The organism is uncultured Granulicatella sp., assembly GCF_938030755.1.
Classification (GTDB): Bacteria; Bacillota; Bacilli; order Lactobacillales; family Aerococcaceae; genus Granulicatella.
This window is the reverse complement of record NZ_CALHIF010000009.1, coordinates 1-44069: the sequence shown is the minus strand read 5'-3', so window position 1 is coordinate 44069 and position 44069 is coordinate 1. Positions and strand designations below refer to the sequence as shown.

The window sequence follows — 44069 nt, the reverse complement described above, 5'->3', positions numbered from 1 at the left end:
ATTTTTTCACGGTTCTTCCGAAGTTCAGATTTCAACATTTGCAACAGGTGCCCTGCCAATTGCTGAATCTTCTCTTCTTGAATCTTCTGAACATAGTATGCACTTAATAATTCAGAAAGAGTTTCAAAGTTTTGTGATTCACCCATCTTACTCATATACGGAAACGGTAAGAAGTAAGTCTTCCCGTCCGCTGATTTCGTAAGTGTCGGTTTTATATCAGTATTCCCTTCTTCGAGATAATGATGCAAGGCCTCGGCTAAGCTTTGGCCCTCTCTTTCACTACGTTCCACAATTTCATGAGCTGACTGTTTACTAATCCCTTGAAAGATATTCATCAACGTTCTTTCTCCAGGTTCTCCAATAAATGGATGAAGTAAACTGTCTAATTCAAATAGCGTATAATCAAAAGGATTTTTCTTTGCCGTTTGAGGAGGCATTACATAGGCAGCACCTGGTTGTAAAGTACGGTAACTATTTTGCCCAAGAGAAACACGTTTCACACAATCGATAATCGAGTTATCCTCCTGATTCACTAAGAATAAATTACTATGACGGCCCATCATCTCAATGGTGAATCGATATCCAGCCTTATCCCCAAGTTCATCACGTGTAGAAACATCCATATTTAAAATACGGTCATTTTCTACTTGAGTGAACGATTGAATAATAGATCCTTCTAAGTACTTACGCAGAATCATACAAAAGTTAGGAGCAACTTCTGGATTCTCTGGCTTCTCAGAAATAAATTGTACACGAGCCATCATTGGATGTGCCGAACAAACAAGTAAGTAGTTCTTACGATTGGCACGAATGGTGAATTGTACATCGTATGGTAATGGTTGATGAATCTTTGTAATACGCCCTCCTACTAATAGAGGCGCTACTTCGTCCATCATCCATTTGGTGAAAATACCATCAAATGTCATGAACTCACTCCTTTCTTTTAATTGTCTAAAATTATAATGCTGCTAAACGAGCGATTTCAAGAATCACTTGTGTTGCTTTTTCCATTGATTCCACAGCAACATATTCATAGCGACCATGCATGTTTTCGCCACCTGCAAAAATGTTTGGAGTTGGTAATCCCATGAATGAAATCTTAGAACCATCTGTACCACCACGGATTGGTTTAATGATTGGAACGATGTCTAAGTTTTCTAATGCTTGTTTTGCCACATCCACACAACGGAAATCTTTCTCGATGATTTCAGCCATATTGTAGTATTCATCGTGTAAATCAACCGTAATACGATCTGTATCTAATTCTTTATTCATTCGAGAAGCAATACGTAACATCATGTCTTTCTTCGCATTGAATAACTCACGACTATGGTCACGTAAAATGTATACTAATTTAGCTTCCTCCACTACCCCTTCAGCTGCTACTAAGTGGTAGAAGCCTTCGCGTCCTGTAGTATGTTCAGGAACTTCGAACTCTGGAAGAGCATTTTGGAATTTACGAGCTAATTCTAGCGCGCTCACCATTGTATCTTTCGCTGTACCTGGGTGAACGTTCTTTCCTTGGATACGAACTGTGGCACGACAAGCATTGAAGCTTTCGTATTCTAATTCACCAACAGGTCCACCATCCATTGTATAAGCAAAATCACATGCAAAATGGTCTACGTCGAATAAATCAGCACCACGTCCGATTTCTTCGTCTGGACCAAATGCTACACGAATTTTTCCATGTTTGATTTCTGGGTGTTGTAATAAATACGCACCTGCTGTAACGATTTCTGTCACACCGGATTTATCGTCAGCACCTAGTAATGTTTTACCATTTGTTGTAATTAATGTTTGTCCAACATAGTTCTTTAAGTTCGGGAAGTCTTTAGGATCTAATACGAATTTTCCTTCTTCGTCTAAGACGATGGCTTCGCCATTATAGTTTTCGTGAATTTGAGGTTGAATATTTCTAGCCTCAAAATCAGCTGTATCCACGTGAGCAATGAAGCCAATAGTTGGCACTTCATGGTCAACGTTTGATGGGATTGTTGCTGTTAGGAAGCTGTTTTTAGGATTCAAATACACCTCTTGGAATCCTAATTCATTTAATTCTTGTTCTAAGTCCTTTAAAAACGCTGTTTGCGAAGGCGTTGTTGGGACTGTTTGACTTGTTTCGTCAGATCTTGTTTCTTTCTTTGCGTAACGGATAAAACGTTCTGTTAATTCTTTATGCATTTTCTTCACCTGCTTTATAAAATTCAAATGGATCTGTGAAAGTTTCACTTTCAATCACTGTCACATCCCAATTATTTTCTTCTTTCCATTCATGTAGCCATTTGGCTAATTGTTTTCGACATACAACTTCGATATGATGCCCCGCATCGACTAAGAATAATGGAGTCTCTTGTATATCATGCGCTGTATGGTAGAAAATATCACCGGTTACAAAGGCATCTGCACCGTTTTTTAGTGCATCCATGTAATAGTTTCCGCCCGAACCGCCCATCACAGCGACTCTAGAGATGAGTCCATCTGGATTTACACGAGAAGGAACGTAGCGGAGCCCCTTGAGTTTGAAACGCTCAGTAACAAAAGCGATAAATTCTTCCCCAGTCATTTCTTTAGGAAGATTACCAACTCGTCCAAATCCTAAGGTCTTTCCTGCATTCTTCAATGAGAAGACGTCGATTGCTGGTTCTTCATAAGGATGTGAAACTCTTAAGTTTTTTAAAACATCACTTAATACTTCTTCAGAACAAACAACCTCTAGTTTCACTTCTTCTACTAATTCTGGTTTATTTAACGAACCAATTGCAGGATTTGCGCCTTTAACGGGTGTAAATTGTCCAACTCCTGAAGTTTGAAACGCACAGTCTTTATAGTTGTCACCAATTGTCCCAGCACCAGCTTCAAACAGCGCTTCTAAAACTTTCTCTGTACTATCTTTTGGAACATAAGTAACAACTTTGACAGATGGGATTGTTGTCGTTGGCGACATTACTGTTACATCAGATAATGACAACTCCTGTGCCAACCAATCATTCACTCCACCTTCCACTACGTCAAGGTTTGTATGCGCGGCGTATACTGCGATATCATGTTTTAAAATTTGTTGAAACATCTTGTTTTGCGGAACGGTTAAGTCAAATAACGCAACCGGTCTAAAGATTGGTGGATGATGCGCGATAATTAAATCAACGTTTTTAGCAATCGCTTCTTCAATCACACTTGGACGAATATCCAAAGTTGTCATGATTACTTTCACTTCTTGATTCCAATCTCCAAAATGAAGTCCAATTGGGTCTTTTGGGACCGAAAGACTCTTTGGTACTCGTTTTTCAAAACGACTTACCACATCTCTAACTGTTGGCACGATCAATCACTCCTTGCAATTCATTAAATGCTTTTTCAAACTGCTCAATTTTTTCATGTTGAGGTGTCTTGCTCTTTTGTAATTGTTCTAAAATCTCTTTGTTTTTACGGTTCGTACGTTTCCATTTTGCAACCGATAATTCGGATGGTTCTTTTAGTAAAATCGGACCGTATTTTAATTCTAATTCTGTGTACTCTACTTGTTCATTTGATGGTTCTGCAACGATAATTTCATACAAACGATGATTATCTTCAACAACGGTCTCATGAGTAATACGGTACGAATGATTCATTAACCATTCACGCACAAAATGTTCAGCGACGTTTGGTTGAAGAATGAGTCTTTCACGTCCGTTTAGATGACTACCACTGTATCCAGCTTCAAGAATCCTAGAAATGAGTTCTCCGCCCATTCCACAAATCGTAACGGCCGTAACTTCGTCTTCTTTGGACAAAATTTTAAGTCCGTCCCCAAAGCGAACTTCGATGTGGTCTTCCATTCGATAATCACGAACTGTTTGCTTTGCTGATAAGAACGGACCTTCGACCACTTCTCCAGCAATGGCTGAAGTAATCTTTTTATTTTGGATTAAATATACTGGTAAATACGCATGGTCACTACCAACATCGCATACCTTAGAACCATTCGGAACAAAACTAGCGACACGAGTTAATCGTTCTCCTAATTCAATCATTTTATACCTCTACATTCTTTTCACTACGAAATAAATAACACTTTCACACCAATACTCTTTAAATATGCTATGGTTTCAGGATCTGCTGAATGGTCTGTAATTAAATGAGTAATCATATTACAGTCAGCAGTATGGAAGTTCGAATCACGCCCCACTTTAAATCCTTCCGTAACGATAATGCGGTGTCCTGTTGTCCGTTCTAAAATGACACGGTTCACCGCAGTCTCTGGAAGTGCATAGGTTGAAATTCCATTTTTACTAATTCCACCGACCCCTAAGAAACAAATATCAGCTCTAGCTTTTGAGAATGAGTTAATTGCAAAATCCCCCACAAGAGATTTCTTTTGTTCGAAAATTTCACCACCACTAATCACAACGGATGCTTTCGTGGATGGTTTTTTGAAGATGGAACGACCATTATTCGTTAAAATCGTTACATTTGCATCCGCTAGAAAATTTAATAGTAAAAAGGCAGTAGAGCCTGAGTTAATAAAGACCATATTATGATCTCGTACTAATCCCGCGGCTCTTCTTGCAATGTTTTTTTTCATGGAATTATATTGAATCTGTTCCACATTTTCTTGTTTAATTTTTCCAGCAAGGAAGCGGGCGCCTCCGTAGAAGCGCTCGATAACTCCTTGATCTTCAAATTGTTGTAAATCTCTTCGAATAGTGATTTCAGAAACTTCTAACTCTTTTGATAAGTCTTCAACAGTCATCTCCTGGTTTTCTTGTAAAAGCTGAAGGATGCGTTGTTGTCGTTTAAACACAACCCCTTTACTACTCTTCAAAGTTTCTTCCTCCTTTTAGAAATCCAATCAAGTCCTATTTAATTTTTAATGAAAGCTCATCTAATTGTTTTGTAGATACTTCACTAGGAGCTTGTGTCATTGGGTCAACAGCTGAGCTGTTCTTTGGAAACGCGATAACTTCACGAATGTTGTCTTCACCTGCAAGTAGCATTACTAAACGGTCTAATCCTAGTGCAATGCCTCCGTGTGGTGGGAATCCATAGTCTAATGCGTCTAATAAGAATCCAAATTGACTTTCCGCAGATTCTTTTGTAAATCCTAACACCTTGAACATCGCTTCTTGCATGTCACGACGGTAAATACGCAGTGATCCTCCACCTAATTCATAACCGTTTAATACGATATCGTAGGCTTGTGCTTTCGCCGATGCAGGATCATCGATTAATGCTTGGAAATCTTCGTTCACTGGACGAGTGAATGGATGGTGCATTGCAACATAACGGTCTTCTTCAGCATCATGTTCTAATAATGGCCAATCAACAACCCATAAGAAGTTAAATTTGTTTGTATCGATTAAGTTATGTTTCTTACCAAAGTGTAAACGTAATTCAGATAATGATTGTGCTACTACTGATGGTTTGTCCGCGCAGAAGAATACGATATCTCCTACTTCAGCTTTAATGCGCTCGCGGAATGCAGGTTCTTGGTTTACGAGGAATTTCGCGATTGGTCCTTTTAAGCCATCTTCTTCCACTTTAATCCAAGCTAACCCTTTAGCACCAAATTTCGCAACAAAGTCCGCTAAGCTATCTGCATCTTTGCGAGAATACTCTGAAGCAAGGCCTTTTAAGTTAAGAACTTTCACTTCTCCACCGTTTTCAACACATGAACTGAACACTTTAAGATCTGAATCTTTCATAATATCACTCACGTCGATTAACTCTAAATCAAAACGAGTGTCTGGTTTATCGTTCCCATAACGAGCCATCGCTTCTGCAAATGAAATACGTGGAAATGGCGTTTGAACATCCACATTTAATGTGTCTTTCATTACTTTCTTTAATAAGCCTTCCATCATTTCTTGAATTTCTTCTGCTGATAGGAAACTTGTTTCGATATCCACTTGTGTAAATTCTGGCTGACGGTCTCCACGTAAGTCTTCGTCACGGAAACAACGAACGATTTGGTAGTAACGGTCTAACCCGGCACCCATTAACAATTGTTTAAATGTTTGTGGTGATTGAGGTAATGCATAGAAGCTTCCTTCGTGAACACGGGATGGAACTAAGTAGTCACGCGCTCCTTCTGGTGTCGATTTTGCTAAAATTGGAGTTTCTACATCGATATATCCTTCACCATCTAAATACTCACGAATTGAACGTGTAGCTTTATGACGTAATCGTAAGTTTTCTAATACAGGGCGACGACGAATATCTAAATAACGATATTTCAAACGTAATTCTTCTGATGGTTTTTGTTCGTCATCGATATAGATTGGAGAAGTTTTCGCCTTAGAGAATACTTCAACTTCGTCTACTAACAATTCAAATTTACCCGTTTTAAGATTTGGGTTTTCTAAGCCTTCGCCTCGAAACGCTACTTCACCTGTAACTTGAATCACGTATTCAGAACGTAATTTTTCAGCAATTTCAAATGCTTCTTGGTTACGTGCGGGGTTGAAGACTACTTGCATAATGCCTTCACGGTCACGTAAGTCGATAAAGATAACTCCGCCATGGTCACGACGTTTTGCTACCCAACCATCTAACGTTATTGTTTGTCCTACTAATTTTTCACTAATGAATCCACAATATTCTGTTCTTCTTTTCATATCCATCCCTCTTTCTATTTACCGAAGTACTCGTCAATAGCTGTTGTATCCATTGTGATTTGTCGATAAATGCTATCGAAATCATCATAGAGTTCTTGTAAGTTAATTTTCACTTCTTTTCCAGTTTTCATTACTTTCACTGGTACCTGTTTTGTTTCTAACTCTTCTTCACCAAGTGTGATGACCACTTTAGCGCCATATTTTTGAGCGTTCTTGAACTGTGGTTTTGCTTTACGCCCAAAGAAATCACGGTCAACTGAATATCCTTGTTGACGGAGTGAAATAGAAAGTTTTAATACTTCCTCTTCTGTTGTTTCACCAAGACCTACCACATAAACATCTAATTCTTGTAATTCAGGAACTTCAACTTGTTCATCTTTCATTAATAAGACAAGCCGTTCCAATCCAATACCGAAACCAAATCCTGGTGTTTCAGGTCCATCGAGTTCTTGAACAAGACCATCGTAACGTCCACCACCACAAATCGTAGTCTTTGCTCCGAATGATTTTGAATCCGTCATAATTTCAAAAATCGTATCTTGATAGTAATCAAGTCCACGAACCATTGTTTCATCAATTTCATATGGAATCTCTAGAGCATTTAAGTATTGTTGTACTTTTTCAAAGTGCGTGCGTGCTTCATCTGATAAAAATTCTAAGATACGTGGCGCATTTTTCACGATTTCGATATCACGTTTGTCTTTACTATCTAAGACACGTAACGGATTTTTGTGGAGACGATTTTTTGAGTCTTCACTTAATTCGTCTGCAAATGGTTCTAAATAACGAATTAACGCTTCACGATATTGAATACGGTCTGTAGTTTTCCCTAATGAATTAATCACTAAGCGCATATTCGATAACCCTAGTTCTTTTAATAAATCCCAAGCCATCGCGATTGTTTCAACATCTGTAGCAGGATTTGTAGACCCAAAAACCTCAACTCCTAATTGGTGGAATTGACGAAGACGACCTGCTTGAGGACGTTCATAACGGAACATTGGAGCCATATAATACACTTTATACGGTTTCTTATGTTCTGGCCCAAATAATTTGTTCTCTACATAGGCACGAACAATCGCTGCAGTTCCCTCTGGACGAAGTGTAATGTGACGATCTCCTTTATCATAGAAATCATACATTTCTTTTGAAACGATGTCACTCGTATCCCCAACACCACGGCTAAATAAATCGTAGCTTTCAAACATTGGTGTACGCATTTCTTCAAATTGATAATCGCCTAAAATGATGCGTGCTGTTTCTTCGATATAGTGCCAAATTTTAAGTTCTTCAGGTAGTAAATCGGCTGTTCCTTTTGGTTTTTGAATCATATAACTCATCCTTTCTTTCGATAAAAATAAAAAATCCCAACTTCAATAGAAGTCAGGACGAAATTTTCGTGGTACCACCTTAGTTCGGAAAGAGCTCTTTCCCTCTTAATGATAACGGAATTACCGGAATAACTTTGCATTATTCTCCTCAAGAGTGTCTTTCCTTGTACGGTTAGAAGCTTTCAGCCACGGCTTCTATCTCTTTAGTATACGTCTTTGTCTCTGTCTAAGGATTTATATTGTTGGTATAAAGAATACTAGAGGAATGCGCTTTTGTCAAGAAAATCTAATTATTTTTTAATCTCATAAACTACTTAAAACGTAAAAAGCAAAATGTTACATTTTGCTTTTTACGTTTTATTGAATTAATTTATCAATCGCCTTAATCACTCCATTGTTTTCATTCGTATCTGTGACGATATCCGAAATAGCTTTTACTTCCTCACTGGCATTTCCCATCGCAATGGCAAGGCCTGCGTATTCTAACATTTCGATGTCATTTGCCTCGTCTCCAATAGCGGCTATTTCACTTGGATTGATATTTAACACTGATGCTAATTTTTCTAATCCAAATGCTTTGTTCACACCTTTTGTAAGAACTTCTATTAAATACTTTTGACTACGAACTACATAAAATTCGTCTCTCCACTCTTCGGGAATAACGGTTTCAAACTCATTAAGTTGTTCTTCATCTCCAAGTAAAAGAAGCTTATAAAAGTCAGTAGATAACGACTCTTCTTTTGAAATTCGTTTTAAAGAACCGTTTACTATTTTTACGTCAAACTCCATCCACTCTGTTGGCTCTTCGTCAAATGAGTAGTAAGAATCAACACCAGCGCCCATGACACCAACTCCGTGTTTCTTTCCTAATTCGATCCATTTTTGAATTTCTTGTGAGTCAACAAAGGCATCCATTATTCTTTTACCTGTCTGGCTCTCATAAATATTGGCCCCATTTTGGCTAATAATATAATGGTTCTCTTCTAAATAGCCTAAGTCTTTTAAATACGGTCGAATTCCAGTTTCAGGCCTTCCAGTACATAGAACTAACAAAGTTTCAGTTCCCTTAGTATGGAATTCCTTGAAATACTGTTTTGTTTCTTCTAATAACTCTTTTTTACTGTTTAATAAGGTACCATCCATGTCAATGGCAATTAGTTTAATCATTATTTATTCCTCTCTAATCACTTTTTATTGTTCAAGTTATCCTAACTTAATTATTTTAACTCAATTTAACCACAATAAAAAGCCCCCATAAAATATGAGAGCTTAAAATCTGTTATTTTAAAATTTTGATTGTAACGGTTCTTCTTCCCCAGTGATTTGCTTGATCGACAGATACGAAATGGAGGTCGATTTTGTTTCCTTTTATCGCGCTTCCTGTATCGCCAGCAATAGCAACACCGTAACCTGGAATTTCAATTAAACTTCCTAAAGGAATGACACTTGGATCCACCGCAATAACGTTTGGATTTGACCGCAAATCAATTCCTGTTGCAGTATAGTATCCTAAACCTGGTTCATTATATGAATAACCAGTCGCGACTACTTGCAGGGTTCTTCCACTAGACTGTGAGGAATTTGAACTGTTTGAGGTAGTCGTAGGCGTCTCTGTCGTAGTAGGAGTTGCTTGAGTCGTCGCCGTTGAAGAATCAGCGGCTACTGGTTTAGCAACTGTCGTATCTTGACTTGAAGTAGATGGCACCACCTGATTCGTCTGTTTAGAATCACTCGTTAAAGCAGCAATTGTAGGTGAAAAAGCTACTTTAGCTTCTTTCCTTTCCTTTTCCATCTTTTCAAATGTAGCTTTATTATCAGCAATCAACTGCTTAAGTCCTTCAATTGAACTTTGGTATGATTGACTTTCAGAAGTTAGTTTTTCTTTCTTGATTTCTAAATCACTCTGTGCTTGAGAAGCTTCAGTTTTTAAACGATTCAACTCATTCACTTGATCTGCCAAGTTCTTCAATACTTCTTCATCAGATTGGAAAAACTGTTGAAATACAAATAAACGATTTAGAAAATCGGAAATACTTTCTGAATTCAATAAGTGAAGAATACTGTATGTTGCCAAATCTGAAATTTGCATTAGTTGCAATCTTTTACTAGCAACCACTTTTCGTTCTTCCACTTTCGCTTCTTGAGTTTTCACCTTTTCCGCAAGAGTTTCTTGCTCTTTATGAAGCGATTCAATCTGTTGGTTTAAAATTTCAATTTCTTGATACTTTGTATTCACTTTTTGTAGTTCTGACGATAATTGAGCTTCTAATTTTTGCACATCCGTTTCTTCTGCAAAAACAGAAGGGGCTAAAGGACCTGCAACTAATAAGAATGCTGTTGTTGTCAAAAATAGTTTCTTTATCTTTTTCAAAAGCGATATTCACCACACTTTCTCCAACATACTCTTTATTTTACAAGAGGAACATATGGAGAACGTATCAGTTATATTACAAAGTTGTAACAAAAGTTTACAGTTTTATGATTCCTTCAGATAGGCATTTAAAGCTTCTAATAATTCATCGCTACTAGAAACAATTTCCCCACGAAGTTTTACAAGGCCAACTGTATATAAATTAACATAGCTAAATTGTGATTCGGCAACCTCTTGTAAGGCAGCAATTTTTTGAGGATTGTCTGCACCTTGTTGACGGCTGTCTGTATATAAACCAAGAATTGGCATGTCTGCATGGTACGCTACTCCAATTTCACTGGCAACACCGACATCAATGACCGCTCCATCTAAAACTGCAATCATTAAGTCTGAATCTAATAAAGCATCTGTGTCGTATTGTGCAATCATTGTTGAGTCCGCATAAGAACTCTTATCGTTAATCGCCATTTGTTCTTGTGGTAAATACACCTCTACTCCTGGGAACTGATTGCGAATCTTTTCTACGAGCACTTTATTAAAGGCTAATTCCATCTCTGAGAATAATGGACTTGCAAAATAAATTTTTGTCATTTGAATACCTCCTCTAATAATCTTATCCTACACTAAATACCGAAAAAAGACCAGAAGACATTAACGCTTCTGGTCTAATCGTTTATTAATTATATAAAGCATCTACACGTGCTTGAACAGCCTCATCTTCAAGGAACTCATCATAAGTAGAACCAAGACGGTCCACAATACCTTTTGGTCCAATTTCGATAATACGGTTTGCTGTTGTTTGAATAAACTCGTGGTCATGACTTGAGAATAGTAATGAACCTTTAAAGGCAATTAAGCCATCATTTAATGCAGTGATTGATTCTAAGTCTAGGTGGTTTGTTGGATCATCTAAGATTAACACATTCGCTTTAGAAAGCATTAATTTAGATAACATACAACGAACTTTTTCTCCCCCTGAAAGAACCGTTACTTGTTTCATAACATCGTCTCCAGAGAATAACATACGACCTAAGAAGCTACGTAAGAAGGTATTATCTTGTTCTTCTACTGGTGCGTATTGTCGTAACCATTCTAAAATGTTTAATTTCTCATTTGAGAATTCATCTGTCATATCTTTTGGTAAGTAAGCTTGACTTGTTGTAACCCCCCATTTGAAGGTACCACTATCTGCTTCCATTTCGCCTGTTAAAATTTTGAATAATGTTGTTATTGCAATATCTGAACGGCTTAAGAAGACTACTTTATCGTCTTTTGATAATTGGAAGCTTACGTTCTCAAAAATCACTTCGCCATCAATTGTTTTTGATAAACCTTCAACTAATAATAAGTCATTACCGATTTCACGTGCTGGTGAGAATCCAACGAATGGATATTTACGGCTTGAAGGTTGAATATCATCTAATGTAATTTTGTCCAACATTTTCTTACGAGAAGTCGCTTGTTTTGATTTAGAAGCATTCGCAGAGAAACGAGCGATGAACTCTTGTAGCTCTTTGATTTTTTCTTCTTTCTTCGCGTTTTGATCAGCTAATAATTTCGCAGCTAATTGACTTGAATGTAACCAGAAATCATAGTTACCAACGAATAATTTAATCTTACCAAAGTCAACGTCCGCCATATGCGTACATACTTTGTTTAAGAAGTGACGGTCATGGGAAACAACGATAACTGTATTATCAAAGTTGATTAAGAACTCTTCTAACCATGCAATTGATTTAGCATCCAAACCGTTTGTTGGTTCGTCTAATAAAAGAACATCTGGTTTCCCAAATAACGCTTGTGCAAGTAACACTTTAACCTTGTCTGCTTCGACTAATTCACTCATTAATTTGTAGTGTTGGTCTTCAGTGATTCCTAAGCCTTGTAGTAATTGAGAAGCATCACTTTCAGCTTCCCAACCGTTTAATTCAGCAAATTCACCTTCAAGTTCAGCAGCACGGATACCATCTTCATCAGAGAAATCTTCTTTCATATAGATAGCGTCTTTCTCCTTCATGATGTCATATAAATGTTTATGCCCCATAATCACAGTATCAATAACGCGTTCATCTTCAAATGCGAAGTGGTCTTGTTTTAAGACTGTTAAACGTTCATGTGGATCTAGAATCACTTCACCAGTCGTTGGTTGTAATTCCCCAGATAAGATTTTTAAGAATGTTGATTTTCCGGCACCGTTAGCACCAATAACTCCATAACAGTTCCCTGGTGTAAAAGTGATGTTTACATCGTCAAATAATTTACGGTCTGAAAATAATAGACTTACATTTTGTACTTTTAACATTTCATTCTCCTTTGTTTATGAATTCTATTCATTCTATCATACTCTCACTTTTTTTTAAACCTTTGTACTAACTAAGAAAGAAATATGAGGTAGCCTTCTGTAGGCTACCTCTCTTCCTTATTTTGTAAATTTTAATTCAACCCTATACCCATTCTTCGCGGCCATCTCGATAATAGTTGATAATCTTAGATTGCTTTTCCCCTTTTCGAATTCAGAAATTTTATTTTGTAAGAACTGATTCTCTTTGGCATAGCGGCTTTGAGAAAGACCCGTTTCTAAGCGTAATTCAACAAGTTGCAAAGCGATCTTTTGCTTTGAATACTCTTTATTAAAATCAGATACAAAATTAGGATACGTAGTACTTAACATAGTGTATAAATTTTTCTGGTATTGGCCCATTTAGTACACCTTCCTTATAGCTTCTTGAAACTTCAAAGAGTAAATACTCCCGTTTACCCTTTCCTGCTCCCCATTTTTCCCAGACGGCTGGAGTAAGACCTTCTTCTCCAACGATGGTTAGTATCGCTAATGTTTTTACCAATTCATCATAAGGAAGTTCTTTAATATCCTCATATCCTGATTCTCTAATCTCAAATGTTTCTCCCATAAACATCCCTCCTAAACTTATTATACCGTATAAGGAATATACCGTATACGGTATATTTAACTTTTTATAGAAAAATCCGTAGACAATATTGCCTACGGATTAACATTATTATTCAGTTACAATAACCGGGCGTTTTAAACGTTCCACAGTTTCAGCAATGTTTCTGAAATGGTCACTCACTCGTTCTAAGTTACTGAGTAGATCCATAACGAAGATTCCAGATTCCGCTGAAGCAATTCCTTTATTCATACGTTTCATATACTTGTCACGTACTTCAATTTTTAACTTATCAACGTCACGTTCAATTTGTATTGCTTGTTGGACTTTCACTTGATCTCCAGTAGATAATGCATCAATGGATAATGCAAAACCTCTTTTAATAAGTTCATAGATTCCGTCTAATTCTTTAACTGTATCTTCATCAAGGAAGATTTCTCGTTCGATAATAGATTTTGCAAAATCCGCAATATTTTCTGCATGATCTCCGATACGTTCAATATCATTTGCAGTACTAAATAATTCATCGATAGTTTGCTGGTCTTTAGCAGAAACCTTTTGTTGAGAGATTTCCACTAAATACTTCACAATAGCTTTTTCATAAGCGTTAATATTCTTCTCGTTCTCAAGCGCTTTTTTTACAAGCTTTTTATCTCTATTACGGGCTGCGCCTACTGCGTTATCAAGAGCTTGAATCGTTTCTTGGGCCATTGCCGCGAATTCATACATGGTATTTTCTAAGGCGATTGAAGGAGTAACCAAAATACGTTTATCTAGATAACGCGTAATGCTCTCTTCTTCATCTTCGCTGTCTGGAATAATCACTTGGATTAATTTTACTAAAAGATTTGTGAATGGGAATAAGACAATCACGTTAACGATATTGAACATCGTATGCGCATTGGCAATTTGTCGAGCCACGTTACCTGGGTCTATGCTCTCAACGACATTCACAAGAATCCCACGAAGGAAAAGCATAAAGTAAATGGTACCAATAATATTAATCATTAAATGGAATAACGCTACTTGTTTCCCACGGCGAGAAGTTCCTAAACTACTAATTAATGCTGTTGTACATGTTCCGATATTATCACCGAAAATGATAAACACAGCGGTTGTAATCGGAAGAACACCCTGACTGGCAAGAGCAATTAATACCCCAATGGTTGCCGATGAACTTTGCAATACTAGTGTCATTAACAGACCGATTCCTACTCCAATAAAAGGATTACTACCATATTGCAGAATCCAGTTCGTAAATTCAGGTAATTCTTTTAAAGGTTCTAGTGAGTTACTTAATGTACTCATCCCGATAAATAGAATCCCGAAGCCAATAAATATTTCACTCGCTTCTTTTACTTTTGGATTTTTCGTGAGCATATTAGCTACTAAACCAGCAGCTATGACAATCGGTGCCCATTGTGACAAGTTAAAAGAAACCATTTGTCCTGTAATAGTCGTCCCAATATTTGCTCCAAAGACAACTCCAACCGCTTGAGCCAATGTCATAAGACCAGCATTTACGAAACCAACAACCATTACTGTCGTCGCTGAAGAGCTCTGAATAATAGTAGTTACAAACATCCCTACTAAAACGGACATCAAACGATTCTTTGTTAATCTACGAATGATTCCCTTTAATCCTTCACCTGCAACTTTTTGCAATCCATCGCCCATCAATTGCATCCCGTATAAGAATAAACTGAGCCCTGCAATTGCGCCTAGAATCATCTGCGTGTACATAAAATTGTAACTCCTTTAAAGTATAACGTTTAGGTATAAATTCATTTTCAGAAAGATTGTAACACATCAATTTTAATTACGAAAGTGTTCGCTTTTTATCTGCTTCTTCAAAGTGGTTAACAAGCGGTTTTATATCTTGAACATATTCGAGACAACCCATATACATGCCTTCTTCATCCCAAACAGCATGATAAGTCACATGAACCATTTTGTCTTCTGTTTTAAACCACATTTCTTCTTTTTCTTTCTGTTTCGATTTTAATTGTTCAAAAATCTTTTGGACCGTTTCATGGACACGAGGTGGATGGCATAAAATGACATCTCTGCCAATTGCACTTGGGGTCCTCTTGAAGATTTTTTCTTCACCATTTCCTTCATTGTAGTACTTAACAATATTTTGAGCGTCTACAAAAGATAATTCCATCGGTAATAAATTTAAAATTAAATTCAATTCTTTTAACGAAAGCGAACCGGTAGATAAAGGAATATCTCCTTCTGATTCAACTTGTGTTTCTTCTTTTACTGGAGAAAATGATTTCTTAACAGCCCATTCTTTTTCAGGTTTAACGATACAGTAGCCATAATCAGGTGATTGAGACGCTATTGCCTCCCAATCATCTACATGAAATACTTGTTCCACCATTGGGATTAAAATATTTTCTTCTTTTTGAATCATCTCTAACATCTCGTCACGAGCAAGTTGGAAGTCTTCCAAAGTGGAATCTTTACCATTGTTCAAAGATTTCTTAAATTCACTATACAAATCTCTTATTTGGTCGTGAACTCCCCACATCACTTTTGGAGGTGCTGTAATTCCCTTTTTTTCCATTATAGGAAACATCGCATACTCTTTCCGTTGATAATGATTTTCAAACTGATCCAGCAATGAAATTTGTCTTCTTAATCCTTTTTCGATGGTAGAATCTTTCGTTTCAAGAAAGTTGACTAAGAGACGCTCTACTCTATCTAAAGCCCCTCTAATGGCCAAATTTTCCATTTTCATCACATGAACTGGATGTCCTGGTTGTTCAAAGTCAGCTAGTGTTGTCTGAGTATTCACTTTAGAACCCATCAAATTTGCGTGAACATTACATAAACTCATGATTTCAGCAAAAGTTATACCTTCACTCATTAAGTTTCTTTCCATCAATTGAATCTCATAGGGAGAAATCTCGTCAAACACTTCATTAAACTCTTCTTGAATAACTTCTTTATCTTCACCCGCGTGAAGTCTTAGCATTAGATTTTTCAGAATTTCTTGACGTTCTTCCATAATGTAATCTTCTTTAGCCATCTAATCCCTGCTTTCTTTAACGATATACCCATTCGCTTCAAGAGTTTCTACAATGGTAGTGAGTGGAATTTTGGCGATTTTTGATCCCTTTTTTAAACTCGTTATTCTTCCCACTGTTTGTACCATTTGTGGTTGATTTAAGGGGGTAAACCCAATCTCCACTAACAAATCCTTTACTTCTGGGTGTTCTTTTAAAGTAGTAAATACTGTATCTTCTAGATAGATTGTATTCATTGTAAGCCCTCCTAGAAACCACGTGGGATAAAGTAAATTCCAACTGAATAATACAATATCACTAGAATATATAAAACGATTTGCCATTTAGTAAACGTGATGAACCCAATTCCTTTAAAGGCATGATTTTCACTAATATAAGCTTTAATCTCTGGAAGTTTCGTAAATAAAATATAAATTAATAAAATGAATCCTAGAAATTCTAAAATTGAGTGAAGTGGATATTCGTCTATCACAATAGATGAAGAAATGTAAATATCCACAATAATTGCAAAAATAAAGTTATTAATCATATGAAACGCTACAGCCCATTGGAATCCATACTCAAAAGCAATATAGGCTAACAGAATTCCCAAGAAAAACGTAAAGATTTCTTGTGATAAATTTGCGTGAAATAAAGAGAAAATCATTGCAGAGAAACCAATCGCAAATATTTTCCCGTAGCGTTCCATACGGTATCCAATAAATCCTCTAAAAATAACTTCTTCAACGAATGGAGCAACAAGGCCTATATAAAGTACAAATACGATACTACTCGTAATTTCTGGAGAAGCATCTCCTAAAAGCGAAACAGGAATCCCCATTTGTGTTAATAATTTATCAATCCCCATTAAAATGAACTTAGAAACGAAACGAATCCCAAAAATGGAACCAGACATTAAGAAGAAAGTTCCAACAGTCATTTTCTTAGGAGCAACATGTTCAAAAATACGTTTAAATGGGAATTTAGTTTTAACGACCCAAGCAATTAGACCGATAAACGCGCCAATGTATAAAAATACAGCCGTAATGGTATAAACAAAACTAGAATCCATGAGTAAATAATAATATTTTGAATCTAATTGCATTTGTCTTAATACGGATCTTCCTAAAAGACTAAAAAAGAAAAAGATTACAAAATAGATTAAAAGTCTTCTTGCAATAGATAAAATATCTTTCTTATATTCAAATTTTACATTCTCTTTTGAAGGAGAAGTTTCTCCAAGATTAAAATCATCATTTTGTGTTTGATACATCATTTCCACCTCTATTAATTTTATTTTTAATAACAGCTCTTTTTAGACGAAAGACTAAAAACGAGCAATTGGACATTAAGCCCAAAATTAATCCTATCCAATATGAAAATGGACCGAAATTAAAACCATAATGTAAAAGGAAACCAATGGGTAGTCCAATAATCCAATATCCAATTAAACACAAGATAAATGGCATTTGGACATCCTTAAATCCCCTTAGGATTCCTTGTATAGGAGCAGCGATAGCATCAAATAGTTGAAAAAGTAAACTATAGGCTAAAAATTGAATGGTTAATTTAATAAACTCCTCTTCACTTCCATAAAAACTTGCAATGGTATTCAAATTGATCGCTAGACATAAAAGTGTCACAACTGCGATGATAAGAGATGTCAAAATCCCAATCTTACTATATTGAATCGCTGATAAGATATTCTTCTGACCAACTTCAAAGGATACAATAATCGTTAAAGCGGTAGAAATACTAATAGGAAAAGCATAAATCAAAGTAGCAAAGTTCATTGCAGCTTGGTGAGCTGCAATAACCGTAGTCCCAAACCCAGCCATTAATAGCCCAACAAGACAAAATATTGCAACTTCCGCAAAAATCGACAATCCAATGGGAAATCCGATTTTAAAAGGTTCTTTCCATAAAGAGACTCGTATACCTTCCAACTTAAAAATGGGATATTTTTTTAATTCTGAGTGCCATTTAAAAACAAAATAAGCAATGAATAATAGCCCCCAATACGCCAAAGCCGTCCCAAGCCCCGCTCCTGGCCCTCCCATTTCTGGAAAACCAAATTGACCATAAATCAAAGAATAATTAAAAAATACATTCAATGGGACCACTAAAACCATCAATAGCATTGAAAGTTTTGTTAACCCCAAAGCATCAACAAATGATCGCATTACGCTAAATAGTAGTAAAGGTATTAAACCAAGAGATAACCAGGATAAGTATTCAAATGCAATAGTTTCCACCGAAATCTCTAAATTCATAATCCCTAGTGTGGGCTTCAAAAATACCCAGCCCAAAAGAAATAATAGAAAAGCAAGAAATACTCCAATAAGTAAATATTGACGCATGACTTCTATAATTTTCTCTTTTTTCTTTTGACCTAAATATTGCCCAATGATTGGAACTAACCCTGAGACTATCCCTGTCAACATCGTAAAGAACGGTGAGTAAAGGCTTCCTCCAATCGAAACCCCAGCTAAATGAACTTCATTATAACGTCCCGTCATTACTGCATCGATAAATTGAGCGGAATAATTCGCTAACTGATAGATTAACACAGGAATCAATATTTTTAGTAAATGTTTTATTTTATAATTTTTATGTGTAGTAAGTTCCATCATTTCTCCTTTATTAACTCCTCAATGGAATTTACTTTAAATAATGCGGTTTTAAAACGATTCTCATTATCTTCGTTATTCACAACAGCTACAAAACCAGCAGTATGACTCGCAAACTCTTCATCAATCGAAGAATCTCCAATATAAATCATTTCATGAAATAATACGTGGAATTGATTCGAAATTTCCTCTAATGCGTTGATTGCTGGTTTAGAAGAAAACTCATCAGTCGTTCCGATGAAATCAAATAAAGATTCTACTTTCAATACTTCTAATACCGCTTTAGTTGGTAGATTTGAATCATTTGTTACTAAAGCTAATGTAAAACCTAAATCTTTTAACTGTTGAAGAGTCTTTTTAATATTCCCCAGAGCAATAATTTTATCCGGATTGGAAGTAATATAGTGATAAAAAAATTGAACAGTAAACCGGTAATTCTCCTCAATATCAAACTCTCCAAATTGAGCAATCACTTCTAACATGTCTCGAACGCTTCCGGATGAAATGACACCATTTTCAATTATTTCAGAACTGGTAATTCCCAGCTTATCATATAAATTTCGCTTTTTCTCTTCATTTAAACGCATTCCGTTTCTCTCTAATAAAGCTTCAATGACTTGTAAAGTAGGCTCCAACCATAATGGAGAAGTATCTGTAAGCGTCCCATCCTTATCAAAAATAAGAACCTTAATCTGATGATATTTTAAAAAATCTAAAAATTTCATTGTCATTATTCAATACTTTGAAGCTCAACGGAAATAATATTTTCTAATGAGCTGATTTCTTTCAATACTTCTTCTACACTAACAGTTGCTTCAGAAATATCAATCATAATTTGAACAACCGCAACACTATGGATGGCTAAACCTTGGAATATCGTTAAAATATTCATATTTCGGCTTGCAAATACATCTAGTGTTTTCGTTAATGTCCCTCTAATATTCTTCATATGAATATTTATAGAGGCTTTTCTTCCTGCATTCACAGAAGAGAACCCTTGTACTTTACGATAATACTTGTAGTACACACTTCTGGAGATTCCCACCATTTTCACCACTTCAGTTACATCTTTTGCCTGTCCAGTGGCAAGTAATTCCTTTGCTTGCAAGACTTTAGAAAAAACCGGTGGTACAGCATCTTCTGATACTAAAAAATGTTTTTGTCTACTCATTTGCTGTCCTTCTTTCATAATCATTTGTATATATTTTACCTTATATCAAGGACAGATATCAATTGATTCCTGGAAAAACAAAAAAGCAGTCAGAAAAAATTATAGAACCGAAATTATTACCATTTTAGAAACAGGATTATTTTAATAACAAAAAGGAATTAAGCAACAATTAGTTGCTTAATTCCTTCCTAACTTTCTTCATCAATACTATTTGACAAAGAGCCAAACTTTAAAATTAAAGTACACTACTTATTTAGCAAACTCAACTGCTCTTGTCTCACGAATAACTGTAACTTTAATATGTCCTGGATATTGGAGTTCTTCTTCAATTTGATTTTTGATGTCATGAGCTAAAATTATTGCCTTCTCATCACTAATTTTGTCTGGTTGTACCATTACACGTACTTCACGACCCGCTTGAATTGCAAAGCTTCTTTCTACACCTTCATGTTCTGTTGCAATCGCCTCAAGTCTTTCTAGACGACGAATATAATTCTCAACTGATTCACGTCTTGCTCCTGGGCGAGCTGCTGATAAAGCATCGGCTGCGGCCACAAGAACGGCAATCGTTGAAGTCGCTTCAACATCTCCATGGTGTGAAGCAATGGCATTTACAACTACTTTGTTTTCTTTATATTTTTGAGCAATTTCAGCACCAATCTCAACGTGCGAACCTTCAATTTCATGATCTAGTGCTTTTCCTAAGTCATGAAGTAAACCTGCTCGTTTAGCAAGATTAACATCTTCCCCTAGTTCACCGGCCATCACACCAGCTAACTTAGCAACTTCGATACTATGGTTCAATACGTTTTGTCCGTAACTAGCTCTAAAGTATAAACGACCTAAAATCTTAATCAAATCTGGATGTAATGAGTGAATTCCAACTTCAAATGTCGCTTGTTCACCAATCGAACGAATACGCTCATCCATCTCTTTACGAGATTTTTCTACCATTTCTTCAATACGAGCGGGATGAATTCGACCATCAGAAATTAATTTCTCTAAGGTCATCTTAGCGATTTCTCGACGAATTGGATCGAAACCACTTAAAACTACCGCTTCTGGAGTTTCATCAATAATAACATCAATCCCCGTTAATGATTCAAGCGTACGAATATTACGACCTTCTCGTCCAATAATTCGCCCTTTCATTTCATCACTTGGTAAAGTCATAACTGTTACTGTATTTTCAGAAACTAAATCTGCTGCAGATCTTTGAATCGCTTGAAGAATGATATTCTTAGCATTTTTATCTGCTTCATCTTTTGCAAGTTGCTCAGACTCTTTAATCATGATGGCACGTTCCTTACTTAACTGTTCGGTCATGTCTTTCATAATTATTTCTTGTGCTTCTTCTTTACTAATTGTAGAAATACGTTCCAATTCTTCTTGTTGTTTTGCAACTAGAGCTTCTGCTTCTTGCTCTTTTTCTGTCACTCTTTCAAGTTTCTCTTGGATTTTAGTTTCCTTTGATTCAATGGATTGTTCACGTTTCTCTAAAATTTCATCCTTACGATCTAAATTCTTTTCACGTTGAATCATTCTCTTTTCTTGAAGAAGTACTTCATTTCGTCTTTCTTTTAACTCATTTTCAACTTCAGCACGATACTTATGATTTTCCTCTTTTGCTTCTAAAAGAACTTCCTTCTTTAATCGATCCGCATCTTTTTCAGCATCTTTGATAATCATATCAGCCGATTCGCGAGCTGCTATTAACTTTTTCTCATAATTTGATTTGAAACCAACATATCCAGCAACAATTCCAATTATTAAAGCTAAGATCGCGAGGCCACCTAATACTACTGAGTCCATTGAGTCACCTCCGTCTCTATTTAATTTTAATCAAAATAAATTGCATTGATATAATTTATGGTTAAATGTGATTTAACACATAATATTATTGTATTCTTGAAATCGTTATAAGTCAATTCATTTAAGAAGAATTTTAAAACAAAAAAGTCTTTTAGTAATTAAAATACTAAAAGACTAAAAAATTGTTATTTATTCAAAAATTGTTTAGCAGAATCATTCAATTCAGAGACAATTTGTTGTACTTCATCTAATGTACTTACTACAGCTCCAGAAGCTAGCGGGTGCCCTCCGCCTCCGTGATTTTGAGCAATTGTATTCACAATCGGACCTTTAGAACGAAGATTTACTCTATAAGTTCCATCTGGTTGTTCTACAAAAAGGCCCCAACAATGAATGCCCTCTACTGTACTTGGCAATGAGATTACCCCGTGTGTTTGGTCTTCTTCAATACCATAAGTTTTTAAATGTTCCTGAGTCAATACAGTTGCTGCAACCCCATTGTTAGAAATTTCCATATTTTGATAAATATATCCTGCTAAACGACTAACTGAAACAGGATTTGTAATCATTTGGTACGCAATTCCTGAAATATCGACATCGTACTCTAATAATTTAGAAACCATTGAAAATGTAATGGTTGTCGTCGAAGGATATAAGAAACGTCCTGTATCTCCAACAATACCAGCATAAAGAGCATTAGCTGCTTCTTTTGACATTACCCAAGTACTTTCAGCATCAAAAGCAAAACGACACAACATTTCACTTGTACTGCTTGAATCAGTATCAACAAACGAAATAGCACCATACACATCTCTATCTGGATGGTGGTCAATTTTAATCACTTTCGATGAATCTACTTCAAATGGGCAGTCAATACGTGGAGTATTCGCACAGTCCAATACGATAACGAGTGAAGCGTCAAATTGCTCTTGTGTGATCTCGTCCATTTTTCCAATATAATTTAATGAGCTTGGCATTTCACCAAGTAAATAAACTGTTTTCTCTGGATAAGTCGCGCGAATAATTTCTCTTAACCCTACTTGTGACCCAATTGCGTCTGGGTCTGGAGATTCATGGCGTAAGATTACAATAGAATCTGCTTTTTTAATTTCTGCTTCAATCTTTCTAAAATACTCAGTATAATTCATTACTTTATAATTCCTTTCATCCGATCATTGGACTAATTTTATTGTAAACACAACACTTTATAATACTCTTATTTGAGTGTTATTTCAATTTTTCTTAAAGTTTCTTACTGTCGCTTTTAACTCAGTATCCACTTCGGAAATTTGGGTATTTGTGACAGAAGGAATACCGCATGCAAGCGTATGTCCACCGCCGCCGAACTCTTGCGCAATGTGATTAACTGTTGGACCTTTTGAACGTAAATGGACTCTAAAGCTACCATCTTCTTGTTCCACATACATACTCCAAGCCAAAATCCCTTCAACCGTTCCAGGAACTGAAACTACAAGAGAGGCTAACTGATCATTAGCTTTAAAACGACGAAGTACTTCTTTAGTTAAAACAACACTCGCCATCCCTTCAGGAGATACTTCTAAATGCTCATAAATATACCCTGTTATTCGATTCACGTTTAGCGGTTTCGTAATCATCTTATCGGCAATTCCAGCCAAATCTACTTCGTATTGTATCAATTTTGATACAAGCGCAAAAGTTTTCGAAGTAGTTGACGGATATAAAAATCGTCCTGTATCTCCGATAATTCCGGCATAGATAACATTAGCAGTCTCCCTATCCATTTGAAATGGAGTCGTTTCATCGAAGGCAAATTCTGCCATAATTTCACTAGCACTTGCGGCTGTTGTATCCACATAGCAAATCTTTCCGTAAGAAGTCACATTTGGATGGTGATCAATCTTAATCGCCTCATCTACATTCACTTCAAACGGACAATTAATGAGTCGAGGTGTGGAACAGTCCACAACGATAATGAGCGAATTGTCGAATACCTCTTTTGTGATTTCATCCATATCACCGATATACTTCAAGTTTTCGGGCATATCTCCAATAACATAAACAGACTTACCAGGATAAGCCCCTTTTATAAGTTTACTAAGTCCTATTTGCGAACCCAAAGCATCTGGGTCTGGTTTTCTATGCCTTAAGATCACGATTGAATTGGCTTTTTCAATCTCCGTGATGATTTTTTTTAATAATTCTTTGTAATTCATTCCTAGTTTCTTTCCATTAATTGATTTGACATAATCGATTTCGCAACAACTGAGTTTTCAAGTAGCACAGAAATATCAATTTTAGATACTTTTCGTCCAATATCTAAAGTTTGAATTTGAATCGCAATTTTGCTTTCAATTGGAATCATCCTCAAATAATGCATTTCCAATTGTTCAATAACCGTATTGCGACGTAGACTACGATGAATAAATTCTTTCGAAGCAACCGAAACCACTTCGCAAAGAACTCCAAAAGATAACATCCCTAAATTATTGGTCATTTGAGGAGTGACCGTAAAACTAAATCTCGCATTTGTTGGGTTAATTTCTATTACTTCTAGATTTTCACTCACATCATCCTCAAAAGTATTCCCTACTTGAGGTTGTCTTTGTGTTAATTGCATAGCTTTCATAACGTCACGTCTTGAGATGATTCCAATCAGTTCCATATTATCTTGAACGACTGGTAGCATCTCTAATCCATTCCATATCATTGAATGCGCAACACTTGCCACACTCGCATGTAACTTAGATACAGAAGGATTTTTAGTCATAATTCTTTCAATAATTAAACTATCTGATTTCCCTAATATATCTTTAGCAGAAACTACCCCTACTAAACGATTAGAGTGATTCACAACTGGAAAACGCGAATTTCCTGTTTTCTCACTTAGCTGGCGATATTCTTTAACGGTTTGATCCATTCTCAAGTAATTCGTATTTTCGACATCATTATAAATATCTGCAACAATCATGATTTTTTTCTTAATCAATTGATCGGTCATTGCCCGGTTGATGAGACTGGCAACCGTAAATGTATCATATGTTGTTCCCATCAATGGAATTTTAAGTTCATCCGCTTTTTGAATTAATTGAGGTGTTGCTTGGAATCCCCCAGTGATTAAAACGGCGGCTCCTTGATTCAAAGCAAGTAATTGTGCATCTTCACGGTTCCCAATAATCACGAGCGATTCTGGTTGAATATAACGTGTCATAGCGTCTAGTGTCATCGCACCTATAACGAAGCGGTTTAAAATTTTATCTAATCCTTCGTTCCCGCCAAAAACTTCCCCTTCAATAATTTTAATAATTTCTCCAAAAGAAAGTTTTTCTAGATTATCCTTTGTTTTACGTTCAATACGAATCGTTCCAACTCGTTCAATCGTGGAAACAATCCCGATATTTTCTGCTTCCTTAATGGCACGATAAGCAGTACCTTCACTCATTTCCATATTCTTTGCAATCGAACGTACCGAAATTTTTTCCCCAACCGGCAGTGATTCAATATAACGAATGATTTGTTGATGCTTTGATGTCATAATATCCCCTCTGTATTAAAAAAATGAAACACCTAACTTAAACTGTACTATTATTGTACTAAATATTTTTCTTTAATACTAGAACCAAAATAAAAAAACTGGTCAAAACTGACCAGTTTTATACCAATTTCATTCTGAATATGGAGGTATTTCTTCTCCATGAGGACAATGCGTTGGATTCCCTAAGAACTCTGCTAATCGCTCTGTCATTTCAACAGTTGAAGCATGTTCAAGAATTTCTGCTTGATCATGGACAGACTCTCCACTAAATCCAAGAGAATTTACAAGAAAGACTTCCCAAATTTTATGTGAACGAATCAAACGTTCTGCAACTTTAATCCCTTTTTGAGTTAATTTTGCACCTTTATAACGAATATATTCGACCGTACCATCATGTACTAGCTTGTTTAACATTTCTGTTGTGGAAGCTGCTGAAAGGTCCAACATTTGATTGATGGCTTTATTCGTTACAAATTCATCTTTACCACCTAATTTATAGATTGTTTTAATGTAATCTTCCTTATTTGGTGTCATAAGCCATCTCCTTTCATTTCCCTTTCAGTATAGCATATTTTGCGGCTGAAAAACAGAGCTAAGAAAGAGCCTCAGGAAACTCCTAAGACTCTTTAGATTTAATTTCAATTATTTGATACGACCTGGACGTTCTTTGTATCCAAAGTATGCATCCGCAAGAATTTCTTCCATATCAGCTACCATTGGTAAACGAGGGTTTGCAGGTGAGCATTGATCTTCATAAGCAAGCATTGCAATCTCATGGATTGTAGCTAACCATTCTTTGTGGTTAACCCCTTGTGCTTTGAAGTTCATTTCGATTCCTACAGCTTCGCCTAATTCGTATACAGCTTTTGCAAGAGCATCTACAGCTTCCTCAGGAGTTGAAGATGGTAATCCTAACATACGGGCGATGTCTTGGAATTTTTCATCTGCACGGTAGTAATTGTATTTTGGCCATGTAGCTGCTTTAGCAGGACGAGTACCATTGTAACGAATTACGTATGGTAATAGAATCGCATTTGTACGACCGTGAACTGTGTGGAAGAATCCACCAATCTTATGCGCCATTGAGTGGCTCATACCTAAGAACGCATTGGCAAATGCCATACCAGCCATTGTAGAAGCGTTATGCATTTTTTCGCGTGATACGAAATCAGCATTTTTCACACTGCTTACTAAGTTTTCAAATACTAATTTAATTGCTTGCAATGCTAAACCATCTGTATAGTCATTTGCAAGTGTTGAAGTGTACGCTTCAATTGCGTGAGTTAATACGTCCATACCAGTATCAGCTGTTACAAAGTCTGGAACTGTCATCACTAATGCAGGGTCAACAATTGCAATTGTTGGTGTTAGTGAGTAGTCAGCTAATGGATATTTACGGTTGTTTGCTTTATCTGAAATTACCGCGAATGGTGTAACTTCAGAACCTGTACCAGATGTAGTTGGAATACCAACATATTTTGCACGTTCTCCTAATTCTGGGAATTTAAATGCACGTTTACGGATATCCATGAATTTTTGTACTAAGTCACGGAAGTCCACTTGTGGTTGTTCATAGAACATCCACATTACTTTCGCAGCATCCATTACAGAACCACCACCAAGAGCGATGATTGTATCTGGCTCGAAGCTCTTCATGATTTCAGCACCACGGTTTACTGTTGTGATGTCTGGATCTGGTTCTACGTCTGAGAATACTTCATAAATTACTTTGTTTGGACGTAATTCTAATTGTTCAATAACACGTTGTAAGAATCCTAATTTAACCATTGCTTGGTCAGTAACGATCATTACACGGCTTACATTTTTCATTTTTTGTAAGTATTGAATTGAATCGCGTTCGAAATAGATTTTTGATGGAACTTTAAACCATTGCATGTTATTTCTACGTCTCCCTACTTTTTTGATATTTAATAGATTTACAACACTTACGTTATCCCCAACTGAGTTACGTCCATAAGAACCGCAACCGAGTGTTAATGATGGGATAAAGGCGTTATAAACGTCCCCGATACCACCGAAAGTAGAAGGAGCATTCCAAATAACACGAATCGCACGAACTACACGTCCGAATTCTTTAGCTAATTCTGCATCTTCTGTATGAATCGCTGCTGAGTGTCCTAAACCATGGAATTCAACCATTTGACGTGCTTTTTCAACACCGTCTTCACGTGATTCTGATTTAAGTACTGCAATGACAGGAGAAAGTTTTTCGCGAGTTAAAGGTTCTTTTTCGCCAACTTCTTTACATTCTGCAGCAAGAATGTTTGTTCCTTCTGGAACTGAGAAACCTGCTTGTTCAGCAATCCATGCAGCTGGTTTACCAACGATGTTTGCATTTAGTTTAGCACCAGCACAGTTTTTGCTGTTTGCTTTTACGCCGAAGCAGAATTCTTCTAATAATGCTTTTTCTTTTTTGTTTACGAAGTAAGTATGGTAGCTCTTTAATTCTTCAACAAAGTCATCGTAAATTTCTTTATCAATGATTGCTGCTTGTTCAGAAGCACACACCATACCATTATCGAATGATTTACTCATTACGATATCGTGAGCCGCTTGACGAATGTTAGCAGATTTTTCAACATAAGCTGGAACGTTACCTGCACCAACCCCAAGAGCTGGTTTTCCGCAAGAGTATGCAGCCTTAACCATTGCATTACCACCTGTTGCAAGGATAGTAGCAATTCCATCGTGGTTCATTAAAGCGTTTGTTGCTTCAATTGATGGATGTTCGATCCATTGGACACAGTTTTCAGGAGCTCCTGCTGCAACTGCTGCATCGCGAACGATTTGAGCCGCATGTGCTGAACTTTGTTGAGCTGATGGATGGAATGCAAACACGATTGGGTTACGTGTTTTTAATGCAATTAACGCTTTGAAAATTGCAGTTGAAGTTGGGTTAGTTGTAGGTGTGATACCACAGATAACCCCCACTGGTTCTGCGATTAAAGTTAATCCAGTTACGTCATCATCTGAAATAACGCCAACTGTTTTAGTGTGGCGCATGTTGTGCACCACATGTTCACAGGCAAATAAGTTTTTCGTAGCTTTATCTTCGAAAACCCCACGCCCTGTTTCTTCGATTGCATGTTGTGCTAATACGCCGTGTTGGTCTAACGCAGCTACTGATGCTTTAGCTACAATGTAGTCCACTTGTTCTTGATTTAACAAGCGAAATTCATCTAGAGCTTTTAATCCTTTCTCAACTAATAAGTTGATTTCTTGTTGTACTTGGTTGTTTTTTTCTTCACTCACTTGTGATTTCCCCCAGTGCTTGTTATTTTTATCACATTTATATCGTACACTATTTCACATTGTTTGTAAATAGTTTTCATAGAAAAATTTTTCTACTGAAAACATATTCATTTGTTTTCATATCCCTTTCAATTTAATGTCCTAACCTATACTTTTATTCTATCTATAATTCCGAAAATATCAATACTATTTCTAAAACATTTTGCAAACCTTTACATATAATTATAAAAGAAAGAAGCTGACATTTTTGCCAGCTTCTCTCTTTAAAACAATTCACTAAGATTGATATCTTCTAATGTTATTTCTTTGTTTGTCTGTGCCTCTAGTGACTCAAAATCAAAATACTCATTAATACTTAGCTGATTGATTTGAAAAATTTGTTCAAAAAGATTTTCAGGAATTTTTTTCTTCCATTTATAGTCCACAAAATAATGGGAAAGATCTTCCTTTGAAATGGTCTTATATCCAAGTTCATTAAATTCCATTACCTTATAATGGAACCATGTTTTATGTCTATCTTTTAAACTTTCCTTGTTCATAGACTACTCTTCTTCAGTTGCTACTTCTTCCGTACGAACTTCAAGATTTGTTGGAGCTGCAGTAGGGATGACATGATGAATAGCGCGTTTTTCGAATACTAAAATAACACCTTCACAGTTTAATTCAACTGTTTGATCTTCACTATTCACATTTTCAATGACACCATGTAAACCTCCGATGGTAACAACGCTATCACCTGGTTTAATGGCATCCATTCTTTCCTGCATCTCTTTAACTCTTTGACGTTGTTTACGTCCAAAGAACCAGAATGCTCCACCCGCTACTACTACGTATAAAATTAATAATGTTGTTTGATCCATAATCTTTCCTCATTTCTTTAAATCTATAGTCTTACTTTAACAAAAATGACCGGATTTTTCTATAAGAATTAGAAATTTCTAGCATTTTCTTTGTTGAAGCCATATTCTTCAAAGAACGCTTCTCTAAACTCTAATAAGTTATCATCCATAATCGCTTGTCGAACTTGTTTCATTAAGTTTAATAAGAAGTACAAGTTATGATAACTGGTTAAGCGCAATCCGAATGTTTCATCTGTTTTAAACAAATGACGAATATAAGCACGTGTATAATTACGGCATGTGTAACAATTACATTTCTCATCTAATGGACGGAAATCACGTTGATATTTCGCATTTTTGACTACTAGACGTCCGCTACTAGTCATACATGTACCGTTACGCGCAATACGTGTTGGTAATACGCAGTCGAACATATCTACTCCACGAATGACACCATCAATTAATGAGTCAGGTGACCCCACTCCCATTAAATAACGAGGTTTATTAGAAGGAATCAGTGGGGTTAAGTAATCCAACACTTCATTCATCTCTTGCTTTGTTTCACCAACAGATAATCCTCCAATAGAATATCCTGGAAAATCAAGAGAAATCATGTCTTTAGCATGAGCAATACGTAAATCTTTATAGCCTGCACCTTGTAAGATACCAAATAATGCTTGAGTGTCTGGTGACTTATGCGCCTTTAATCCACGCTCTGCCCAACGAGTGGTACGAGCAATCGAGTCTTTCACATAATCATGTGTATGATGGAAATCTGGACATTCATCAAAACTCATAATAATGTCCGCGCCTAATTTGTTTTGAACATCAATTGAAATTTCAGGCGATAAGAACAATTTAGATCCATTGAGATGATTTCTAAAATGAACCCCCTCTTCTTCAATACGACGCATATCGCTTAGAGAAAATACTTGGAAACCACCTGAATCGGTAAGAATCGCTTTTTTCCAATTCATGAAGTTATGGAGTTTTCCAGCCTCATCTACAATATCCGCACCAGGACGTAACCATAAATGATAGGTGTTACTCAAAATGATATTAGCGCCCATTTCATCTAATTCTTCTGGAGACATTGATTTCACGGTGGCTAGTGTTCCAACCGGCATAAACATCGGTGTTGGGAAAGTACCATGAGGTGTAATGATTTCTCCAAGACGAGCGCCTGTATGTTTTTCAGTTTTTATTAATCTATATTTTACTGCAGGTTCTGTCATTGCATAAATCCTTTCTTCATTTCATAACTACCTAACTGTACTCTACATAGACAAAAATGTCCAATAAAAACGGGAGTCACGTACTTAATGACTCCCTTTCTACTACCAACCTTAGTCGGCAATTTTTGTATAATTGTAGCTTGGCTCTTTCAACTTCTCATCAAAGCTTACTTCTAAATTATGTCCTTGGAAAAACCATTCATCTCCAGTTTCAACAAAGTAAGTAATACCATTTTCTTCAACGCTCACATAAGGATTACTTGGAGCATCTACTTCAACAGCTAAAGAGAAGCCTTCATGAATTGGACTGCATCCGTATACTTTACCCAGGAAACGAACACCACGTTCTTTAGATACACCCATTTCTTCTTCGAACCATGCTTGTGCTTTTTTATCAATTGTTAATTGCATTGTATCCACTCTTTCCTTTTAATTTACACTCTCATTCTAACATAAAATCATAAAAAGTTAGTAAAGTTTGCTCACTGGTTACCTATATACATGAAAGAAACGCAATTTAGAGATGTTAGACTTGTGAACCCATTAGATTCATAAAAAGAAACTGTTTTCTTTGAATCATCAGTTGCTAGTTGAATTTGATACACATTCTTGTACTTTTCTAGAGTCTGTTGTAACAATTTTGTTCCTATTCCTTGATGTTGGTATTCAGGGTACACTAAAATATCTTGAATAAACAGAATAGACGCCGCGTCTCCAACTGCACGCAGTACTCCAACGAGTATTCCTTCCTCATTAAACGCTGCTAATACATGAAGCGAATTTTTATAAGCAACTTCAAGCATTCCTGGATTTTGCGTGTAATTTGTCCATCCTACTGCTTCATAAATAGGCAATACATCTACTAAAGTGATTTCTGGATTATCAACATAGTGGATCATATGATTCAACCCCTTTAACTCTTTTTCGTTTATTTACTCTCGTAAAAATTATAAATAAAAAAACCGGAATCCACAATAGTGAATTCCAGTTCTGAAATTGTCTAATAAGATTAGCCAAGTTTGTTGTAGTACTCAACGACTAGTGATTCGTCAACTTCAGAAGTTAACTCGTCACGTAATGGTAGACGGTTTAATGAACCTTCTAATTTATCTTCGTCGAAAGTAACGAACTCTGGACGACCATATAAAGCTTCTAAAGCTTCTTTAATGATTGTTAAGTTACGTGATTTTTCACGAACACCCACAACATCGCCAACTTGTACTTGGAATGAAGGGATATCTACGCGTTTACCGTTCACAGTGATGTGACCGTGGTTTACTAATTGACGTGCTTGACGACGAGTAGTTGCTAAACCTAAACGGTATACTACGTTATCTAAACGTTGTTCAAGAAGAACCATGAAGTTTTCACCATGTTTACCTTCTTTAATTTTGCCAGCTTTTTTGAATAAAGTAGCAAATTGACGTTCGTTCATACCGTACATATGACGTAATTTTTGTTTTTCTTGTAATTGTTGACCATACTCAGATAATTTTTTACGGCTGTTTGGTCCGTGTTGACCTGGTGCGTATGGACGACGAGCGATTTCTTTTCCTGTTCCTGAAAGTGAAATGCCTAAACGACGAGATAACTTCCAGCTTGGTCCAGTGTAACGTGACATTGAACATTCCTCCAATAATTGTTTATTTTTTTGGAGTAAAATAATCGCGAAATCTTCGATTCGTGCAGTCACTACAAGGGTTCACCTTTGCAGCCGCGGTTACTACCTTACCCTAAAGGCTAGGACTGTTGACGAGCTTCTATATTTCTGCTGCATATTTTACACAAAAAATATTGTACCCTATTTCTTATGAAAATACAAGGATTTTACTTCACTTCCCACTCAAGAGATAAGTGACAACATTTTTGATCATCGGATTCCAATTGATGGAACGTTTGAACTCCATTTTCACTCTCACGTATTTCATAAAAACTCTTAACTGTAGCTTCAGGTAAAATTTCCTTATCATATTTTACTAGAACTGATTTTAAAGAATGAGTCTTAATAAAGTCCATGCCAAGGCTATCCATCACCCAATCGAAATACTTCGCATTATTCACATGGTGATTATAATCGATATCATTCAAGCGAACGCGGTACGTTTGAACATTTGCTTTCTCTAAGTCGATTTTTGGAACTCTTGGATTCCGACGATTATCCTTTTTATTCTCAATTGGGTATTCGTTAAGCACTTCTTCATCGAGTGAGATGAGTTTTCGCTCTTCAATATTAATCATTGAGAAAGTCGTTAATGCGTCAACTAGCACTTCTTCGTCTAAAGACAAAATTGTATAACGACGGAACGTAAAGAACTTGTTATATCCAACTGGTTCAGTTTCTACAATAATTTCTTCTTCTAATTTAGGAAGACGATTAACCGTTAATTGGTTTTGAATCACAATCCAAGATAAGCCTTTTTGATAAATTAAATCAGGGTGTGCTAAAGAACGCTCTTGTTTACGAGACGCTAACATCATAATCCCAACAACATGACTTAGAGATAACTCTCCTTTCCAATTACACTCATACGCCTTCACAACATGATTCATACGACAAATTGATTCTACCATAGTACATCCTTTCGTTATTGCCTAGTTCCATACATCTTCGCTATCTGTATTCAATACTGAAACAATGTCATGCCCCTTGAATAAGATAATATAGTCGGTTGGTAAATGCATTACTTCATATAATTCTGGATAATCTGGAAAGATTTCATACGCTTGATTTCCTTCTAGCGGTTGAGGATCAATCGTTTGATCGATTGGAGCAATATACCAAGTTTCATCATCAAAACGGTGTGCATACCACTCATCCACTTCAAACGTATGGTTTGCAATCACTAATGGTCCATCGAAACGAAATGGAATCAGACGGCCTAATGTTTTCGTACGTTTTCCTGTTTGAATCGTTTTACGAATAATATCTAAGAAATAAGAGAAATCTTCTACCCATTCATCTAATAGTTTATGCTCGTAATTTTGAACAACCACTTGAAAATCTTCCCCTTTAGGAATGACTTTCACTTGTCCATAATGAATTGGAATTAAAGTATCGACCTCGTCCCAATTCTCCTCAAAATATTCTCCTACGAAAGTAAGCAACTCTTCTGCTTCCTTTTGATAGTCTTCATCCGCCACTAAAATCAGACGTCGACCATTCACTTCACGAATAAATTCCATAAAATCTCTCCTTTCACGTTTACTAGTGTACCTCATTTTTAAAAATTTTACCTGTATCATACCCGCAAACACTGAAAATTTGTTATACTGAATGAAAGCATGAAAGGAGCACATCGATGCAAAATAACCCTTTTTACAAGTTTTATCAAAAATCTCTTGAAGAAAGAAAAGAAGCTTTATTAAATCATCCAAACTTATCTAACGAAACCAAATCACTACTCGAAAAAGGTCTTGTACTACCAGAGTCCATCGCAAATCAAATGGTCGAAAACCAAATTGAAATATACGGCCTACCCTATGGAATTGTTCCTGAATTAATCGTAAACGGAAAAAGTTATATCGTTCCAATGGTAACGGAAGAACCTTCTGTTATTGCTGCAGCGAGTTACGCTTCAAAATTAATCAACTTAGCTGGCGGAACCATAACGATTCAAGAAAAGCGCGAAATGATTGGAGAAATTGCAATTATAAAATCTCCTCTAACACTAGAAGAAGTAAAAGCCAAACTTGAGGAACAGAAAGAATCATTATTTTCGATTTCTGATAACGCGCACCCTTCCATCGTCAAACGCGGTGGTGGTTTACGAGATATCTGGGTAGAAGAAAAGTCTACTGACAAAGAACGATTCTACATTTTCTATGTATCAGTTGATACAAAGGAAGCAATGGGAGCAAATATGCTGAATACCATCCTCGAAGCACTTGTCTCTCCAATTGAAGCAATGACTTGCGGCGAAAGCATTATGGCTATCCTATCAAACCTTGCAACAAACTCCGTTGTCACTGCTAAATGCGTGCTCTCTCCAAGAATCTTGGATACGAAAACTACTAAAGGTGAAGATGTGATAGATCGAATCGTTTTAGCAAGTGAATTTTCAAAAGCGGACCCTTACCGTGCAACTACACATAACAAAGGGATAATGAACGGTATTGATTCTGTTGTCATCGCTACAGGAAATGACTGGCGAGCAATCGAAGCTGGTGCTCACGCTTATGCAAGTTTAAGCGGCCAATATCAACCACTGACAAACTGGACAAAAGATGAGGCAGGGAACTTAGTGGGATCTATCACTCTTCCACTTCCTGTTGGAACGGTTGGAGGTTCAATTGCCATTCATCCAGGTGCACAATTTGCACACGAGTTACTCGGTCATCCAAGTGCTGTTGATCTAGCAGGAATTATCGCCTCGATTGGTTTAGCTCAAAATCTTGCTGCTGTAAGAGCTCTTGTAACAGATGGTATTCAAAAAGGACATATGAGACTTCAAGCGAAATCCTTAGGGCTAACAGTTGGAGCAACCGAAGAAGAACTTCCACTGCTGATGAACTTGCTTAGTAAAGCTCCTCACTTAAATCAAGAAACTGCAAAATCTCTTTTAGAAGAATTAAGAAAATAAAAAATAGACTTCCATAGCCTAGTTGCTAAGGAAGTCTTCTTTTTTTCATTATCTTTCGTCTTCAGTGTATTCCATTAATGTGAAGATGTCGTATTCGCTAATTTTTTCGCGACCTTTTAAGTCTGTTAACTCTACTAAGAACGCTAAACCAACTACTTCACCGCCAAGTTTTTCAACTAATTTTGCAGCGGCAGCCATTGTTCCACCTGTTGCTAATAAGTCATCACAGATAAGTACTTTTTGACCAGGTTTTACAGCATCTTTGTGTAAGTGTAATTCTGCTGATCCGTATTCTAAATCATATTCAACAGCTACTGTTTCACGAGGTAATTTCCCTTTTTTACGCGCTGGAGCAAATCCGATTCCTAATTCATACGCTACAGGACATCCAACGATGAATCCACGTGCTTCTGGTCCAACAATCATTTCAGCACCAATTTTACGTGCATAGTCAACAATTTGTTGGGTTGCGTATTGGTAAGCTTTTCCGTTTGCCATTAATGGAGAAATATCACGAAAAATAATACCCTCTTTAGGATAATTTGGAACGCTAGCAATATATTCTTTCAAGTTCATCAAGAACTCCTCCTTTTATTTATCCTATTGCGATTCAATCCAATTTTTCAATTCTTGAAACTGACTATAATTGAATTTTTTTTCAAGCAATAATTGTTCTTTTAACTTCTTTAATAAAACTGACTCTTCCAAGTCATTCGTTTTAGGACTTGTATGAATAAACAAATGTCCGTTTTCTATTTTAACAAATTCTAACTCAAAAAACACTTTTAATATCACTCGGAATTGTTCAACTGGAATTTTTAAGAAATTAGCGACTGAAACTAATTTTTCATTGTAAGGAAGTTGTCCATGAGATTGAATATATTTATAAACACTACCAAACTTAGACTTGTCTGGAATTCCTGTTGTCACAACTGAGTTCTTCGTATACGCGATGATATAAAGCTTTTGAGGAAATTCCATTTTAAAGAAAGTTTCCACTTCCTCCACTTTTTCAGGTAAATCAAATAACACGATCGCATTTGCGGTTGGAATCTCATTTGAGGAAACAAAAGATGAAAAATCCATCACGCTTGAATTACTTGGAATTCTTGTTTGTAGTTCTTTTAAATACACTTCATTTGAAGCTAAATAAAGGGCATTTTCAACATCAAGATGATCTTTAGTAATCTTCGAAGTCCGCCAGTCAATAACGATTCTACCTTTCACAGCGATATCTTTCACCATTAATTGAGGAAGACGATTATTTTGCCATTCATTTATCTCTAAAGTACCAGCAATGCTAATCTTGGTATCTGGTTGAAGTGAAGATGCCCATTCCCCTTTACTAAAGGCCATTGCTTGTAGCGTGTTTTTAGAATTATCTTCTTTCAAATGAAGCTTCAAATGTTTTTTATCCGCTCCTAGCAATTGAGTAGACGCCACTTGGATTCCTTCTAATGAAACAATAGGCTCTGGATTATCCGTTCCAAATGGTTTTAAGCTGGCTAATGATTCAATCCAATCAACCGTAATGTCTTTTAGTGGAAGAACTTCATCAATCGTTAACGTAGCCTTCGCATCCAATAAATCTTGATAGTCTTTAGCATATTGTTCTAGCCCGTCAATAATCGTTGGAAGCATAATCGTTTCAACTGTCAATCCTGCCGCCATATGATGTCCACCGAATTTTAAAAGATGATCTTTCACACTGGTTAACGCATCATAAAGATTAAACTCACCAAATGAACGACCGCTCCCTTTTGCAGTTAGTCCGTCTTCACTAATTCCTAACACAATGGTTGGTTTACCAGTCTGTTCGACGATTCGACTCGCTACAATTCCAAGAACACCTTCGTGCCAATCTTGTTGAGCTAACACAAGTATAGGTTGATTCATTTGTTCTTGAATAAGTAGAGAGGCCTCTTCGACAATTTGATTGACGATTGCCTGACGCCTTTCGTTTTCCGATTGCATGAAATCAACAATACTCTGAGCTTCTTCATCATCAAACGTTGTCAACAACTGAACGCCTGGTGTAGCATCTCCAAGGCGACCTAGCGCATTTAAACGCGGTCCGATTTGGAAACCAATCGTTTTTTCATCTAATTTATCAACTTTAACGGATAACTTCTCAATCAATGTCACAAGCCCAATACGTTGCGTTTGTTTCATTTGATTGATTCCTAGTTTAGCAATCGTTCTATTTTCGTCTGTAAGACTGACTAAGTCAGCAATTGTTCCAATTGCTGCTAATTCTACCATTTCTTCTGGAAACTCTCCTAGAAGCGCGTGAGCAAGCTTAAAAGCCACACCAGCACCCGATAAATCTTTGCATGGATAATTAGCCTCTGGATGACGTGGATGGACAACTGCATAAGCTTCTGGAATTTCACTTGGAATTTCATGGTGGTCCGTTAAAATCACATCACAACCATTTTCCATCGCATAACGAATTGGTTCATGCGCTGCAATTCCACAGTCTACCGTAATAATGAGCGTATGGCCTTCTTGAATCACGCGCTCGAACGCTGGAATATTTGGACCATAACCATCTGTAAAGCGATTTGGTAAATAGTACGATACTTGAGCTCCTAGCATTTCGAGTGTTTCGTAGAGAATCGTTGTACTTGTAATCCCATCTGCATCGTAGTCGCCGTAAATATGAATCAATTCACCGTTTTCAATAGCTTCTTGAATACGTCCTACCGCTTTATCCATATCGTGTAAAAGGAATGGGTCATGAATTAGATGTGGTGTTGGCGAAAGAAACTCTTGCAGCTCTTCTACTGTTTGAATCCCACGTTCCACGCATAAGCGAACGAGATTCTCAGACATGCCACTTTCACTTGCAAGAGATGTTACGAGTTCTTCATCCACATTCTCTTTTAACTTCCATGCATAATTTGCAAAACTCATCGTACACCTCCTCTACTTTTTATTGAAAATACTCCCTAATAGTTTGTCTCCTATTTTTGGGAACAAAACATTTAATTTACTCGCAAAGTTCATTGTTTTTGGCAAATTTACTTCACGTTTTTCTTTTTCAATTCCTTTAACAACTTCTCCTGCTACCTTCACTGGATCTAGTACTACGGCGCCTAATTGCTCTAAGTATTTTCCAGTTGGTTCCGCTTTATCGAAGAAATCTGTCGCAATCGGACCAGGATTCACAGTCATTACATGGACGCCATAAGGTTTTAATTCTAAACGTAGTGCATTCGAATACCCTAACACTCCAAATTTAGTTGCTGAGTAAACGGAAGATTTAGCCGTCGCTGATTTTCCAGCTTGAGAAGCAATATTCACAAATACTCCGCTCTTAGCTTCTATAAAACGAGGAACAAAATGCTGAGTGATTTTAATTAATGTATTTAAGTTTAACTGAAGCATTTCACTAATTTCAGATTCACTTAAGTCTTTGGCTAATTTAAAGTAACCTAAACCAGCATTGTTGATGACCATCGTAATTTTGTATGATGTATCCAGATTTCCTAGTAATTGATTAATGGACGCATCATCGGTTAAATCACACGAATAGATATCGACAGGTTTAGAAGTGAACGATTTGCATTCTGTGGCTACCTGCTCTAGTTTAGCCATATTACGAGCTACAAGGATGAGTTGCACGTCTCTTTTAGCTAATTCAATTGCGATTTGTGCACCTAACCCACCACTTGCTCCAGTGACAAGAGCCACTTGATTTGTAAACCATTTAGCGTCCTTCATGATGTTTAATCCTTTCAACGGTCACAATGTCGAAGTCTTTGACAACTTGAACATTTTCAAAGATTGTTTTTGCTTCGTCTTCTAACTCTTGGGATTGTTTCCCAATATAGCGAGCACTAATATGTGTTAACAAAAGTCGTTTTACTTCAGCGTTTTTAGCTACTTCAGCTGCTTGAAGACTTGTTGAATGGAAATGACGATAGGCTTGTTGGCCTTTATCTCCTTCATACGTTGCCTCATGGACCAGTACATCCGAACGATAAGCTAAGATTTCACTTGCTTCACATTTACGAGTATCCCCGCAAATAGTTACAACACGACCTTTAATATCTGGTGAAATATAATCTTGTCCATTCACGATTGTTCCATCTTCTAGAGTAATCGTCTCCCCTTTTTTCAACTTGCCATAGAGTGGACCAAAAGGAATTCCTAACTCTTTTAGACGGTCTGCTTGCAGTTCGCCCGGTTGATCTTTTTCAGTGACACGGAATCCATAAGAAGGAATTCCATGTTCGAGCCGCTTCATTTCTACTTTAAAATGCTTATCCTCAAAAAGAAGACCTTCCTTTTCATATTCAACAACTTTTAAAGGATATCCCAATTTTGAACATGAAGCTTGAATCGTCGTATCAATAAAGTTTTTAATCCCTTTAGGACCATAGAGGATTAAATCATCTTCTCCTCCTTGGAAAGAACGACTAGTGAGTAATCCCGGTAAACCAAAGATATGATCTCCATGCATATGTGTAATGAAAATTTTCTTGATTTTCCCTGGACGAATATTTGTATTTAAAATCTGTTGCTGTGTAGCTTCTCCGCAATCGAATAACCACACTTCATTAATCTCATCGAGAAGCTTTAATGCAATTGAAGTGACGTTTCTCATTTTAGAAGGTACGCCAGCACCTGTTCCTAAAAATTGCAATTCCATTTTAATTTCCTCTCAATGTTTCATAAATTTTTTTCGCAAAGAAGAGCGCTTCTTCATGAGCCCCTACTTCCGTTACATACGATTTATGTGAATAGAACCAATCTTGGTCTTTGGAATACTCATTCCAGTCAAGAAGATGGACATTCGAATACTTCTCACTTACAGAAGCGTACACATTATTCACATCATCTCTCCATGTTTTAGACGTTGTTGTCGTAACAAGGAAGATTTGTTTTTCCATACCAATTCGTTTCAATTCACTTTCCAATTGTCCTTTTGTAAAGGCACTATTAGCACCAAACATTAAAACAACGATGTCATTTAATTGATTCTTCGATTTTAATTCGTTAATCGTTGAAGATAAGTCCGTTACTTGAGCAATCGTTGTCGCATGCATCACAGCATTAGGATAAATAGTCGTGAGTTCATTGGCAATTGCAAGAAGGGATTGGTCTCCAATAAAAGTAATCGAACTATTACTGCTAAAGACGGTTTCTTCACGCGTTAAACCAACCACATTATTAATGGTCTTCAATAATTTTTTATCCGTTTGTTGAGTGTTATCGACGATTGTTTGGTTTGTATGAATTAATTCAATAAGAGTAGCTTCTTGTTCAGACAGTTTACTTGTAGACTGCACTAACCCAACTGCTAAAATAATGAGTGGCACTGCACAGATTCCAAATAAAATTTGTTTCCCATAAGCTATTTTTTCATTCAACAGCCCCATCATTTTACGGACCATTTGATGATAACGTCTCTTCTCAAACACTTGATACCAAACTTCTCCAAAGAAGAGAATCAGTACTAATTGGATGATGCCGTGAATTAAACTGCTTGAACCAATAATGCCCATTTTTGCTTGATATAAGACAATAATCGGTAAAAACCATAAATAATACGACAAACTTCTACGACCAATCACTGTTAATGGTTTGAAACGGAATAAAATCCCTGTTCCTACCTTTGGATGTAAACTCACCAAAATAACAGCTGCAACTGTTAAATCAAAAAGCAACATTCCACCACGATAAGTAATATCTTCATTTCGTCCGAGTGTAAATAATAAAATGAACATTAACACAATCGGGATTAAGCGTAAATATTGCTCATACGGCAACTTAGATTTATGTTCCTTTTGGAAACGATCTAAAGGATACAATAATGCTGTACATGACCCAATGAGCATAGAAAATAATCGAGTCCAAGTACTCATCGTGACATACGTTAATGATTCTGCTCCTTTATAACTAAAAAGCATTAATCCAAATGAAGCTGTCGCTAAAACGACGATTGCCACAAACAATGTATTATGCTTCTTAACGAATAAACTTAAGAATGCAAACACAATCGGCCACAATAAGTAAAACTGAAAGGCCAATGAGATATACCATAAGTGTTCAAATGGATTTTCCGTTAATAAGTTTGGAATAAACGTTTGAGCTCTAAGAATCTGCCACCAGTTATTTAAAAACACTAAACTGGAAGTAAATGATCCTCTTAAGTTCACCAACATCTCATTTTGAAACAATGTAATATAAATGAACACTAGAACAAGCATTGCAATTAAAGGAAGTGCAATACGTGCTAATCGTTTTAGTAAAAATTGTTTCAGAGGAATCTTGCCATCATTCATTAAACTTGTCATTAAGCGGTTTGTCATAAAGTATCCCGCTAAAATGAGGAAGATGTCTAATCCCAAAAATCCACCCGGTAAGCGATAAGAATACAAGTGGTAAATAATAATACTAAGAATTCCTATCGCTCTTAGGCCGTCAAAGGAAGATACGTAAAAACGTTTTTCCATCTCACTTCTATCAATCATATTCAAAACTCCTTAATCAACGAACTCGAATGAGAAGTTTAGAATACGTACTAAGTCGCCATTTTCAGCGCCTTTTTCACGTAAAGTGCTATCTACACCCATTCCACGTAATTGACGTGAGAATCTCATTACAGACTCATCGTGTTCCATATTTGTCATTTTGAATAGTTTTTCAATCTTGTCACCATACAATACCCAAGTTCCATCAGGATCTCTAGTTACTTTAAACGGTGCTTCCTCTTCTTCTAATCCATAAACGATATGTGTTTCCACTACTTCTTCGTTTAATGGGAAAAATTCAGTTTCTTCTAACACTTCAGCAGTTCTAGCAAGCAATGCTTGAAGTCCTTCGCGACGATAGGCAGAAATCGGAAAAATCTCTGGCATTTCTTCGCCTTCAGCTAAGCTATCTGCTAAGTCTGTCTTGAACTTCTCTAAGTTTTCTTCCGCTTGAGGTTGATCCATCTTGTTGGCCACAATCAGCATTGGACGTTCCAATAAGCGTAGGTGATAACTTCCAAGTTCTTCTTGAATAATCTTGTAATCTTCAAAAGGATCACGGCCTTCCATTGCGGCCATATCAATCACATGAAGTAATACTTTTGTACGTTCGATATGTTTTAAGAAATGAATACCAAGCCCCACACCTGTATGAGCTCCTTCAATTAAACCTGGTAAGTCTGCAACAACGAATTGTTCGCCATTTGGAGACTGCGCCATACCTAATTGAGGATTCAAAGTTGTAAAGTGATAGTCTGCAATTTTTGGCTTTGCACTTGAAATCACGGATAGTAAAGTTGATTTTCCTACTGATGGAAATCCTACTAATCCAACATCAGCAAGTACTTTTAATTCTAAATCGAGTTCAAATTCTTCCCCTGGTTCACCGTTCTCAGCGATATCTGGAGCAGGATTTTTATGCGTTGCAAAACGGATATTCCCTCGACCACCACGGCCTCCTTTTGCAACTACTACTTCTTGTCCATCTTCTACTAAGTCTGCAATCAACGCTTTCGTTTCAGCATTTCTAACGATTGTTCCTGGTGGAACTTTAACGATTAAGTCTTCTGCTCCACGGCCATACATACTCTTACTCATGCCGTTTTCACCAGGTTTTGCTTTGAAATGACGTTTATGACGGAAATCTAGTAAGGTTCTGAGTCCTGAATCGACTTTAAAAATAACACTTCCGCCTTTACCGCCGTCTCCACCAGCCGGACCTCCGTCTGGTACGTATTTTTCACGACGAAACGCAACCATTCCGTCTCCACCTTTTCCGGCTTTGACTTGAACCGTGGCACGATCATAAAATACTGCCATTTTATTCACTCTCCTTTCTGTGTGAGGGTTCTTATTTAACGATTAATGATGTGAAATCTGCTAAATCTAAAATGATTTCAGATAACAAACCTAAGAATCTTAGACGGTTACGACGTGTTGCTTCATCGTCCACCATGACCATATTTTCATTGAAGAAATCATTGATTTTTGGTGCCATTGCTTCTAAATGACTATACAATTCTTCAGGCGTTAATAAACCTACTTTTGTATTCAATTCTTGAATAGCTTTCACTAAGTTACGTTCACTTTCTGTTTCAAGAAGTTCTTCTGAAATTTCGCCACTCGTATCATCTAAGGCCTTTGCACTGATATTGATAACACGATTTAAAGCCTCTGTAATTCCTTTAAATTCTTCAGATTCAGAAACAGCTGAAAGAACTCTTGCAGCTTTTAATTGTTCAGGAACTGATGAAGTATTACTATTTACAACCGCATCGATAATGTCATGACGTTTTGTAATTGTTGCAATCCGTTGTGCTACACGTTCACGAATAAAACTTAAGATAAACGTTTCAACTTCATCTTCTTTACCTGATAGGAACTCAGCGTAATCAAGACCTAACAATAGTTTTGTAAAGTCTTCAATTTCAATGTTCCAATCAAATGCTGCAAGAATTTGTACTAGCCCCATAACTTGACGACGAAGTGCATATGGGTCATTTGATCCTGTTGGAATCATTCCAGCAGCTGTAAAGCTTAAGAAAGTATCTAATTTATCGGCAACCGCAAGTAAAGCGCCGGGTACAGAAGTTGGAAGATCACCGTCTGCACTTGTTGGCATATAGTGTTCACGGATTGCTTGAGCTACTTCAGGAGTTTCACCTTGTTTCAGTGCATAAATTTCACCCATGATTCCTTGTAATTCAGGGAATTCACCAACCATGTTTGTTACTAAGTCGAATTTGTAAATAGAAGCTGCACGTTGCGCTGTAACAACAACATCACTTGGTAAGTTCAATTCTTTTGCAAGA

42 protein-coding genes are annotated in these 44069 nt (G+C 36.6%); 1 reads left to right on the top strand and 41 read right to left on the bottom strand.

Annotated features, from left to right (window positions below):
* The 34 genes from Q0594_RS00760 to Q0594_RS00595 form a co-directional block, all read right to left on the bottom strand.
* Positions 1–926: NFACT family protein (locus Q0594_RS00760; protein ID WP_298729104.1), on the bottom strand; the 926-nt coding region annotated here is incomplete at its 3' end.
* Positions 927–957: 31 nt separating this feature from the next.
* A complete protein-coding gene (gene pepT, locus Q0594_RS00755; RefSeq protein ID WP_298729103.1) occupies positions 958–2184 on the bottom strand; it encodes a peptidase T in 1227 nt (408 codons plus the stop codon).
* Positions 2177–3322 carry a Nif3-like dinuclear metal center hexameric protein gene (locus Q0594_RS00750; protein WP_298729102.1) on the bottom strand — a complete coding sequence of 382 codons (1146 nt, stop codon included), beginning with the start codon at positions 3320–3322 and terminating at the stop codon, positions 2177–2179. Before Q0594_RS00750 ends, pepT begins: the two co-directional genes overlap by 8 nt.
* Positions 3309–4016, bottom strand: coding sequence for a tRNA (adenine(22)-N(1))-methyltransferase TrmK (locus tag Q0594_RS00745; protein WP_298729101.1), 708 nt, complete (start codon positions 4014–4016; stop codon positions 3309–3311). Before Q0594_RS00745 ends, Q0594_RS00750 begins: the two co-directional genes overlap by 14 nt.
* Positions 4017–4039: 23 nt before the next feature.
* A complete protein-coding gene (locus Q0594_RS00740; protein ID WP_298729100.1) occupies positions 4040–4807 on the bottom strand; it encodes a DeoR/GlpR family DNA-binding transcription regulator in 768 nt (255 codons plus the stop codon).
* Positions 4808–4841: 34 nt separating this feature from the next.
* On the bottom strand, positions 4842–6599 hold the full coding sequence (gene aspS, locus Q0594_RS00735; RefSeq protein ID WP_298729099.1) for an aspartate--tRNA ligase: 1758 nt from the start codon (positions 6597–6599) through the stop codon (positions 4842–4844).
* A 14-nt stretch (positions 6600–6613) separates the two neighbouring features.
* Positions 6614–7939, bottom strand: a complete 1326-nt coding sequence (hisS, locus tag Q0594_RS00730) for a histidine--tRNA ligase (protein ID WP_298729098.1) — start codon at positions 7937–7939, stop codon at positions 6614–6616.
* Between the two features lie 348 nt (positions 7940–8287).
* Positions 8288–9097, bottom strand: a complete 810-nt coding sequence (locus Q0594_RS00725) for a Cof-type HAD-IIB family hydrolase (RefSeq protein WP_298729097.1) — start codon at positions 9095–9097, stop codon at positions 8288–8290.
* Positions 9098–9209: 112 nt separating this feature from the next.
* Entirely contained in the window at positions 9210–10277 is a 1068-nt protein-coding gene (locus Q0594_RS00720) for a 3D domain-containing protein (protein WP_298729096.1), read from the bottom strand.
* A gap of 129 nt (positions 10278–10406) precedes the next feature.
* Positions 10407–10892, bottom strand: coding sequence for a nucleoside 2-deoxyribosyltransferase (locus Q0594_RS00715; protein WP_298729095.1), 486 nt, complete (start codon positions 10890–10892; stop codon positions 10407–10409).
* Between the two features lie 85 nt (positions 10893–10977).
* Complete coding sequence (locus tag Q0594_RS00710) at positions 10978–12603, bottom strand: ATP-binding cassette domain-containing protein (protein WP_298729094.1); 1626 nt, start codon at positions 12601–12603, stop codon at positions 10978–10980.
* A 117-nt stretch (positions 12604–12720) separates the two neighbouring features.
* Positions 12721–12903, bottom strand: a complete 183-nt coding sequence (locus tag Q0594_RS00705; RefSeq protein ID WP_298729093.1) for a helix-turn-helix transcriptional regulator — start codon at positions 12901–12903, stop codon at positions 12721–12723.
* 46 nt (positions 12904–12949) lie between these two features.
* Entirely contained in the window at positions 12950–13210 is a 261-nt protein-coding gene (locus Q0594_RS00700) for a hypothetical protein (protein ID WP_298729092.1), read from the bottom strand.
* 108 nt (positions 13211–13318) lie between these two features.
* Entirely contained in the window at positions 13319–14950 is a 1632-nt protein-coding gene (locus Q0594_RS00695) for a Na/Pi cotransporter family protein (protein WP_298729091.1), read from the bottom strand.
* 76 nt (positions 14951–15026) lie between these two features.
* Complete coding sequence (locus tag Q0594_RS00690) at positions 15027–16226, bottom strand: DUF438 domain-containing protein (protein WP_298729106.1); 1200 nt, start codon at positions 16224–16226, stop codon at positions 15027–15029.
* An 18-nt stretch (positions 16227–16244) separates the two neighbouring features.
* The gene (locus Q0594_RS00685) at positions 16245–16478 is read right to left on the bottom strand and encodes a DUF1858 domain-containing protein (protein ID WP_005605389.1); all 234 of its coding nucleotides are present in this window, start codon (positions 16476–16478) and stop codon (positions 16245–16247) included.
* Positions 16479–16489: 11 nt separating this feature from the next.
* Positions 16490–17497, bottom strand: coding sequence for a CPBP family intramembrane glutamic endopeptidase (locus Q0594_RS00680; RefSeq protein WP_298729090.1), 1008 nt, complete (start codon positions 17495–17497; stop codon positions 16490–16492).
* Positions 17475–18851, bottom strand: coding sequence for an MATE family efflux transporter (locus Q0594_RS00675; RefSeq protein ID WP_298729089.1), 1377 nt, complete (start codon positions 18849–18851; stop codon positions 17475–17477). The genes Q0594_RS00680 and Q0594_RS00675 overlap by 23 nt, the downstream gene beginning before the upstream one ends.
* Positions 18851–19576 carry an HAD family hydrolase gene (locus Q0594_RS00670; protein ID WP_298729088.1) on the bottom strand — a complete coding sequence of 242 codons (726 nt, stop codon included), beginning with the start codon at positions 19574–19576 and terminating at the stop codon, positions 18851–18853. The genes Q0594_RS00675 and Q0594_RS00670 overlap by 1 nt, the downstream gene beginning before the upstream one ends.
* 5 nt (positions 19577–19581) lie before the next feature.
* Positions 19582–20022, bottom strand: a complete 441-nt coding sequence (locus Q0594_RS00665; RefSeq protein WP_070436755.1) for an ACT domain-containing protein — start codon at positions 20020–20022, stop codon at positions 19582–19584.
* 249 nt (positions 20023–20271) lie between these two features.
* Positions 20272–21834, bottom strand: a complete 1563-nt coding sequence (gene rny, locus Q0594_RS00660) for a ribonuclease Y (RefSeq protein WP_204703073.1) — start codon at positions 21832–21834, stop codon at positions 20272–20274.
* Positions 21835–22019: 185 nt separating this feature from the next.
* Positions 22020–22982, bottom strand: coding sequence for a bifunctional oligoribonuclease/PAP phosphatase NrnA (locus Q0594_RS00655; RefSeq protein ID WP_298729086.1), 963 nt, complete (start codon positions 22980–22982; stop codon positions 22020–22022).
* A gap of 84 nt (positions 22983–23066) precedes the next feature.
* Positions 23067–24029 (bottom strand): bifunctional oligoribonuclease/PAP phosphatase NrnA, encoded by a 963-nt coding sequence (locus tag Q0594_RS00650; RefSeq protein ID WP_298729085.1) that lies wholly within the window; start codon positions 24027–24029, stop codon positions 23067–23069.
* A gap of 2 nt (positions 24030–24031) precedes the next feature.
* On the bottom strand, positions 24032–25348 hold the full coding sequence (locus tag Q0594_RS00645) for a DRTGG domain-containing protein (protein ID WP_298729084.1): 1317 nt from the start codon (positions 25346–25348) through the stop codon (positions 24032–24034).
* A 129-nt stretch (positions 25349–25477) separates the two neighbouring features.
* Positions 25478–25882, bottom strand: coding sequence for a metal-dependent transcriptional regulator (locus tag Q0594_RS00640; RefSeq protein ID WP_298729083.1), 405 nt, complete (start codon positions 25880–25882; stop codon positions 25478–25480).
* A 108-nt stretch (positions 25883–25990) separates the two neighbouring features.
* The gene (gene adhE, locus Q0594_RS00635) at positions 25991–28621 is read right to left on the bottom strand and encodes a bifunctional acetaldehyde-CoA/alcohol dehydrogenase (RefSeq protein WP_298729082.1); all 2631 of its coding nucleotides are present in this window, start codon (positions 28619–28621) and stop codon (positions 25991–25993) included.
* A 263-nt stretch (positions 28622–28884) separates the two neighbouring features.
* Positions 28885–29160: a post-transcriptional regulator gene (locus Q0594_RS00630; RefSeq protein ID WP_298649249.1), complete on the bottom strand. Its 276-nt coding sequence runs from the start codon at positions 29158–29160 to the stop codon at positions 28885–28887.
* Positions 29161–29163: 3 nt separating this feature from the next.
* Positions 29164–29481, bottom strand: coding sequence for a preprotein translocase subunit YajC (gene yajC, locus Q0594_RS00625; protein ID WP_049555470.1), 318 nt, complete (start codon positions 29479–29481; stop codon positions 29164–29166).
* Positions 29482–29549: 68 nt separating this feature from the next.
* Entirely contained in the window at positions 29550–30695 is a 1146-nt protein-coding gene (tgt, locus tag Q0594_RS00620) for a tRNA guanosine(34) transglycosylase Tgt (protein ID WP_298729081.1), read from the bottom strand.
* 111 nt (positions 30696–30806) lie between these two features.
* On the bottom strand, positions 30807–31106 hold the full coding sequence (locus tag Q0594_RS00615; RefSeq protein ID WP_263089607.1) for an iron-sulfur cluster biosynthesis protein: 300 nt from the start codon (positions 31104–31106) through the stop codon (positions 30807–30809).
* Positions 31107–31177: 71 nt separating this feature from the next.
* Positions 31178–31594: a GNAT family N-acetyltransferase gene (locus Q0594_RS00610; RefSeq protein ID WP_298729105.1), complete on the bottom strand. Its 417-nt coding sequence runs from the start codon at positions 31592–31594 to the stop codon at positions 31178–31180.
* Between the two features lie 110 nt (positions 31595–31704).
* The gene (gene rpsD / locus Q0594_RS00605) at positions 31705–32316 is read right to left on the bottom strand and encodes a 30S ribosomal protein S4 (RefSeq protein ID WP_070445329.1); all 612 of its coding nucleotides are present in this window, start codon (positions 32314–32316) and stop codon (positions 31705–31707) included.
* A gap of 206 nt (positions 32317–32522) precedes the next feature.
* Complete coding sequence (locus tag Q0594_RS00600; RefSeq protein ID WP_298729080.1) at positions 32523–33266, bottom strand: acyl-ACP thioesterase domain-containing protein; 744 nt, start codon at positions 33264–33266, stop codon at positions 32523–32525.
* Positions 33267–33287: 21 nt separating this feature from the next.
* The gene (locus tag Q0594_RS00595) at positions 33288–33878 is read right to left on the bottom strand and encodes a hypothetical protein (RefSeq protein ID WP_298729079.1); all 591 of its coding nucleotides are present in this window, start codon (positions 33876–33878) and stop codon (positions 33288–33290) included.
* 116 nt (positions 33879–33994) lie between these two features.
* Here Q0594_RS00595 and Q0594_RS00590 point away from each other — a divergent pair, with 116 nt between their 5' ends.
* Positions 33995–35275, top strand: a complete 1281-nt coding sequence (locus Q0594_RS00590) for a hydroxymethylglutaryl-CoA reductase, degradative (RefSeq protein WP_298729078.1) — start codon at positions 33995–33997, stop codon at positions 35273–35275.
* 48 nt (positions 35276–35323) lie between these two features.
* Here the strand turns inward: Q0594_RS00590 and Q0594_RS00585 are convergent, their stop codons facing one another.
* The 7 genes from Q0594_RS00585 to glyS form a co-directional block, all read right to left on the bottom strand.
* The gene (locus Q0594_RS00585; RefSeq protein ID WP_048711246.1) at positions 35324–35851 is read right to left on the bottom strand and encodes an adenine phosphoribosyltransferase; all 528 of its coding nucleotides are present in this window, start codon (positions 35849–35851) and stop codon (positions 35324–35326) included.
* Positions 35852–35875: 24 nt separating this feature from the next.
* Complete coding sequence (recJ, locus tag Q0594_RS00580) at positions 35876–38191, bottom strand: single-stranded-DNA-specific exonuclease RecJ (RefSeq protein ID WP_298729077.1); 2316 nt, start codon at positions 38189–38191, stop codon at positions 35876–35878.
* A gap of 12 nt (positions 38192–38203) precedes the next feature.
* The gene (locus tag Q0594_RS00575) at positions 38204–39001 is read right to left on the bottom strand and encodes an SDR family oxidoreductase (RefSeq protein WP_298729076.1); all 798 of its coding nucleotides are present in this window, start codon (positions 38999–39001) and stop codon (positions 38204–38206) included.
* Complete coding sequence (gene rnz / locus Q0594_RS00570; protein ID WP_298729075.1) at positions 38988–39932, bottom strand: ribonuclease Z; 945 nt, start codon at positions 39930–39932, stop codon at positions 38988–38990. Before rnz ends, Q0594_RS00575 begins: the two co-directional genes overlap by 14 nt.
* 1 nt (position 39933) lies before the next feature.
* Entirely contained in the window at positions 39934–41757 is a 1824-nt protein-coding gene (locus Q0594_RS00565; RefSeq protein WP_298729074.1) for an acyltransferase family protein, read from the bottom strand.
* Positions 41758–41769: 12 nt separating this feature from the next.
* Positions 41770–43077, bottom strand: coding sequence for a GTPase ObgE (gene obgE, locus Q0594_RS00560; RefSeq protein ID WP_298729073.1), 1308 nt, complete (start codon positions 43075–43077; stop codon positions 41770–41772).
* Between the two features lie 31 nt (positions 43078–43108).
* Positions 43109–44069, bottom strand: a 961-nt coding sequence (glyS, locus tag Q0594_RS00555) for a glycine--tRNA ligase subunit beta (RefSeq protein ID WP_298729072.1), incomplete at its 5' end; no start/stop codon positions are given.

Excerpts from the sequence above, each read along its gene's own strand:
- pepT (WP_298729103.1), bottom strand. The coding sequence starts at position 2,184 with ATGCATAAAGAATTAACAGAACGTTTTATCCGTTACGCAAAGAAAGAA.
- Q0594_RS00745 (WP_298729101.1), bottom strand. The coding sequence starts at position 4,016 with ATGATTGAATTAGGAGAACGATTAACTCGTGTCGCTAGTTTTGTTCCG.
- aspS (WP_298729099.1), bottom strand. The coding sequence starts at position 6,599 with ATGAAAAGAAGAACAGAATATTGTGGATTCATTAGTGAAAAATTAGTA.
- hisS (WP_298729098.1), bottom strand. The coding sequence starts at position 7,939 with ATGAGTTATATGATTCAAAAACCAAAAGGAACAGCCGATTTACTACCT.
- Q0594_RS00725 (WP_298729097.1), bottom strand. The coding sequence starts at position 9,097 with ATGATTAAACTAATTGCCATTGACATGGATGGTACCTTATTAAACAGT.
- Q0594_RS00715 (WP_298729095.1), bottom strand. The coding sequence starts at position 10,892 with ATGACAAAAATTTATTTTGCAAGTCCATTATTCTCAGAGATGGAATTA.
- Q0594_RS00710 (WP_298729094.1), bottom strand. The coding sequence starts at position 12,603 with ATGTTAAAAGTACAAAATGTAAGTCTATTATTTTCAGACCGTAAATTA.
- Q0594_RS00700 (WP_298729092.1), bottom strand. The coding sequence starts at position 13,210 with ATGGGAGAAACATTTGAGATTAGAGAATCAGGATATGAGGATATTAAA.
- Q0594_RS00695 (WP_298729091.1), bottom strand. The coding sequence starts at position 14,950 with ATGTACACGCAGATGATTCTAGGCGCAATTGCAGGGCTCAGTTTATTC.
- Q0594_RS00685 (WP_005605389.1), bottom strand. The coding sequence starts at position 16,478 with ATGAATACAATCTATCTAGAAGATACAGTATTTACTACTTTAAAAGAA.
- Q0594_RS00680 (WP_298729090.1), bottom strand. The coding sequence starts at position 17,497 with ATGATGTATCAAACACAAAATGATGATTTTAATCTTGGAGAAACTTCT.
- Q0594_RS00675 (WP_298729089.1), bottom strand. The coding sequence starts at position 18,851 with ATGGAACTTACTACACATAAAAATTATAAAATAAAACATTTACTAAAA.
- Q0594_RS00670 (WP_298729088.1), bottom strand. The coding sequence starts at position 19,576 with ATGAAATTTTTAGATTTTTTAAAATATCATCAGATTAAGGTTCTTATT.
- Q0594_RS00665 (WP_070436755.1), bottom strand. The coding sequence starts at position 20,022 with ATGAGTAGACAAAAACATTTTTTAGTATCAGAAGATGCTGTACCACCG.
- rny (WP_204703073.1), bottom strand. The coding sequence starts at position 21,834 with ATGGACTCAGTAGTATTAGGTGGCCTCGCGATCTTAGCTTTAATAATT.
- Q0594_RS00655 (WP_298729086.1), bottom strand. The coding sequence starts at position 22,982 with ATGAATTATACTGAGTATTTTAGAAAGATTGAAGCAGAAATTAAAAAA.
- Q0594_RS00650 (WP_298729085.1), bottom strand. The coding sequence starts at position 24,029 with ATGAATTACAAAGAATTATTAAAAAAAATCATCACGGAGATTGAAAAA.
- Q0594_RS00645 (WP_298729084.1), bottom strand. The coding sequence starts at position 25,348 with ATGACATCAAAGCATCAACAAATCATTCGTTATATTGAATCACTGCCG.
- Q0594_RS00640 (WP_298729083.1), bottom strand. The coding sequence starts at position 25,882 with ATGACACCAAATAAGGAAGATTACATTAAAACAATCTATAAATTAGGT.
- Q0594_RS00630 (WP_298649249.1), bottom strand. The coding sequence starts at position 29,160 with ATGAACAAGGAAAGTTTAAAAGATAGACATAAAACATGGTTCCATTAT.
- yajC (WP_049555470.1), bottom strand. The coding sequence starts at position 29,481 with ATGGATCAAACAACATTATTAATTTTATACGTAGTAGTAGCGGGTGGA.
- tgt (WP_298729081.1), bottom strand. The coding sequence starts at position 30,695 with ATGACAGAACCTGCAGTAAAATATAGATTAATAAAAACTGAAAAACAT.
- Q0594_RS00615 (WP_263089607.1), bottom strand. The coding sequence starts at position 31,106 with ATGCAATTAACAATTGATAAAAAAGCACAAGCATGGTTCGAAGAAGAA.
- Q0594_RS00610 (WP_298729105.1), bottom strand. The coding sequence starts at position 31,594 with ATGATCCACTATGTTGATAATCCAGAAATCACTTTAGTAGATGTATTG.
- rpsD (WP_070445329.1), bottom strand. The coding sequence starts at position 32,316 with ATGTCACGTTACACTGGACCAAGCTGGAAGTTATCTCGTCGTTTAGGC.
- Q0594_RS00600 (WP_298729080.1), bottom strand. The coding sequence starts at position 33,266 with ATGGTAGAATCAATTTGTCGTATGAATCATGTTGTGAAGGCGTATGAG.
- Q0594_RS00595 (WP_298729079.1), bottom strand. The coding sequence starts at position 33,878 with ATGGAATTTATTCGTGAAGTGAATGGTCGACGTCTGATTTTAGTGGCG.
- Q0594_RS00590 (WP_298729078.1), top strand. The coding sequence starts at position 33,995 with ATGCAAAATAACCCTTTTTACAAGTTTTATCAAAAATCTCTTGAAGAA.
- Q0594_RS00585 (WP_048711246.1), bottom strand. The coding sequence starts at position 35,851 with ATGAACTTGAAAGAATATATTGCTAGCGTTCCAAATTATCCTAAAGAG.
- recJ (WP_298729077.1), bottom strand. The coding sequence starts at position 38,191 with ATGAGTTTTGCAAATTATGCATGGAAGTTAAAAGAGAATGTGGATGAA.
- Q0594_RS00575 (WP_298729076.1), bottom strand. The coding sequence starts at position 39,001 with ATGAAGGACGCTAAATGGTTTACAAATCAAGTGGCTCTTGTCACTGGA.
- rnz (WP_298729075.1), bottom strand. The coding sequence starts at position 39,932 with ATGGAATTGCAATTTTTAGGAACAGGTGCTGGCGTACCTTCTAAAATG.
- Q0594_RS00565 (WP_298729074.1), bottom strand. The coding sequence starts at position 41,757 with ATGATTGATAGAAGTGAGATGGAAAAACGTTTTTACGTATCTTCCTTT.
- obgE (WP_298729073.1), bottom strand. The coding sequence starts at position 43,077 with ATGGCAGTATTTTATGATCGTGCCACGGTTCAAGTCAAAGCCGGAAAA.